We start from the raw sequence: 57,185 nt of genomic DNA, 5'->3' as shown, positions 1-57,185 counted from the left end.
AGATCGGTATCTCCACGCAGAAGCTCCACGCCAGAGGCCCGATGGGCCTCACCGAGATGACCTCCACCAAGTACGTCGTCACCGGTGACGGCCATCTGAAGTAGCCGGAACACCCCGCAGGGGCCGTCCGGTTCCCACCGGGCGGCCCCTGCGTGTTCACCCGAAAACCTTGCGTAACGACAGCTGGTCGGCGCCCTATTGCCATATGGAATGTTTTCCCGCCGGAAACCTGGACAGAAGCGAATCTTCTCGTAGGAAGTATTCCCAAAGCGACGATAGGTCGGTAATTTCACTGTGGTGTCTCACGGCGCTCTCCCCGCTCTCCTCACGGAGCGCCGCCCCCACGGTCACGACGAAAGGAATCCCCCGCATGAAGCTCCGGAGCAAGGTCGCGGCCCTCGCCACGACTGCCCTGGCCGTCGGCGGTGTCACCCTGATGGCCTCCCCGGCCCAGGCTGACCTGGTCACCCTCTGCTCGGGTCACGGCGGTGCGATCACCCTGCCCACGGACCTCGCGGTTCCCGCGGGTAAGAGCTGCTTCCTGGACGGCACCGTCATCCAGGGTGACATCACCGTCCGACAGGGTGCCAACCTCCACATCATCGGCGGCGAGGTCGAGGGAGAGGTGATCGTCCAGAAGAACGCCTACTTCGACGCCTCCGACACCACCGTCGGGGACCGTGTGGTCAACCGCGGCTCCTTCGGCACCTACCTCGAGGAGAGCTCCACCGGTGCCGCCCTGCGCACCGTCCCGGTCGAGGGCGGCAACACCGACGGCTTCGCCTTCGTCGTCGACTCCTCCGTGAAGAGCGTCAACGCCGAGATCGGCGCCGTCTACGTCTCCGGCTCCCGGATCGGCGGCGCGGTCAAGGCCGACGGCGTCGAGTACGCCGACATCTACGACTCCGTGGTGCGCGGGGCGCTGACCGTCACCGACCCGACCGCCGGCGGCATCCTCTGCGACAGCGAGGTCATCGGTGCGGCCACCTACACCGGCGGGACCGGCCCCGTCGCGGTCGGCGCCGGTGAGATCGGCGGCTTCTGCTCCTCGGTCAACTACGTCGACGGCGACCTGAGCGTCTCCGGCGTGGGCGGCGGCGTCTACGTCGACAACAACATCGTCGGCGGCGACCTGGTCACCTCCGACAACTCCCCGACCGCGCAGGTCGGTGACAACAACCGCGTCCGCGGCGGCATCATCACCGAGGAGGTCGCCCTGCGCAGCCTCGCCGCCGCCGTGGCCGAGGAGTTCGAGGCCCACGAGGAGGACCTGGTCGAGGAGGTCGAGACGGCCCGCACCGACACGATCGACGAGGCCATGGCCGCGGGTCCCGCCTTCTAGGGCGTGTCCTTCGGGGCCCGCGTCCGCCAGGCCGCCCCGCACCGCGTCTTCGCGCCCGGGAAGCACCACCAGGGCCGAACGTCGTGCGAGAGACGGCCCGGACGGCCGCTCCCCGCCCCGGGGAGCCTTCCCGAGAAGGCTTTCCGGTACCACCACCTCGGTACCCACACAGCGCCGACGGCTCCGTGCCGCCGGCGCTGTCGTGCGTCCCGGCGCCGTCCATGCGGCACTCCCGCCGCGCCGCGACCCGACATACCCCGGTCCGGGCCGATCTGCGGAACGGGGAACCGCGGCACCACGCGTCCCTGCAGCCAAGGGAGAAACAGGCATATATCGTCCTTCTGACGGTGGTCAAACCTCGGTGATACAGTCCACGCATGGCTGACTCCGTGCGGCGTGTCGTGGTCTCCGGTGGGTCCGGCGGCATCGGAAGGGCCCTGGTGTGCGCCTTCGCCGCGGGCGGTGCGAGCGTGGTCGCCCTGGGCCGCGACTCCGGCAGGCTCGCCGCACTTGAACGCGAGACCAGGGCCCACGGCCTCGACGTCACCGCGCTCGTGTGCGACCTGACCGACGAGCACGCCGTGGCCGCCACGTCCCGCACCGTCGGCCCCGCCTCGGTCCTGGTCAACAACGCGGGGGAAGCGCTGACCGCACCCCTGCGCGACACCGGGCTGGACCTGTGGGAGCGCCAGATCCGCTCCAACGCCACCTCGGCGTTCCTGCTCACCCGCGCCCTGCTCCCCGACATGCTCGAACGCGACCACGGCCGCGTCGTGTTCGTGGCCTCCACGGCAGCCCTGGTCGGAACCCGCTACACGGCCGCCTACACCGCCGCAAAACACGCCATGCTCGGACTGTGCCGCTCCGTCGCGGCCGAGGTCGCGGGCACGGGTGTCACCAGCAACGCCGTCTGCCCCACGTTCGTCCGCGGCCCCATGGCCGAGCGCTCCGTGGCCCGCATCGTCGAACGCACCGGACGCGACCCGGCCCAGGCCGAGGCCGCACTGGCCGCCGCCACCCCCCTCGGACGCCTGCTCGAACCGGAGGAGGTGGCCGCGGCCGTGGCCTACTTCGCGGGCCACGCCGCACGTGCCGTCAACGGCCAGACCCTCACCCTCGACGGAGGAGGAACCCTGTGAGTCCGTTCCGGGCGTCCGCGCCCCTGACCGAGAAGTGGGACCACTTCGACCTGCACCGCGCCGACGGGGTCGCCACCGTGACCCTCGACCGGCCGGACCGGCTCAACGCCCTCACCTTCGAGGCCTACGCCGACCTGCGCGACCTGCTCCTCGAACTCCCTCAGCGGGGCGACACCCGGGTCCTGGTGCTGCGCGGTCGGGGGCGCGGGTTCTGCTCCGGTGGCGACGTCGACGCGATCATCGGCCGCACCCTGGAGATGGCCCCCGACGAACTCCTCGCCTTCACCCGGATGACCGGCGAGGTCGTCCGGGCGATGCGCGAGTGCCCCGTCCCCGTCATCGCCGGGATCCAGGGGATCGCCGCCGGGGCCGGATCCGTCCTCGCCCTGGCCTCGGACTTTCGGGTGGTGGCCCGCTCCGCCCGGTTCGCGTTCCTGTTCACGCGGGTCGGCCTGTCCGGCGCCGACATGGGAGCGGCCTACCTGCTGCCGCGCGTGGTCGGACTGGGGCACGCCACCAGACTCCTCATGCTCGGCGACACGATCGGGGCGCAGGAGGCGGACCGCTACGGTCTGGTCAGCGAACTCGTCCCCGACGACGGCCTGGACACGGCGGTGGCCGCACTGGCCGCCCGGCTGTCGGAGGGGCCCGCGTTCGGCTACGCGCAGACCAAGGCCCTGCTCACCAGGGAACTGGACATGGGGCTCTCCGGGGCCCTGGAACTGGAGGCGATGACCCAGGCGCTGCTCATGAAGAGCGCCGACTACGCTGAGTTCCACGCCGCGTTCACCGGAAAACGACCTCCCGACTGGAAGGGCCGCTGATGGCCTCCGAACCCGCGTACACACCGCACACCCTCGTCAACCCCGCCGACCTGGCACCGGCGAAGGGCTTCTCGCACGCCGTGGTCTCCGGGCCCGGCCGTACCGTCCACCTGGCCGGGCAGATCGCCTCCGGCCCGGACGGCGAGCTCGCGGCCGAGGGGCTGGTCGACCAGTTCGAACTGGCCCTGGCCAACTCCCTCACCGTCCTGCGGGCAGCGGGCGGCGGACCGGGGCACCTGGTCAGCCTCACCGTGTACACGACGGACGTCCCCGGCTACCGGTCCGCCAAGGAGGAGATCGGCCGCGCCTACCGCAGACGGATGGGCCGCCACTACCCGGCGATGGCGCTGTTCGGGGTGACGGAGCTGTTCGACCCGGGGGCCCTGGTCGAACTCGTGGGCCTCGCCGTGGTCCCGGACTGAGCGCGGCGCGACGGGGTCCGCGCGCAGTACGCGGACCCCCGGACGCGTTCGGGGGTCAGCCCCGGTCCGTCCTCCGGGCCAGCCGGCTCTGGACGAGCACCACGCCGACCAGGAACAGCCCGCTGACCACCTCCTGGAACGCGGGGGACAGAGCCCCCACGGCACCCCGCGTCCGGGCCGATCGCGCCGGTGGGCCGCCCGGTCAGTGGGGTCCGGCCGCGCCGGTGGCCCCGCGCACGTGCTCCAGCCCCGGGCCGCGGAGCAGGGCGTGCAGGTCGAAGAACACCCGCGCGGCCCTGCTCCCCGCCCACTGCCGCGGCAGGAGTTCGGGCGGGAGGCCCGGGTCCAGGTAGGGCATACGGCGCCAGGCGTCCACGGCGCGCAGGTGGTCGGCGAAGGCCGCAGCCCCGCGCTCGGGGCCGTCCGGCCCCCGGCCGCGCCGCCACGCGCCCAACACGGGCTCGTGCTCGTCGAGGAACTCCTGGTACATGGACTGGAGGGCGGGCAGGTCCCACCAGCTCGCGACCGCCTCGGTGAGGTCGCTGAAGTCCAGGTGCGTGGCGTGGAACAGCTCCACGTAGCCGTCCATGCCCAGGTCGCGGAGGGTGCTGCGGGCCTGGTCCGTCATGTGTGCCGGGGCGATCCACACGCCCGCGGTGGTGGTGCCGAAGCCGAGGCGGGTGAGCTGTGCGCGCAGCGCGTGGCGCCGCCTGCGCTCGGACTCGGGAACGGAGAACACGACGAGCACCCAGCCGTCGCGGATCTCGGCGACCCTGTGCCCGAAGATCCGGCTGTCGCCCTGGGCGAGGATGCGGCGCCCCTCCTCGGAGAGCCGGTACCCGGCCGCACCGCCGATGCGCTCGGAGGCGAGCAGGCCGCGCAGCTTGAGACGGGAGACGGACGAGCGCACGGAGGGGGCGTCCACGTCGAGCCCGCCCATGAGGGCGATGAGGTCGGCGACGCCGATCCACCCTCCGACGTCCCGGGCGTAGGTGCCGAAGAACGACACGATGAGCGAGCGGGGGCGCCGGTTGACGCGCTCGCCGTCCGCGGAGTTCTCGGCCTGGTCGTCGATGGGCGTCACGCGGACACGATAGCGCCCCCGACCCCCGCCCTGTGACGGCGTTCTGTACCAGGACCCCCAGCGACCCCGCCCCACGATTGCCCATAAAGCTCTCTTGACGGTCGTCACGCTTCCTGTACATTGACGATGTGGGGTGGGTCACTACGAGAGTCGAGGTCGCCCATGGGCTTCTCCCTCAACGACGACGACCGGGAGTTCGCGCGCTGGGTCGACGAGCGCGCGGCCGCGATCGGCACCCCGCACCCGGAGACGGCCGGCCGGGTCGACCGGCCCCTCCTCCTCCGCCTGGCCGACCTCGGCCTCCTCCCGGCGCTCCTCCCCGGCACCGGCGGCACCGGCGGCACCGCCCACGGCGGAGGGCCCCCGCGCGAGGCCAGCGCCACCCGCCTCTGCCTCCTCCGCGAACGCCTCGCCCGCGTCGACACCCACGCGGAGACCGCCCTCGCCCTCCAGGGCCTGGGCACCTATCCCGTCCTCCAGTCCGGCACCGAGCGCCAGCGCCGGCGCTGGATCCCCCTCGCGGCCTCCGGGGAGGCCGTCGCCGCCTTCGCCCTCTCCGAACCCGACGCGGGGTCGGACGCCGCCGCCCTCGCCCTGCGAGCCGACCCCGTCGGCGACGGCTGGCGGCTGCGCGGCGAGAAGACCTGGATCTCCAACGCCCCCGACGCCGACTTCTACACCGTGTTCGCCCGTACCACCCCCGGCACGCGCTCCCGGGGCGTCACCGCCTTCCTCCTCCCCGCCGACCGGCCCGGCCTGGACGGCACCCCGCTGGACATGCTCTCCCCGCACGCCCTCGGCCACCTGGTCTTCGACGGGGTGCCCGTCGGCCCCGAGGACGTCATCGGACGGCCCGACCACGGCTTCTCCGTGGCCATGCGCACCCTCGACCTGTTCCGGCCCAGCGTCGGCGCGTTCGCCGTCGGCATGGCCGGCGCCGCCCTCGCCGCGGCCAGGGAGCACACCGGGAGGCGGCGCGCCTTCGGCGGACCGCTCGACGGACTCCAGACCGTCGCCCACACCCTGGCCGAGATGGCCACACGCACCGAGGCCGCGCGCCTGCTCGTCTACTCGGCGGCAGAGGAGTACGACACCGGGGGCGGGGACGTCACCGTCCGCTCCGCCATGGCCAAACTCCTGGCCACCGAGACCGCCCAGTACGTCGTGGACGCCGCCGTCCAGCTCCACGGCGCCCGCGCCCTGCGCCGGGGCCACCTCCTCGAACACCTCTACCGGGAGGTCCGCGCGCCCCGCATCTACGAGGGGGCCTCGGAGGTGCAGCGCCAGATCATCGCCCGGCACATGTGACCCGGAGCGGGCACGCCGCGGGCCCGCACGCGGACGAACCCCGTGCGGGCCCCTCCCGCAGCGTCCTCACCACCCGAGGAGGTCCACCATGACACCACCGCTGTCACCCACCGGACACGCCGACACCTTCGTCCGGGACCATCTGCCGCCCGCCGACCAGTGGCCCGTGCTCACCTTCGACCCGCCCGTTCCGCGCTACCCGGACCGGCTCAACTGCGCGGAGGAACTCCTCGACGGGAGCATCGCCGCCCACGGAGCCGACCGCCCCTGCCTGATCGGCGACGACGAGGCGTGGACCTACGGGGAACTCAGCGACCGGGTCGGCCGGATCGCCAACGTGCTGGTCGGCGACAGGGGGCTCCGCCCCGGGCAGAGGGTCCTGCTGCGCGGGCCCAACTCGCCCTGGCTCGCCGCCTGCTGGCTCGCCGTCATCAGGGCCGGGGGAGTGGCGGTCACCGTCCTGCCGGTCCTGCGCGCCGGGGAGCTCTCCACCGTCATCGCCGCCGCCCGCGTCACCCACGCCCTCTGCGACGCCCGGTTCCTGGACGACCTGACCGCCGCCGGAGCCGGCCTCCCCTCGGCACCCGACGTCCTCGCCTACGGCGGGGACGGCCCCGACGACCTCACCTCCCTCGCCGCCGACCGCCCCGCCGCGTTCGCGGCGGTCCGGGTCGCCGCCGACGACGCCTGCATGATCGCCTACACCTCCGGCACCACGGGGCGGCCCAAGGGCTGTGTGCACTTCCACCGCGACGTGCTCACCGTCGCGGACACCTACTCCGCGCAGGTCCTGGAGCCCCTCCCCGACGACGTGTTCACGGGCAGCCCGCCGTTCGCCTTCACGTTCGGGCTCGGCGGCCTGCTCGTCTTCCCGCTACGCGCCGGGTCCGCCTCGATCCTGCTGGAGCGACCGCGCCCCGACGCGATCCTCGACGCGGTCTCGCGCCGGGGCGCCACGATCGTGTTCACCGCGCCGACCGCGTACAGGGCCATGCTCGCCCGGGCCGGCGAGTACGACCTGTCCGGCCTGCGCCGCTGCGTCTCGGCCGGAGAGCACCTCCCGGCCGCCACGTGGCAGGCCTGGCACGACGCCACCGGGGTGCGCATGCTCGACGGCATCGGCGCGACCGAGATGCTGCACATCTTCGTCTCCGCCTCCGACACCCACATGCGCCCCGGCTCCACCGGCCTGCCCGTCCCCGGGTTCACCGCGGCCGTCCTGGACGACGACGGAAACCCCGTCCCCGACGGCGAGCCCGGACACCTGGCCGTACGCGGCCCCGTCGGCTGCCGCTACCTCGACGACGACCGCCAGCGCGAGTACGTCAGGCACGGCTGGAACTACACGGGCGACACCTACGTCCGCGACGAGGAGGGCCACCTCTGGTACCGGGCACGCAGTGACGACATGATCATCTCCGCCGGGTACAACATCTCCCCCTCCGAGGTCGAGGAGGCGCTGCTCTCCGCGCCCGAGGTCGAGGAGACCGCCGTCGTCGGCGCGGACGACCCCGAACGCGGCCGGATCGTGCGCGCCTACGTCGTGCTGCGCGACGGGGCCGCCCCGGGGGACGATCGCGCCGAGCGGCTCAAGGACCACGTCCGCGCGCGGATCAGCCCGTACAAGACCCCGCGCTCGGTGGTGTTCCTCGCCGCGCTGCCGCGCACCGCCACCGGCAAGCTCCAGAGGTTCAAGCTGCGGGAGGCCCCCTGACCGGGACGGGACACCACCGGCCAAACCCGTGGCATCGGCGGTACCCACCGCTCCAGTGACACCGGCGGAGCCGACCGCCCCGCCAGGGGCGGCGGACAGGAAGGCGGACCGCATGCGCATCGCATGCGTCGGGGGAGGCCCCGGCGGACTCTACCTCGCGGCGCTCGTGCGCCACCTCGACCCGGGACACCAGGTCACCGTGTACGAGCGCGACGCCCCCGACGACACCTTCGGGTTCGGCGTCGTCCTGTCCGACGAGACCCTCGGCGGGATCGAGCACGCCGACCCCGACGTGTACGCGGCGCTCGCCGCCGAGTTCGCCAGGTGGGACGACATCGACGTCCACTACAGGGGCACCGTCGTCACCTCCGGGGGCCACGGGTTCGCCGCCATCGGACGGCGCCGCCTCCTCCAGATCCTCCGCGACCGCTGCACCGCGCTCGGCGTGGACGTGCGCGTGCGCACCCCGGCGCCGCCCGTGGAGGAGCTGGCGGCCGCGCACGACCTGGTGGTGGCCGCCGACGGAGCCCGCAGCCCCGTCCGCGCCGCCTACGCCGAGGACTTCGGCACCACCCTGGACGAGCGCGGCAACCGGTTCATGTGGCTGGGCACCGACCTCGTCCTCGACGCCTTCACCTTCCAGGTCCTGGAGACCCCGCACGGCCCCGTGCAGCTGCACGGCTACCCCTACTCCGACAGTGCCAGCACCTTCCTGGTGGAGATGGGCGAGGACGTGTGGCGGGCGGCCGGCTTCGCGGCCTCCGCGGAGGGCCGCGAGTGGCAGCCGGGGGAGAGCGACACCGAGGGCATCGACCGCTGCGCGCAGCTGTTCGCGGAGCTCCTCGACGGCCACCGCCTGCTGCCCAACAACTCCCGGTGGCAGCGGTTCACCACCGTGCGCAACCGCACCTGGCGCCGCGGCAACGTGGTCCTGCTCGGGGACGCCGCGCACACCGCCCACTTCTCCATCGGCTCCGGGACCAAGCTCGCCATGGAGGACGCCCTCGCGCTCGCCGCCGGACTGCACGAGCACCCCACCCTCGACGAGGCGCTGGAGGCCTACGAGGCCGAGCGCCGCCCCGTCGTCACCAGCACCCAGCGGGCCGCCCAGGCTAGCCTGGAGTGGTTCGAGGAGGTCGGCCGCCACGTCGGCCAGGAACCCGTCCAGTTCGCGTTCGACCTCCTCACCCGCAGCCGCCGCGTCACCTACGACAACCTGCGCCTGCGGGACCCCGAGTTCGTGGCCCGTGTGGACGGGTGGTTCTCCACCCGGACCGGGACCGACCCCGCCGAGCGCCGCCCGCCCATGTTCCACCCGTTCCGCATCGGCGGGATGGAACTCGCCAACCGGGTCGTGGTCTCCGCCATGGACATGTACTCGGCCGTGGACGGCACACCGCGGGACTTCCACCTGGTGCACCTGGGGAGCAGGGCGCTGGGCGGCGCCGGGCTGGTCATGACCGAGATGGTGTGCGTGTCGCCCGAGGGCCGCATCACCCCCGGCTGCACGGGCCTGTACCGGCCCGAGCACGAGACGGCCTGGCGCCGTGTCACCGACTTCGTGCACGAGCACACCGGGGCCCGGATCGGCGTCCAGCTGGGGCACTCCGGACGCAAGGGCTCGACCCGCCTGATGTGGGAGGGTATCGACCAGCCCCTGCCGGACGGGAACTGGCCGGTGGTCGGTCCCTCGCCGCTCCCCTACCGCGAGGGCGTCAACCAGGTGCCCCGCGCGCTCGACCACGAGGCGATGGCGGCGGTCCGGGAGGAGTTCGCCGCCGCCGCGCGCGCCGCCGACCGCGCGGGGTTCGACCTGCTCGAACTGCACTGCGCGCACGGCTACCTGCTGTCGAGCTTCCTGTCCCCCGTGAGCAACCGCCGCACCGACCGCTACGGCGGCACCCTCGCCGGCCGCCTGCGCTACCCGCTGGAGGTACTGGAGGCCGTCCGCGCCGCCTGGCCCGCCCGCAAACCCCTGAGCGTGCGGATCTCCGCCACCGACTGGGTCGAGGGCGGCACGACCGCGGACGACGCCGTGGCGGTCGCCCGCGCCCTCGCCGACGCGGGGGCGGACGCGGTCGACGTGTCCACCGGCCAGGTCACGCCGGACGAGCGGCCCGCCTACGGGCGCAGCTACCAGGTGCCCTTCGCCGAACGGATCCGGCGCGAGGTCGGCGTCCCCGTCATCGCGGTCGGCGCCATCTCCTCCTACGACGACGTCAACTCCACGGTGCTCGCGGGCCGCGCCGACCTGTGCGCGCTGGCCCGCCCGCACCTGTACGACCCCCACTGGACCCTGCACGCCGCCGCGGAGCAGGGGTACGACGGGCCGGGCGCGGTCTGGCCCGAGCCCTACCGGGCGGGCAGCCGCAGGCCGCCGACCGGGCGGGCGGACGGACCCCGGCCGAGGCTCGAACTGCTGCGCTCACCGGACGCGGGCGCCACCCGGCACCGCCGCTGGCGTCCCGGGACCGACGGGCGGTGAACCCGGGCCGGTCGCGGCGGGAGGCTCCCCGCCCCGGCGGGGCGGACCCGGCCGGGCACCCGCCTGCTAGCGTCCGGAAGCAACCGCCCCGACGAGGAGGAGCAGCGCGTGCCTACCACCGTGGCCTACGGCGACCACCCCAGCCAGATCGTCCACAGCTGGGAGCCCGGGAGGGCGGACGGGCCCGCGCCCGTCGCCGTCCTGCTGCACGGAGGCTGGTGGCGCGACCGGCACGACGCCACCCTGATGGACCCGCTGGCCCGCGACCTCGCCGCCTCCGGATGGGCGGTGTGGAACGTCGAGTACCGCCGCACCGGTGACGACGGGGGTGGCTGGCCGCAGACGCTCGACGACGTCGGTGACGCCCTGGGGTTCCTCGCCGACGGGGCCGCCCGGCGGCCCGACCGGTACGACCTCGGCCGCGTGGTGTCCGTCGGACACTCCGCGGGAGCCCACCTGGCCCTGCTCAACGCCCTCTCGGCGGGGGAGACCCCGGTGTCCTCGGTGGTGGCACTCGCCCCCGTCACCGACCTTGAGCGGTGCGCGCAGGCGGGGCTCGGCGAGGGCGCCGTCATTCCGTTCCTCGGACCGGATCCCGTGGCGGAGCTGTACAGGGTCAGCTCGCCGGTACGGCGTCCGCTGACCGGCGTGCCGCACCTGGTGGTGCACGGGGACGCCGACCAGCGGGTCCCCGTCGAACACAGCCGCGACTACGCGGAGGCGGTGCGCGAGGCGGGCGGAACCGTGGAGTACCACGAGGTCGCGGGGGCCGACCACTTCGCCGTCGTCGACCCGGAGCACCCCGCCTGGGCGGGAGCCCGCGCGTACATGGCACGCCGGTGCTGATCCGGGCCGGAGAGGGGCTCCGCGGACACGGAAGGGGGCGGCCCGTCGTGGGCCGCCCCCCGGTGTCGGTCGTCCCGCAGCCCCGCGCGGGTCCCGGGCGCGGGGTCCCGGGTCAGGAGGACGTGCTCGACCCGCCCGTGCCCTGGTCGGACCGGGCGGAGCCGTTGCGCCACCGGTCGGCGACGTTGTCGAAGATCTTGCCGCCGGCGCTGGCTGCGCTTCCGGCGACGTCGCGCAGGGTGCCCAGCAGCGGGTCGCCCGAGCGCTCCCACGACTCCTTGTAGGACTGGGCGGCACTGCGCGCCTCCGCGCCGACCCTCGCGTCGCGGTCGGAGGAGCGGCGCGGGTAGTCGCCGTCGATGATGCGCTGGTAGGAGCCCTCCTCGATCCACCGGTGCAGCTCGGCCAGGCGCACCACCGCGAACGGGTGGGTCTGCCCCATCAGGCTGATCAGCTTGAGGAAGCTGTCGCGGGCGTCGCCGCCGGACTCGTACTCGCGCGCCTGCTCCAGGAACGCGTCGGGGTTCATCTCGACCAGGGCGGAGCCGCCGGCGAGCTTCATCAGTGCGCGCTTGGCCGCCTCCGGGTTCTGCGCGGCCAGGATCCCCGCGCGGTCGCAGGACAGCTCGGACTTGCGGTACCACTCCTCCAGCGCGGCGACGATGGCCTGGAGGCCGATGTAGCCCAGCGGCACCCACGCCACGCGCGTCGCCAGCCGGATCAGGGCCAGCAGCATGGTGCGGTACACGGCGTGGCCGCTGAGGATGTGCCCGACCTCGTGGCCGACGACGAAACGCTGCTCCTCGGCGTCCAGCAGGTCGAACAGGCCCGTGGTCATCACGATGAAGGGGCGCTGGCTGCCGATCGCCATGGCGTTCGGCCTGGGGTTCATCTGGATGTAGAGCTCGGGGACCTCGTCCATGTCCAGGACGTAGGCGGCGTCGCGCACGTAGTCGTGGACGTGGGGGAACTGTGTGGGACCGACGCGAACGGCGCTGGACAGGAACATCAGTCGCAGGGCGCGCTCGTTGAACAGCCCGGACATGCGTTTGAACACCTCGTCGAACCCGCGCAGCGAGCGCAGCGCCACCAGGGCACCACGGTCTGCGGGGTGCTCGTAGGCGCGGGGAGAGATCTCGGAGAGCCGGACGCGGACGCGGTCTGGTGTGTTGGCCATATCGGCATGCTATGCGGCCCGATGACGCTTGGCCACGATTTCGACCTTCGAGATATGACGCGATTGCCGGGACGCCCGGAACCGGTCGGGGAAGGAAGCGGACGGGGTCGCCGTTGTTCCAGTGTCAGGAACAAAACGGGAGGAAGGGGACGCCCGCAGCATCGGTCGTCGGCTACTCTCGTCTGGCCGATCCAGGCAACACGACCTACGCCCACGGCGAAACGGAGCGCACAGTGGCGCACGAGGCTCCAGACGTCCCCCACGACGACGGCTTCCCACCTCGGCGGAGCGGCACCGGCCCGTCCAAGGTCGGCATCATGGGCGGTACCTTCGACCCCATCCACCACGGGCACCTCGTGGCCGCCAGTGAGGTCGCCCACCTCTTCGGGCTCGACGAGGTGGTGTTCGTCCCCACCGGGCAACCCTGGCAGAAGGACCCCGCCAAGGTGACCCCCTCCGAGGACCGCTACCTGATGACGGTCATCGCGACCGCCGAGAACCCCCAGTTCCGGGTGGACCGTGTCGAGATCGACCGCTCCGGTCCCACCTACACCCTCGACACCCTCCGTGAGATGCGCTTCAAGTACGGCCCCGACGTGGAGCTGTACTTCATCACCGGAGCCGACGCGCTGGGCGCCATTCTCAGCTGGCACAACGTCGACGAACTTTTCGATCTCGCGCATTTCGTAGGCTGTAACCGTCCCGGTCACCATCTCAGTGACTCAGGACTGCCCGAGGGCAAGGTCTCCCTGGTGGAGGTCCCCGCGCTGGCGATCTCCTCGACCGAGTGCCGGGAGCGGGTCCGCAAGGGCGAACCCATCTGGTATCTGGTCCCCGACGGCATCGTTCGCTACATCCACAAGACCGGGCTCTACCGGGACAGCTGAAAGGCAACAAGGACAACGTGACAGTAACCGACAGGGCTCTCGAGCTCGTCAAGGTGGCGGCAGAGGCCGCCTCCGACAAGCTCGCCCAGGAGATCATCGCCTACGACGTCAGCGAACAGCTGGTCATCACCGAGGCGTTCGTGCTCTGCTCGGCCCCCAACGACCGCCAGGTGCGCTCGATCGTCGACGAGATCGAGGACCAGCTCCGCCTGAAGGGCGGCGCCAAGCCGCTCCGCCGCGAGGGCGAGCGCGACGGCCGCTGGGTGCTCCTGGACTACGCCGACATCGTCGTGCACGTCCAGCACGAGGAGGAGCGCGGCTACTACGGCCTCGAACGGCTGTGGAAGGACTGCCCCGAGATCGAGCTCCCCGAGGGATCGCGCGGAACCGAGCGCACCGCCCTCGACGAGCAGTAACCCTTCCCGACACACTCCGAGCGGAGAGACACCCCACGTGAGCGACACCCCCCGCGTGCTGTTCTGGCGGCACGGACGAACGGCCTGGAACGTGGAGAACCGCTTCCAGGGGCAGACCGACATCGAACTCGATCAGGTCGGCCACGCCCAGGCACGGCGTGGGGGGGACATGCTCGCCTCACTCTCCCCCGACGTCATCGTCGCCTCCGACCTGAAGAGGGCCGCCGACACCGCCGGGTACCTCAGCCGCGCCTGCGGGGTGGGGGTGGAGTTCGACAAGGGGTTGCGCGAACGCTTCGGAGGGTCCTGGGAAGGGCGGACCGGGGTGGAGCTCGCCGCGCGCTGGCCGTCCGAGCACGCTCGGATGGCCATCCCCGACGGCGAGCCCATCTCCGAGGTCGGCGACCGGATGCGGGCCGCCATCGACAGGGGACTGGCCAAAACCCCGGCCGGAGGGCTGCTCGCGGTGGTCAGCCACGGTGCGGCCCTGCGGGTCGGGATCTCCCGCATGCTCGGCGTCCCCGACGAGCAGCGCGAGATCCTGGGCCCGCTCGGCAACTGCTGCTGGTCGGTGCTCCAGGAGAGACGGGGGCAGTGGCGGCTCATGGAGCACAACGCGGCGAGCCTGCCCGAACCCGTGGTCCTCAGCGACGACGCCTGAAACCGTTTCGACGTTCTCGCCGGATTCCGCTATGGTTCTGGGAGTCGGCAGGGCGCAAGCCCCTCGACTCCCACACGGGGCTATGGCGCAGTTGGTAGCGCGCCTCCATGGCATGGAGGAGGTCTGGGGTTCGAATCCCCATAGCTCCACGAGACTCTGGGCGACCCTGCTCGGCGGACTTCGTCCGCCTCGCCGGGTCGCCTTCGTCATTCCTTCTGGGGGACGACCCCCAGACCCCCGAGGCAACCCCCTGTGGTCTGGGTCGTGCTGGTCGGTGGGGCGGGTGGAGCGCTTCCTCGCAACGTGAGGCCGCGTCTTGCGGGTTGTGGTCACGTCCCCCGAGGTTCACGCGGCTCCGAGCGACCCTGCTCGCGCGTGACCGCGCTCGCCGGGTCGTCCTTCGTGTTTACCGGGGGGAGACCCCCCGAACCCCCCGAGGCAACCCCCTGTGGCTTGGGTCGTGCTGGTCGGTGGGGTGGGTGGGGCCCGGTGTCAGACCAGCTCCCGGAAGAACGCGCGGACGTCCCCGACCAGGAGTTCCGGCTCCTCCATCGACAGGAAGTGGCCGCCCCGGCCGGGTTCGGTCCACCGCACGACGTTGTGGTCCCGCTCCGCCCAACGGCGCACGGTCACGTCCCGCGCGGCGACCAGCACACCCGTCGGCACCGTCCCCCGCTCAGGGGCCCAGCCCTGCCCCTCCCCCTCCCCACCGGAACCGCCCCGGTCACCGGCCGAGTCGTCCGCCCAGGTGTTCGCGGAGATCTCCTCGTAGTAGATCTGCGCCGCCGAGCCCGCGGTGCCGGTCAACCAGTACAGCGACACGCACGTGAGCATCCGGTCGCGGTCCAGGGCGGCCTCGGGCAGGGCCTCCTCCGGTTCGCTGAGCTCCTTGAACTTCTCGACCATCCAGGCCAACTGCCCCACCGGTGAGTCGTTGAGCCCGTAGGCCACCGTCTGCGGACGCTTCGCGTTGCACTGGAGGTACCCGTCGTTGTAGTCCTGCATCGACTGCCAGCGCTCCTCCTCCACAGCGGTCAGACCCTCCGTGTCGCCCTCCGCGACGGGGAACGTGACCATGGCGTTGAGGTGCACCCCGACGACCCTGTCCGGCGCCTGCTTCCCCACCTCGGGAGCGACCCACGAACCGGTGTCGTACCCCTGGACGCCGTAGCGCCCGTAGCCGAGCCGCGACATCAGTTCGACGAGGACCCCGGCCATCCTGGCCACGCCCATGCCGGGACCGGCCAGCGGCGTCGAGAAGCCGAACCCCGGAAGGGACGGGACCACCAGGTGGAACGCCTCCGCGGGGTCGCCGCCGTGGGCACGGGGGTCGGTGAGCGGGCCGACGACGTCCAGGAAGTCCGTGACCGCCCCAGGCCACCCGTGCAGCAACAGCAGCGGCGTGGCGTCCGCCTCCGGTGAGCGCACGTGCAGGAAGTGGAGGTTCTGCCCGTCGACGACGGTGGTGAACTGGGGGTGCCCGTTGAGCTCCGCCTCGTGGGACCGCCAGTCGTAGGCGGTACGCCAGTACTCGGCCAGCTCCCTCAGGTACCCCACCGGGACGCCGCGGCTCCAGCCCACCCCCGGCACCTCGTCCGGCCACCGGGTGTCGGCCAGTCGTTGCGCCAGATCGGACAGCTGCGCCTGCGGAACCTCGACGCGGAAGGGGCGGATCTCCTGCTGGTACTGCTCGGTGTCGGTCATGGGTGAACCCTAGGAACCGGTTAGGTCAGGTTCCTTCCTAAGGGAACGGCAGAATCGGACGTATGGCAGAAACCTCGGCGCGGCTTCTCGCGTTGCTCTCGCTCCTGCAGACCCCGCGCGACTGGTCCGGCACCGACCTGGCCGAGCGGCTCGGCGTCACGACGCGCACGATCCGCCGCGACATGGACCGCCTGCGCGCCCTCGGCTACCCGGTGCACGCCACCCGGGGCACCGCCGGGTACCGGCTGGCGTCGGGCGCCGCGATGCCGCCGCTGCTGCTCGACGACGAGGAGGCCGTCGCCGTGGTGGTGGGGCTGCGCACCGCCGCCGACGGTTCGGTCAGGGGCAGCGAGGAGGCGTCGCTGCGCGCGCTCGCCAAGCTCGAACAGGTGCTGCCCTCACGGCTGCGGCAGCGGGTCAACACCCTCCACGGCGCCACCGTCCGGGCCGGTGCCCAACCCGGGCCGACGGTGTCCTCCGAGACGCTCGTGGCGGTCGCCGAGGCCTGCCGGCGCAGGGAGCGCCTGCGCTTCGACTACACGAGTCCGCGGGGAGGGGCCACGGTCCGGACGGTCGAACCGCACAGCCTGGTCAGTTTCGGCCGGCGCTGGTACCTGGTCGCCTTCGACACCGACCGCGACGACTGGCGCAGTTTCCGCGTGGACCGGCTCACCCCGAGAGCCCTCACCGGACCCCGCTTCGCCCCCCGTGAGCCTCCCCGCGGCGACGCGGCCGCCTACCTCACCCACCAGCTGTCCTCGGGAACCTGGCCCTACCGCGCCATTGTCAGGCTGCACGCCTCCTCCGAGGCCGTCGCCGGGAACGTGTGGCCGGGCATGGGGGTCCTGGAGGCCGTCGACGAGCACAGCTGCCTGTTCCACGTGGGGGCGGAGACGCCCTCCGACCTGGTCTGGATGATCACGTCGGTACAAACCGACTTCACCCTGGTCAGCGGGCCGCCCGAACTCGCCGACGCCTTCCGCGCCCAGGCCGCCCGCTGCGCGGCCGCGGTGGACGGCTGACCCCGGGCGGGGCCCCGGGTTCGGGGCCGACGGCCCCGCAGCCGCCTCCACAGGCCTTCGGGCCACCCTCCCCGGCATGTCGAGGCCCCGGCCGGCCGTACGACGTCATGATGGAGACGGCCACACGGGCCGACCGGCGCGACAGGAGACACCATGGAGCTCAGCGTGAACACCCTGCTCAGCCTCGACGGCGTGATGCAGGGGCCCGGGGCACCGGAGGAGGACACCAGCGGCGGCTTCACCCGGGGAGGGTGGCTGGTCCCCCACGCGGACGAGGACATGGGCGCGATCGTGGAAGGGTGGTTCACCGCGGGGGAGTCCCTGCTGTTCGGCCGCACGACCTACGCCATGATGCGCGACTACTGGCGGCAGGTCACCGATCCCGGCGACACGGTGGCAGCGGCACTCAACAACCGGCCCAAGTACCTGGTCTCGACCACCGCGGGCCGGTCCGGAGCGGACTGGGGCGACACCACGCTCATCGCCGACGACGTCCTCGGACGCGTCCGGGCGCTCAAGGACGGCCCCGGTGGTGAGATCCAGGTCCACGGCAGCTGGCGGCTCGCCCGGACCCTCCACGCGGCCGGGCTGGTCGACGTGTTCCGCCTGCTCGTCTTCCCGACGGTGGTCGGGGACGGGAAGCGGCTGTTCGACGGGGCGACCGCCCCCGCCGACTTCACGGTCGAGGAGAGCGCCACCACCGGTGCCGGGCTCGTCTCGCTCACCCTGCGGCCCCGCCCCTTCACCACCGGCAGCATCGGGGTCGAGGACGGGCAGGAGACGATCCACTGACCGGGAAGGTCGCGCGGTCTCCGCACCGCCCGCCAGCCCCTGCCCAGCCGGACCGCCGTGTCCCCCGGAAGCCGGCCGTCCAGGTCCGCGCCGGCCCCGTGTTCCCGGGGCCGGCAAAGTCACGAGGACAGGTCGCGCCTGCCCCGCGGGGAGGCGGTGGACTGCCGCAGGATGATCCGGGTGGGCATCTCCACACGGGTGTCGGGCCGCTCGGTCCCGTCGAGCACACCCACGGTGAGCCTCCCGGCGGTCAGCCCGATGTCGTAGGGCGCCTGGTCCACGGTCGTCAGGTCCAAGGCGGCGGCCGCGTCGTGGTTGTCGAACCCCATGAGGGAGATCGCGTCGGGCACGCGCACCCCCGAGCGCCGCAGGATCCGGTGCGCGCCCATCGCGAGGCCGTCGAACTCCGCGAGCACCGCCGTGGGCGGGTCGTGGTCCGACAGGAGTTCTCCCATGGCGAGTTCGCCATCCGTGTGTCCGGTCGCGTTGCCGACACTCCACGGGGTCAGGCCGGCGGCGGCCATCGCCGCCTCGTACCCCTCCAGCCGGTGCCGCGAGCTGTCGCTCGACCACTCCTCCAGCCGGGACCCGATGTAGGCGATCCGGGTGTGCCCCAGATTGAGCAGATGCCGGGTGGCCCCGGCGGTGCCCGCCCGGTCGTCGATGTACACGCCGGCCCGCCCCGGGGCGCTCTGCCCCACGAGCACCACGGGCACCCCGACGTCGTCCAAGCGGTGGCACTCCTCCTCGGACAGGTCCATCGAGACGGTGATGACGGCGTCGGTGTTGCGCCGGAGGGGGAGCGCGCGTGTCCAGCCCTCGCGGGCCCGGGTCTCGCCGACCTGGTAGACGAGCATGTCCAGGTCGGCCTCGCGCAGTGCGTCGCTGATCCCCGACAGCGCAGCCCCGAAGAACCACGGCTGGAGGAAGGGCACGATCACCGCGACACGGCCCGTGCGCCCGGTGACCAGGCCCGACGCGTTGCGGGATACCACGTAGGAGAGTTCGTCGGCGGCGTGTTGGACACGTCGGCGTACTTCGGGGGCGACCCCGGGCGCACCGCGCAGGACGCGGGAGACCGTCGAGAGCGAGACACCCGCCCTGTGGGCGACGTCCCGCATGCTCGCGGGTTGGCTGCGCATACCGCCCACGTTAGGAGCGGGCCGCGTGTCGTGGCAACGTTTTCAAGGAGACGGTCAAAAACCGGTCTGCCATTCGCCTGGTTGTAGGCAGATCCGGATACGTTCTGTGTTGACTGGATCACACGGTCGGTGGCATCGCTTTCGCACGACACCGGGGGGATGACTCAGAACACGCTCGACGGCGCGCGCCCGGCCATCGCCCGGCGCGGAAGGAGAGAGGCATGGCAGAGCTTTCACGCCACAGGAGACACGCGGTGCGCGCCGGGGCGGCAGGGGTGGCCGCGCTCGGCCTGACCCTGGCGACCGCTTGCGGAACACCCCCGGGGGACAAGCCCGAAGGGGCGGGGGAGACCGCCGGACTCGCCGAGGACCCGCAGTTCGTGTGGGCGGTCACCGGAGCGGACCGGCAGGTCCACGAGTCCGTCGCCCGCCTCTGGAACGAGAGGAACCCCGACCAGCAGGTCGACATCTTCTTTCTCGCGCCCACCGCGGACGAACAGCGGCGGGCCATGTTCCAGGACCTCCAGAGCCAGGCCGGGGAGTTCGACGTCCTCGGCCTCGACGTCATCTGGACCGGCGAGTTCGCCGACTTCGGCTACCTGGAGCGCCTGGAGGACCTGCGGGGCGAGGTCGAGGGCGTCAGCCTGGAGGGTGCCATCGACAGCGCCCAGTGGCAACAGGAGCTGTACGCGCTCCCGTACTCGTCCAACGGGGCGTTCCTCTACTACCGGACCGACCTCATCGACGAACCGCCCACCACGTGGGAGGAACTGTACGAGACGGGCACCGAGGCGGCCCAGGAGGCGGGCATCTCCGGTTACGTCGGCCAGGGCGACCAGTACGAGGGGCTGGTCGTCAACTTCCTGGAGCTGTACTGGTCCGCGGGCGGGCAGCTGTTCGACGACGACCAACAGCAGAGCACCCTCCTGGAGGGCGACGCGGCCGCCACGGCGCTGGACTTCATGACCGAGGCCTACGACAGCGGCTTCTACGCCGAGGGCTTCGACTCCATGGTCGAGGACGACGCCCGCGCCCTCTTCCAGGCGGGTGAGGCGGTGTACATGCGCAACTGGCCCTACGCCATCCCGCTCCTGGAGGGCGAGGACGGCGAGGAGAGCGCGGTCGTCGGGAACTTCGCCGTGGCACCGCTGCCCACCTTCACGGGCGAGGGCACGACCAGCGCGCTCGGCGGGCTCAACAACGCTGTCAGCACCCTGAGCGAGAACAAGGACCTGGCCCGCGAGTTCGTCCTGTGGGCGGCGACCGACCCCGAGGCCCAGGACGTCATGGCCTCCCAGAGCCTGCCGCCGACCATGCAGAGCGCCTACGAGGACGCGGAGGACCCCAACCTGGAGGTACTCGGAGAGATCCTCGCCGACGCGCAGGCGCGTCCGCCGGTGCCGGGCTACAACTCGATGTCGCTGGACATGCAGGAGAGCGTCCACGCGGCCTACCTCGGACAGGAGGACCCCAGGGAGGCCCTGGAGGCCATGGACCAATCGGCGAACGAAGCCCTAGAGCAAGAGTAGGTCCGATGGCGAAGACCCGGAGCGTCCGTACACGCCGCGGCCTGGGCGAGCGGGCTATGGGGCGGATCTTCCTCGCCCCGTCGTTCGCGTTCATGGCCGTCATCGCCCTCTTCCCGGTGTTCTACGCGATCGGGATGAGCCTCTACAACATCCGTGGATTCCGCCAGGAGTTCATCGGGATCGACAACTACACGCGGGTCCTGAGCGACGCGGGGTTCTTCAACGCGGTCGGGAACACCCTCGTGTTCACCGTCGCCTCGGTGGCGCTGGAGTTCGTCGTCGGGATGGCGTTCGCGCTGATCATGCACCAGGCGTTCGTCGGCCGCGGCCTGACCCGCGCGGTCATCCTGGTGCCGTGGGTGATTCCGACCGCCGTCGCCGCCCAGGTGTGGCGGTACATGTTCGACCACAACCCGGGCTTCGTGAACTCGGTCCTGGGCGCGGACATCAACTGGCTGCGCGACCCCGCGTGGTCCATGGCCGGCATCATCAGCGCCGACGTATGGAAGACCGCCCCGTTCGTGGCGCTCCTGCTGCTGGCCGGGTTGCAGACCATCCCGAAGGACTACTACGAGGCGGCCAGGGTCGACGGCGCCACCGTGGTCCAGCGGTTCTGGTTCATCACCCTGCCGCTGCTGCGTCCGGCGATCGTCGTGGCACTGCTGTTCCGCACGGTGGACGCGCTGCGCATGTTCGACTTCGCGTACGTGTTCGCCGGGTACTCGAACTCGCTCGCCACCCTGTCCGTGTACGCCCAGCGCTACCTCGTCGCGGAACCGGAACTGGGGTACGCCAACGCGCTGTCCACCGTCACGTTCGTCATCGTCATGATCGTCGGCCTGGCCTTCATCAGCCGCATGGGCCGCCACATGGTCGGCGACGTGGCGCGGAAGGAGAAGTGATGACGGACGAGACGGTGAAACCGAGCGGGCCGGTCCACCGGCCGCGCCGCAGGATGCACCCGGCGGTGGGCAACACGCTCAAGCTGCTGGGCCTGTTCCTGGTACTGGGCTGGTGCCTGTTCCCGTTCCTGTGGATGGGGATGACCAGCCTCCGGTCGGGGGCGGTGGCGCTGACCGACCCGAACATCTTCCATGGGCCGTTCAGCCTCGCCAACTACGAGCAGGTCTTCGACCTGGGGTTCCAGTTCGCGCTGCGCAACTCGCTGATCGTGGCGGCGGTCACCACGGTCGTCTGCATCCCGATCGCGGCACTGGCGGGGTACGCGCTGGCCCGGCTGCCGATGGCGGGCAAGTTCGCCCTGCTGGCCGCCACCCTGGTGGCGACGCTGTTCCCACCGGTGGCACTGGTCAACCCGCTGTACCAGGTGTACCTGAAGGTCTACGAGTGGACCGGGGTCAACCTGCTCAACTCCTACGCGGGCATGATCATCCCGTACGTGGCGCTGACCCTGCCGCTGGCGATCTTCATCCTCGCCACGTTCTTCGCGGGCATCCCCCGGGAGATCGAGGAGTCGGCGAAGGTGGACGGCGCCACGCCGTTCCAGGCGTTCCTGCGGGTGGTGGCGCCGCTGGCGGCGCCGGGCGTGGGCGCGGCGGCCATCCTGACGTTCGTGTACGCCACGAACGAGTTCCTGCTGGCCTTCTCGTTCGCCCCGCGCGATCTGAACGTGCAGACCGTCCCGGTCTTCGTGGGCACGTTCGAGCGGGTCGGCTACGAGAACCCGATCGGCCAGATCATGGCGGCGTCGGTGCTGGTCTCGGTGCCGCTGATCATCTTCGCCCTGGTCCTGCAGCGCCGGATCGTGGCGGGTCTGACCTCGGGGGCCGTGAAGGGCTGAGCGCGGTCGGCGGGAGGGGCCGGGGGAGCCCCGGGCCCTCCCGCGGCGTCAGCGGAGGCAGGCCCGGACCACGCGCAGGACCTGCGCGGGCGGCTCCGCGAGGTCGGGGCGGGTGAGGCCGCGCATGACGAGCCCGTCCACGTAGGCGGTCAGGGTGCGCGTGGCGGCCTCGGGGTCCGGGGCCCCCAGGTCGCGGGCGATCCGGGCGGTCCACCGGTGGAGGGCCTCGGCGCCGCGGGCCAGCGACGCGCCCACCTCGGGGTTGTGCGCGCCCTCCACGGCCAGTGCGTACCGGGCGGAGGTGAGGACGCGGTACGTGGTGGTCGCGGCGGTGACGTACCCGGTCAGGGCCTCGGCGAGGTGCCCGTCGTCGGCCAGGGACACGTCGTAGAGCGTCGCCCAGATCTCCCGGTCCTTCTCCTCCAGCCGCTCCACGACCCCCCGGATCAGGGCCGCCCTGGTGCGGAAGTGGTTGGAGGCCGAGCCCTTGGGCAGCCCGGCGGCGGCGTCCACCCGGCCGTGGGTGAGGGCGTGGATCCCCTCGGTGCCCAGGAGGGTCAGGGCGGCGTCGACGGCACGGATCCTGGTGTGCGACATGGTCCCACTATAATCGTAGTGACAGATTACTATGATCGTAGTAATGTGCTGGGCATGAACGGAAGAGCGCTCGTCGTCGGAGGGGGCATCGCCGGACTGGCCGCCGCCCGCGGTCTCCTGGAGGGAGGATGGGAGGTCGAGGTCCGCGAACGCCTGGACGGCCCGCCCGACATCGGGGGCGCGCTCATGATGTGGCCCGGCGCCATGGCCGCCCTCGACCGGATCGGCCTCGGCGACCGGGTGCGTGAGCGCGCCCGGCGCCCCGCGGGAGGGATGATCGCGTCCCCGTCCGGCCGTGCGCTCCTCACCGTCGGCGGCGAACGCACCGGCGACCCGCACCTGATCTCCCGGGCGTCCCTGCTCACCACCCTCCTGGAAGGGCTTCCGGAGGGCGTCGTCCGCTGGGACGCACCCGTCACCCCCGAGGAGGCCCGGGACGCCGGAGGGTTCGACGCGGTCGTGGGCGCCGACGGGATCAACAGCCTCGTCCGCCGGACCGTCGCCCCCGGGGCGCGCCCCCCGCGCCCCCTCGGAACCGTCGCCTTCCGGGGCACCGTCCCCGGGTCGGCCGACCTCGCCGTCGAGACCTGGGGGAGGGGGAGGCTCTTCGGGGTCACCCCGATGGACGCGCACACCACCAACTGGTTCGCCTCCGTCCGCGACGGGCTCCTCCGCGGACAGGAGGGGCGGGACCCGGTGGAGCTGCTGCGCGCCCTGTACGGGGACTGGCACCCCGTGGTCGCCCGGGTCCTGGACGCGCTCCCCGGCGCCGGGGTGGACCGGCGGGTCCTGTACGACCTCCCCGCCTTCGGGAGCTACACGCGGGGCCGCCACGCCCTCATCGGCGACGCGGCCCACGCCATGGCACCCAACCTCGGACGCGGCGCCTGCGAGTCACTGGTCGACGCGGCCGCCCTCGCCGAGGCGCTCGTCGCCGAACCCTCCGTGGGGCGGGCCCTGGACCGCTACGACCGCGTGCGGCGCCCGCCGACGCGCCGACTCGTCCGGGCCTCCAGGGCGCTCAACCGCGGGGCCACCGCCGTCCGGTTCAGCGCCCCCCGGGAGGGCGTGATGCGGTTCGTCGGCCGTTTCACCTGAGAGGCGCCCGCGCTGACCGGCCGCGACGCGCCCGCGCCCGAGGCCGGGGAGGCGGGCCCGCGCGGAACCGTCGCCGACGCGGCACCGGGTCAGCGGCGGGTGACGTCGTCGCGGCCCAGATCGGCGACGTTCCGGCCCATCAGCTCCGCCGTGATCTGCAGCTCGGCCAGGGTCGCCCGCAGCACGTGCTCGACCCCCGCCGCGCCGTCCACGGCCAGCCCGTACACCCAGGGGCGCCCCAACAGCACCGCCCGGGCGCCCAGCGCCATCGCCACGGCCACGTCCGCGCCCGACCGCACCCCCGAGTCGAACAGCACCGCGGCCCGGTCGCCGACGGCCTCCACCACCTCGGGCAGGGCGTCCAGGGCCGCCACCGCGTTGTCGATCTGGCGGCCACCGTGGTTGCTGACCACGACCCCGTCCACGCCCGCCGCCACCAGCTCGGCAGCCTCGTCGCCGCGCACGACGCCCTTGACCAGGATCGGCAGGTCCGTCCAGTCGCGGATGCGCGCGATGTTGTCGGTGCTCAGCGACTGGCTCGCGAACGCGCCCAGGAAGTGGAACACCGCCTCGGTGAAGACCCCGCCCGGCTCCGGGTCGGCTTTGAGGCGCGACCGGAACTCCGGGTCGCTGAAGTAGTTCGCCGTGCCCTGGCTGCGCAGGAACGGCAGGTGGCCCAGCGCCAGGTCACGCGGTCTCCACCCCAGCCGTTTGGTGTCGGCGGTGACCACGATCGCCTTCGCCCCCGCCGCGGTCGCCCGCCGCACGAAGGACTCGGCCAGTGCGTCGTCGCTGGGCCAGTACAGCTGGTACCACCAGGAGTCGACCGCCTCCGCGACCTCCTCCATGGGCGTGGACGCGGCCGTGGACAGCACCACCGGTACGCCCAGGGCGTTCGCGCCCCGGGCCACGGCCAGCTCCGCCTCCTCGTGGACCTGCTCCAGAACGCCGACCGGGGCGGTGAGCAACGGGGTCGGGTAGTGCTCCCCGAACAGGGTGACCCCCAGGTCCCCGGTGCTCTCGGACCCCGGCCGCAGGCTGCGCGGACGCAGCGCGTACCGGTCGAACGCGGCCACGTTGGCGTCGGCCGTGCGCTCCCGCCCGGCACTGCCCTCCACATAGCCGAACGGCCCCGGCTCCATGGCCTTCTCGGCCAGGTCGCGCAGGTCATCGTGGTGGTACGGCAGGTGCGGCAGGGTGCCGTTGGTCGCGTCGGCGTAGACGCGGTCCTGGTACTGGGCGAAGTCGCTCATGGATCCCTCGCTGGCGCCGGGGCGCCGGGTGCGGGCGCCGGGGCCGGCGCACGGAACGGACAGGCAGGCCCCGGGCGGTGGGAGGAGCGCCCCCGGCGCCCGGGCCCCGAGCCGTTCGCGCCGACCGGCTCAGGGCGGATGCTACCGGGCACCCGGGTGACGCACGTCACCCGGGTGCCCGGTGGTCACGGCGACACCGCAACCGTGGCCGGCACGGGCGCGCGGGCCGGGGAGCAGCCCTCCCTGCCCGCGTGCGGGAGGCTCGGGGATCGCCTCCGCCACGGGGCCGACGGGTTCAGGACGAGCCGACCGCGAGCCCCTCGTCCCGGACACCTTCCCTGTCGGCCTCCGCCCCGTCGATGTGCAGTGCCGCGACCAGCTCCCGGTACAGGGGGTCCCGGTCCAGCAGCTCCCGGTGCGTGCCCTGGGCGCGGACCCGGCCGTCCTCCATCAGCACGATGGTGTCGGCGTGGATCACCGTCGACAGCCGGTGGGCGATCGTGACGACGGCCTTCCGGTCGGCGTGGCGGCGCACGCTGTCCGTGATCGCCGCCTCCGTGATCGCGTCCACCTGCGAGGTCGCCTCGTCCAGCAGCAGAACGTCCGGCGAACACAGCAGGGCGCGGGCCAGGGCGATGCGCTGACGCTGGCCGCCGGAGAACGACGTGGCGTCCAGCGGGGTGTCCAGGCCCTTCTCCAGGGTGTCGATCTTGTCCGCCAGCCCGACCTCCCCCAGGATCCGGCGCACGTCCTCCTCGGAGGCGTCGGGTCTGCTGAACAGCAGGTTCTCGCGGATGGTCCCCGGGATCACCGGAGTGTCCTGCTCCACGTACGCGAAGTGGCCGCGCACCTGCCTCGGGGTGAGCGAACGGTAGGGCGTCCCGGCCAGCGTCAGTTCCCCGTCCTCCGGTTCGAGGAAGCGCAGGAGCAGGGAGAACACCGTGGTCTTGCCCGCGCCGGACGGGCCGACGACGGCCGTGTGCCCCCGTCGGGGGATGCTCAGGTCGACCCGCTCCAGCGCCGGCGCGGCACCGGGCGCGTACCGGGCCGTGACCCCGCGCAGCTCCAGCAGCGACTCCCCGTCGCCGTCCGGGGCGGAGAGCGGGACGTCGGGTCCGTCGGAGGACGGTTCGAGCGGGATGGCCTCGACCTCGCGGATGCGCTTGGCCGCGGCGATACCGGACTGGAGGGTGGTGACGCTCTGGGAGAGTTCCATCACCGGCGACATCAGCGTGAACGCGTAGAGCAGGAAGGCGATGAGGGTGGACACCTCCATCGCGCCGGCGGTGACCCGCAGCGCGCCCACGCCCAGGATGGCGATGATGGAGATCTGGATGCCGCCGTACGCGATCGTCCAGGCCACGGCCTCGCGCTTCACCGACCGCACCCCGTGGCGTGCGGCCTCCTCGGCGTGCTCCAGGATCTGGCCGCCGAGCCGTTCCTCGGCGCGGCTCACCTTGACCGTGCGCACGGCGCGCAGGGCTCCGTCCAGCACGGCGCCCATGAGCCCCAGCGAGTTCTGCGCCTTCTCCTGCGCCTTGGCGATGGCGGGCATCAGGGTGAGGAACAAGACCGTGACGACGAGCACGGCGGTGAACGTGACGGCGAGCAGGACCAGGTCCAGCACCCCCATCATGACCAGGGTGCCGACCAGCAGGACACTGCCGTTGACGAGGCTGATGACGCTGTTGGAGGCGGCCTCGCGCAGGAGCACCGTGTCGGAGGTGACCCGGGTGACGAGTTCGCCCGAGGAGCGCCGGGACATCGGGATGAGCGCGGCCCGGAAGTAGCGGCGCACCAGGGAGGTGCGCGCATCGAGGACGACCTTCTCCGCGACCGTGCCGAGGAGGATCCAGTGCCACAGGCCGAACACGACGCCGAGTCCGAACAGCCCGAGCAGGAGGCCGATGGGCCCCGTGAGGCTGCCCGCGTCGGCGACGGTGTCCAGGACCAGCTTGATCACCATCGGGTTGGCGAGTTCGAGCGCGGATCCGAGCAGCGCGAGCACCAGCCCCAGCGCGAGCTTCCTCCGGTGCGGGCGCACGAACGACCACAGCACCCGGAGCTGGGCGAAGCGGGGCTCCGGAGGCCCCGTCGAAGGGTCAACTAATACCGCAGATCGTTCAGTCATGATCTAAATTAGGTCATATGTGACCGATTATTGTCAACCAAGAACCGACAAGCCTAGGATGATGGGCATGGTGAACAGCGCTCCCTCAGAGGAAGAGACGAGGACACGCGCACGCACCCGGCGTGCGATCCTCGACGCGGCCGTCAAGGTCCTCGGCGAGAACTCCGCGGCACCCCTGTCACAGGTCGCCAGAGCCGCGGGGGTCGCCCGCAGCACGCTCCAGCGCTACTTCCCCGAACGGGCCGACCTGACCAACGCCCTCGGCGAGTACGCGGACGAGCTGATCACCGAGGCCATGCATCGGGCGCGCACCACCGAGGGGACCGGGCTGGAGGCCTTCCGGCGCCTCATCCCCGAGTACTTCGCGCTCCAGAAGGTGATCATGCTGGCGTTCGGCAACGAGGAGGACTACACGGAGAGCCCCGAGGAGGAGTGCGGCGAGGCCGACCTGGCGCTCACGGCACTCATCGAACGCGGACACGCCGACGGCAGCATCGACCCCGCGATCTCCGCGGACTGGATGCAGCAGTTCCTCTGGGCGGGGCTCTACTCCGGCTGGTCCTACGTCAACACCGGACGCGTGTCGGCGTACGAGGCCCTCAACCTCTGCGTGCTCTCCCTGGTCAAGGTGGTCGCGACCCCGAGCGGCGGGCGCGGCTGACGCCCGCCGGGCGCGGGGGCGGGCCCGCCGCTCGGGGCGCGGCCCCGATCCGGCCGGCGGGACGGAGAGGCGGATCAGAGGTACAGGCCGGTGCCCCGCTCCGGCGCCTCGTTCGCGATCGCGTGCACGTCGCGCTCGCGCAGGATCACGTAGCGCTCGCCGTTCAACTCGACCTCGCCCTGCTCCTCCGGGTCGAAGAGCACGCGGTCACCGGTCTTCACGTGCCGGGCGCCGGTCCCGGCGCCGACGACCTCACCCCACGCGAGCCTGGTCGCCAACTTCACCGTGTCCGGAATGACCAGACCGGCGCTGCTGCGCCGTTCGCTCCGGTCCACGACCGTCTGCACCAGGAGGCGGTCGTGGAGCATCTGGATCTCAAGCTTTGATTCGGCCACCACTCCAGGGTATTCGTCCCCGTCCACGGCTATCGACCGGCCGTTCGTCCGCACCGGCGTCCCGACCGGCTCCGCACCTCGGGTACAGTACTTCTATCGCCGAGCGGGGTAACCGCCCGGCACACCAGGGGCTATGGCGCAGTTGGTAGCGCGCCTCCATGGCATGGAGGAGGTCTGGGGTTCGAATCCCCATAGCTCCACGAGACTCTGGGCGACCCTGCTCGGCGGACTTCGTCCGCCTCGCCGGGTCGCCTTCGTCGTTCCCTCTGGGGGACGACCCCCGAACCCCCCCGAGGCAACCCCCTGTGGCTTGGGTCGTGCTGGTCGGTGGGGCGGGTGGGGCGTCCCCCTGCAACGTGAGGCCGCGTCTCGCGGGTTGTGGATACGTCCCCCAAGGTCCACGGACTCAGGACGACCCTGCTTGCGCGTGACCGCGCTCGCCGGGTCGCCTTCGTCGTTCCCTCTGGGGGAGACCCCCCGAACCCCCCGAGGCAACCCCCTCTCACAGGTGTACGCGGAACCACCCGGACCGGTCGGCCCCGCAGGGGTCGGCCGATCCCGCCTGTGGACGGAGCCCGTCCTGTCCTCCCGGGCCGGTACTGTCGATCCGTGGCAGATCTCCCCGACGTTCCGACCCTGCTCGACGCCGCCGTCACCGCTCTCGGCGGCAGCCGCCGCGAGGGCCAGACGGCCATGGCCGACGCCGTGGCCTCTGCGGTCGACCAGCGCGAGCACCTGGTCGTCCAGGCCGGCACCGGCACCGGCAAGTCCCTGGCGTACCTGGTACCCGCGGTCAGACACGCGATGGACCAGAAGAGCACGGTGGTGGTCTCGACCGCCACCATCGCCCTCCAGAACCAGCTCATCGACCGGGACCTGCCGCGCCTGGCGGGGGCGCTGTCCTCGCTGCTGCCGCGCGAGCCCGCGTTCGCCGTACTCAAGGGCCGCCGCAACTACCTGTGCCGCAACCGGCTCCAGACCGCGGGCGAGGAGGCGGAGGACACCGAGCTGTTCGATCCCCGGCAGCTCTCCTCCCTCGGCCGACAGGTGGCCCGCCTGCACGAGTGGGCGGAGGAGACCGTCACCGGAGACCGCGACGAACTCGTTCCCGGCGTCAGCGACCTCGCCTGGCGGCAGGTGTCGGTCGGCGCCAACGAGTGCATGGGCGCCCGTATCTGCCCCTTCGGACAGGAGTGCTTCGCGGAGTTCGCACGCGAGGCCACCCAGGGCGTGGACGTGGTGGTCACCAACCACGCCATGCTCTCCATCGACATGTCGCAGGGCCGCCACATCCTGCCCGAGCACAACACCATCGTGATCGACGAGGCACACGAGCTCGTGGACCGGGCGACCTCCGTGGCGACCGGCAGCCTGAGCGAGCGCGTCGTCAACAGCGCGGCCAAGCGCGCGGCCCGCCTGGTCGAGCCGGGTATCAGCGAGCGCCTCACGGAGTGCGCCGACGGCCTGGCACTGATGTTCACCGAGTCGCCCGACGGCCGCCTGGACCACATCGACGAGGCCCTGGCCAACGCCGTCGCGGCCACGCGCGACGCCGCCTCCGGCTGTGTCACCGCCATCGGCCCCTCGCCGGGCGAGCTCGACCCCGACGGTGCCAGCGACCGCCGCCTGGCCCTGGCCGCGCTCGGCGAGGTGCACGACACCGCCGTGCGTGTCCTGGAGTCCTACGAACCCGCCCTGCGAGACCGCACCGAGGTGGTGTGGCTCACCAAGTCACCGGGCCGTCAGCCCACCCTCAACGTCGCTCCGCTCGCCGTCGGCGGGCTGCTGCGCGAGAAGCTCTTCGGGGACCGCACCGTCGTGCTGACCTCGGCCACCCTCACCCTCGGCGGCTCCTTCACCTCCCTGGCCCACCAGTGGGGCCTGGGCCGCGAGGTCGCCCAGGAGGCCGCGGAGCGGGCTGCCGCGGGCGGGCCCGGGGACGACCCGGACGGGACCTCCGGCACCGCCGGTCCGGACGGGGACGACGACGGTCCGCACCGGGCCGCGGGGGAGCCCCGCTGGCGCGCCCTGGACGTCGGGTCGCCCTTCGAGCACGCCCGTAGCGGCATCCTCTACGTGGCCACCCACCTGCCGCCACCCGGGCGCGACGGGCTCGCACCCTCCTACCTCGACGAGATCGCCGAACTCATCGAGGCCGCGGACGGCCGGACGCTCGGCCTGTTCTCCTCCATGCGCGCCGCCCAGCAGGCCAGCGACGAACTCCGCGACCGGCTGGACCAGCCGATCCTGTGCCAGGGGGAGGACTCCACCGGCCAGCTGGTCCGGCGGTTCACCGAGGACGAGCGCGCCTGCCTGTTCGGCACCCTGTCGCTGTGGCAGGGCGTGGACGTGCCCGGCCCGTCCCTGTCCCTGGTGGTCGTGGACCGCATCCCGTTCCCCCGCCCGGACGACCCGCTGGCCTCCGCGCGGCAGCGGGCCGTGGCCGCGCACGGCGGCAACGGCTTCCTGTCGGTGGCGGCCACCCACGCCGCCCTGCTGCTCGCCCAGGGCACGGGTCGGCTGCTGCGCTCCACCGAGGACCGGGGGGTCATCGCCGTCCTCGACCCGCGCCTGGCCACCGCCCGTTACGGCGGCTTCCTGCGCGCATCGCTGCCGCCCTACTGGGGCACCACCGACCCCGAGGTGGCCCGGTCGGCGCTGCGACGACTGTCCCAGCAGGCCGACCCCGCACCCGCGGCGGGCTGAGCCGGGCCGTCCCGGCCCCGCGGGACCGCACCGCCGCGCGCAGGGGGAGCAGGCCCGCGAACGCACGGCGGCCGGGCACCCGTCAGGGGCCCGGCCGTCAGCCGTGTGGTGTGTGCGAGGAGCCGCCGGCCCGGTCAGCCCCGGGTGCGGTAGCCGAAGAGGCGGACCGCGTACGCGGGGGCCTCGTCGTCCTCCGACTCCTGGATGAACCAGCGGTCGTCGTGCTCGCCGACCAGGAGCTCGTTCCACATCATGTCGATGAGCTTCAGGCGTGAGACCACGGACGACTCGGGGTCGAGGACGATCGAGTAGGCGTGGTCGGTCAGCCGCTGGGTGACCATGCCGACCGACTGGCCGTCCCAGATGGCGGGCACGGGGGCGTGGCCGACATCGACCCCGCACAGCCGCAGCTGCTCCACCTCCTCGTCGAGGGCTTCTGCGGCGAGGGCGCCGTCCAGCCGGAGGGCGTCCTCCAGCTCGTCGCGGTCCTCGTCCGTGCGCATGTAGGCGTGGTAGGTGCGGTAGCCGCAGGTGCGGCACTTGCGCCAGACGACGCAGCGGGCCAGTCCGTAGGCCGACTGGGCCTCGCCCACACTCTGGTAGTCGCTCACCTTGCGGATCATGCCGCATTCGCAACACAGGGCCGTGAGATCCTGCTTCATCAGAGTCCCCCCTCCCAGGCGAGTATGCGACGAACGGAGCCCGTTAGGGAACCCGTTCGGAGAGGAAGTCGCGGCAAGGAGTCGTCATCAATGCCCAAAATGACCGGGTAGAGGGTTTCGGACACGACCTTCCAGCCGCATCGGTGTGGCGAGTCTTACCCCGGCGGCACACCGCTACTCGTCCATCGACAGGCCGCGCTTGTTGCGTGCGCTCCAGTCGCGCATGCGCTGCGGGTAGCCGACGATCTGCACGTCATAGGCGGGGGTCGCCAGGTCACGGGCCACCTTGCGGATCACCTCGGGGGACCCGCAGCGGCGCCTGATCCACTCGCCGTCGGTGGCCACGGCGACGGCTGTCGTCTGTGTGGCAAAGGTTTCGGGCTCGACGAAGAACTCCACTCCCACCCGGCTCTTCGAGAACTCGATCAGCGCCTTGATGTCCGAATCCTCGGCGGCCCGGTCGAAGCGGGCCTTGCCCTGGCGATTGGCCTTGCGGAGTCCGAAGCGGTCTCGCCATCCCATCGGCGTCCATGCCTCCTCAGGTACTTCTGCGGGCGGTGTGCGCAACGGAGACCCGTGCCCGGGTCCCCGCAGGGGGCCGCAGTGTTCCAGAGTCTATCCGCCCGGTCCCGCGCCGATCGGGCCTGTAAACCCCACGCCGCAACGGTTCCACGCGTTTGCCGGACAGCCCTGTCACCACGCTGCTACGTTCTGTTCTCACGCGGCACCACCAGGGGGAGAAGAGCATGCCGATGTGGACGTGGGCAGGGGAAACCTCGCGCCGGCTCAGGGCGGCGGGGCAGATCGAGCTGGCCGAGGGGGTCACGGCGCTGCCCGTGCTCTGCGAGGCGGGGGACGCGGTCCGTGTGGAGGCGTTGGCCAGGTCGGCGCTGCGCACCGCACGCCGGCTGGTCGCCGAGGCGGGGAGCGCGAAGGCGGAGGTGCCGGGGGTCTTCGGGGCACCGACCCTGTTCTTCCTCGCCCACTGGCCCCTGGCGGTACGGGTCGGGGCGCTCGCCGAGGGGAGGCGTGCCCTCACCCAGGTGAGGGCGGCGTCCGCCGACGAACCGGGTCCGCACGAGCACGGCCCGCTGCCGGTGTCCCTCCGGGAGACCCTGGTGCGCTGCCACGCGAACGTCGACGCCCGGGGCACCTGCGAACTCCGGCGCGACCTGCTGTCCGCCCGCAGTCTGGCCGGATGGGAGCGCACCCCGGCCTGGCCCGCGTTCACCCTGGCCCGGGTGAACCTGCTGATCGACGAGGACCTGGCCGACCGTGCCGAGGCGGAGCTGCGGCGCTACGAGCACACCGCCACCGGGCCGGCCGTGCTCGGCGCCGACGGGGTGTTCACCCTCGTCCGGGCGCTGCGCCACCAGGACAAGCACACACAGGCCCTGGAGGCGCTCGACCGCATGGAGGCGGAGCTCGCCCTCGACGAGGCGAACCCGCGCCGTGAGGCCCTGCGCCGCCGTATCCGCTTCGAGCGGGCCCGCCTGCTCTCCTGGCTCACCAGGCTCGGCCAGTGCGAACCGCGCGAGGCCATCACCCCGCTGCCGACCGTCGAGGAGGCCGAGGCCCACCCGAGCCTGAGGCCCGCATGGGTGGAGGCCGTCGAGAACCTCGTCTGCCAGGGAGCCGTCCGCAACGACTGGCGCCTCGGGGTCCGCGTGACCACCTGGTCCCGTTACTTCGAGAGGGTCGGGGCTCCCCGCCGCGGCGCCGAACTCGCCCTCGCCGCCGCGCGCCTGGCGGCCGGACGCGGGGCCCGCTGGGTGGCGAGCTGCTCGGCCCAGCGCGCGGAGAGGCTGATCGGGGAGCTGGGCCGCACCGACGAGATCCTGGGCGACCTGGTCGAGGTCCGCGAGATGATCGGGGCGATACCCCCGATCACCCCGGCGGCGCCCGCCGAGCACATCCTGGAGTTCCTCCGCGCCCAGCCCTCCGACGAGGTCGACCCCGAGTTCCAGGCCGAGCAGGTCAACTGTGCCCTGGAGGGGATCCCCCACGACACCCCGCTCCTCAGCGCGCTCGGCCAGGTCGGGCGCACCCTCATGCTGTCGGACGCGGCCACCGAGCCCCAGTGGCGGCATGTACGGGAGAGGCCGGGCGACCAACGGGCCGCGCTCTCGCTCCTGGAGACGCTGCTCCACGACAACGACACCGCCGGTGTCCGCAACCTGGTGAGCACCCTCGCCGCAGGCGCCCTCAACGGCGCCTCCGACACGGAGGCCGAGGTCCGCACGGCGGCTGTGCGCGCGGTCCTGGCCGGAGCGCCCAGGGAAGCGTCCTAGATCTACTGACCCGGGAGCTCAGGGGGCAGCGGGGCGCTACCGGTGCACGGCAGGCGGCTGCCTCCGTACCGGGGGGATCAGGCCGAGGCCGTCGGCCACCCCACCCTGTCCCCGGCGGGCTCCGCTTCGGCGATCGCGCGCCCGGCCGGGTAGGCGAGGGCGGCGGAGGGCAGCCGGGAGGGTCGGCCGCTGGCCAGCACACGCACGAGGCCGGTACGGCCCTCGCCCGCGCGGGAGTCCGCGGCGGCGACGCGCCGCAGCGTCTGCGCGGTCACGGCCCCGGCGGCGGTGAAGAGTTCGACCCGGTCGCCCAGCACCGCGGAGATGTGCTCGCCCACGAGGTCGTAGTGGGTGCAGCCCAGCACCACGCCGCGCACGTCCCCCGGTGTGAGGTCGGCCGCGTAGGCGACGGCGTCGGCGATGAGCCGGGGGTCGGCCGACTCCACGGCCTCGGCGAGCCCGGCACAGGCCACCGGGGTCACGTCCACCTCACCGGCGAAGGTCTCGATCAGCTGGCGCTGGTAACCGCTGCGCGTGGTCGCCTCGGTGGACCAGACGGCGATGGGCCCTCCGGCCGCGGCGGCGGGTTTGATGGCGGGAACCGTTCCGACCACCGGCACGTCCGGCTCGAACGCTGCGCGGAGCTCGGCCAGGCCGTGGACCGAGGCGGTGTTGCACGGCACCACCACCGCGTCCAACCCCTGTGCGCCGGCGGCCTCGCAGGCGGCGCGGGCCCCTGCCAACGCGCGGGCGATCACCTGGTCCGGGGTCCTGGGACCCCAGGGCATGTGGTCCGGATCCATGGACAGGAACAGGTCGGCGTCCGGCCTGGCGGCGTGCAGGGCCGCCGCGGTCGAGAGCATGCCGATGCCGGAGTCTACGAGAGCGATACGCACGACCCCAGATCCTATGTCGTGCCCGCCTCCGGCGTGCCCACGCAGGTCCTCGAACACGGTCAACACGTGACCCGGGGATCACCCCAGGTAGACGGACTTCTGGGAAGACACGCCATAAATAGGGTGGCACAAGCCCGTTACCGCTAGGTAGAACTGAGGGGATCGGCCCATCCCAGCCGCTCCCCGCGGCCAGGGCCGGTCCGACCCACGCTGTGCGTCGCCGACACCGGAACGGGAACTGGGATGACTCCTCAACAACAGGGAACGAGCAGTGGCACCGCCGCAGGACGGCGTACGGGCTTCGCCGAGCACATAGCGGCGGTCCAGCGGGTCCGCCGCGACTACCGCGCGCTGCCACGGGACGTGCCGGTCCGGCTGGCCAAGCCCACGTCCAACCTCTTCCGCTTCCGCGAACCCGCGACCGGGCCCGCCCTGGACGTCTCCGGTTTCACCGGCGTCATCGCCATCGACCCTGTCGAGCGCCTCGCCGACGTCGGCGGCATGACCACCTACGAGGACCTCGTCGCGGCGACCCTCCCGCACGGGCTGATGCCGACCGTCGTCCCCCAGCTGCGGACCATCACCCTCGGCGGCGCCGTCACCGGTATGGGAATCGAGTCCTCCTCCTTCCGCAACGGCCTGCCGCACGAGGGCGTCCAGGAGATGGAGATCCTCACCGCCGCGGGCGACGTCGTCACCGCCACCCGGGACAACGAGCACAGCGACCTCTTCCACGGCTTCCCCAACTCCTACGGCACGCTCGGCTACAGCCTTCGCCTGCGCATCGAACTAGAGCCGGCCTCCCCCTACGTCCACCTGCGCCACCTGCGCTTCCACGACGCGGTCGGGGCGATGGACGCCCTCGCCCGGATCTGCGCGGACCTCGAACACGAGGGGCAGCCGGTCGACTTCGTGGACGGCGTCGCCTTCGGCCCCGACGAGCTCTACCTCACCGTGGCCCGATTCACCGACCAGGCCCCCTGGACCAGCGACTACACCGGGAACGACATCTACTACCGGTCCATCCGGCGCTACGCGGACCGGGGGCCGGGCGACTACCTCACCCTCCACGACTACCTGTGGCGCTGGGACACCGACTGGTTCTGGTGCTCGCGTGCCTTCGGCGCCCAGCACCCGCTCGTGCGACCCCTGTGGCCGCGCTCCCTGAAACGGTCCGACGTGTACCGCCGACTGGTCGCCTGGGACCGTCGGACCGATTTCTTCCGGCTCCTCACCCACTACCGGGGCAGGCGCCCCCAGGAACCCCTCATCCAGGACGTCGAGGTGGGCGTCGAGAGGGGAGCGGAGTTCCTGGACTTCTTCCACTCGGAGATCGGTATGACGCCGGTCTGGATGTGCCCCCTCCGGCTCCGCGAGCCCAGGCGGCCCTCACTGGGCGAGGACGAGCACGTCTGGCCGCTCTACCCCTTGGAGGACGGCCGCCTCTACGTGAACTTCGGTTTCTGGGGGCTCGTCGACATGAAACCGAACCAGCGCCGCGCCCACCACAACCGGCTCGTCGAGGAACGGGTCGCAGAACTGGGCGGACACAAGTCCCTCTACTCGGACTCCTTCTACACCGAGGACGAGTTCTGGCGGCTCTACAACGGCCCCGCCTACGCCGCGCTCAAGGAGGGCTACGACCCCGGAGGGCGGCTGCTGGACCTGTACGCCAAGTGCGTGCGCAACCGCTGACACCACAGGGGCGCGACCCGTGGGGGCGGGTCGCATCCGAGAGAGGTAAGGACAGAAGAGCATGCGTCTTGCCGAGATCTTCGAGCGCGTCGTCGGACCCGACGCGCCCCTCCGCTTCACCGCCTACGACGGCAGCAGCGCAGGGGACCCGAACAGCGACGTGACCCTGCACGTGCGCACACCGGTCGCCGTCAACTACCTGGCGCAGTCCCCGAACGGGCTGGGTCTGACCCGTGCCTACGTCTCCGGGCACCTGGAGCTGGAGGGCGACATGTACACGGCCCTCCGACACATGGCGGACTTCGCCTTCGCGGAGGGGATCAACGTGTCGGCCCGCGACCTCGCCGACATCGTGCGTTCCGTGGGGTGGGTCAAGTTCGTCAACCGGGTGGCCCCGCCGCCGGAGGAGATGACCCGGAGCCGACTGGTGTCCCGGGGCCGGCGGCACTCCAAGCAGCGGGACGCCGAGGCCATCCACCACCACTACGACGTCTCCAACGCCTTCTACGAGCTGGTCCTAGGGCCGTCCATGACCTACACCTGCGCGGTCTTCGACGACGGCGACGGCTCACCGGACAGGGTGGGGGACGCGGACGGGGCACTGGAGAGCGCCCAGTTCCGCAAGTACGAGCTGGTGTCCCGCAAGCTCGGCCTCGAACCGGGTATGCGCCTGCTGGACGTGGGCTGCGGCTGGGGCGGCATGGTCATACACGCCGCCCGCGAGCACGGGGTCCGCGTCGTGGGCGTCACGCTGTCCAAGGAGCAGGCCGAGTGGGCGGGCAAGAGGATCGCCCAGGAAGGGCTGTCGGAGCTCGCCGAGGTCCGGCACATGGACTACCGGGACGTGCCCGACGGCAGCTACGACCGCATCAGCTCCATCGGCCTGACCGAGCACATCGGCGAGAGGAACCTGGACGCCTACTTCGCCTCGCTGTACTCCAAGCTGGTCCCGGGGGGCCGTCTGCTCAACCACTGCATCACCCGGCCGCGCAACAACCTCAGGCCGATGGACACCGGCGGCGTCATCAACCGGTACGTGTTCCCCGACGGGGAACTGGCGGGGCCGGGGCGCATCCAGACCGCGATGAACGACGCCGGCTTCGAGATCCGCCACCAGGAGAACCTCCGTGAGCACTACGCGCTCACCCTGCGCCACTGGGGTGCCAACCTGGAACGCAACTGGGACGAGGCGGTCGCCGAGGTCGGTGAGGGCACGGCCCGCGTCTGGCGGCTCTACATGGCCGGATCCGTCCTCGGGTTCGAGCGGGACGTGGTGCAGCTGCACCAGGTCCTCGGGGTGAAGTTGGACGGTACCGCGGCGCACATGCCGCTGCGCCCCGGGTTCTGACACGGGTGCGGACCCCGGGGCGCCGGGGCCCGCGCCCGCTCCTGTTCGCGGAGAGGGGATTCCGGCCCGGCCGGGGTTCCGCCGGGGCGCGTTGGCGTCATCATGGACCGAGCCGCACCATCCAGAAGGGACCACCACCGTGTCCGCAGAGTCATCGTCCGGATCGTCCCCGGACCCCCGTGACGGGAGACCGTCAGCACCGGAACCGCCGGACCGCGTCCGGCGGACCACGATCGACCTGATCGAGGCCTACGCGGACCGGGACCGGGAGGCGCTCGACGCGGTCATCCCCCGGGCCGCCGACGACGTGGACGCGGTCCTGTCGGAACTGAAGGTCGTCGCCGCGTTCCTCGGTCGCCGGGTGCAGCAGACCGGAGTGGTGTGGAAGCCCGCCGACTCCCGGGAGGCCGTCGCCCGCACCGTCGCCGAGATGCTCCCGCCCGAGCTGGAGTTCGCCGTGGCCACCGCCTGGGAGGCCCACTCGGTCGGCGAGGAGGAGGTCGCCGAGCGCTTCACCCGGGGCGACCCCATGGTCTACGTGCACATGCTCGCGGCGTTCGGAGCCGCCATCGGCCTCGCCGTCTACAAACGCTCCGAGCTGGTGTCCGTCCTGCGTCAGGTCACGGGCCTGACGGAGTAGGCCGCCGGCACGCGGGGCGGGGAGCGGGGACGGAAGCGCCGGACGTGCCGCACGACGTGCGGTGCGCCCGTTTCCGTCCCCGCTCCCCGCCGTTCGGCCCTCACCCCCTAACAGCTCAGACACAAATCAGAGTGGTTTACTTCACTGGAGGCCGTTCTTTACGTAGGTTTCCTACCAACCCCCAGGGGACCCTCGAAAGGAACGGGAGGCGTGCCGATGGCCCGCAGACGAACACACGAGTACGTTCCACTCCCCGCCGCGGCGCTGGCGCTGGTCCTGGCCGCCACGGCGTGCGGGACCGGTGGGGGCGGTGACGGCTCCGCCACCGACGGGCTCACGGTGTGGATCATGCAGGGCACCAACCCCGACGAGACGGGGTTCTTCGAGGAGGCAGACGCCGCGTTCACCGAGGAGACCGGTATCGAGGTCGACGTCGAGTTCGTGCCCTGGCAGGACGCCCAGAACAAGATCTCCACGGCCGTCGCCGGAGGCACCACGCCCGACGTGGTCGAGCTCGGCAACACGCTCACCCCGGGGTTCGCCGACGCCGGCGCGCTGCACGACCTGTCCGGGTACGACATCGACACCGGTCAGTACATCCCCGGCCTCATGGAGATGGGCCTGCTCGGCGACGGGGTCTACGGCGTCCCCTGGTACGCCTCCATCCGCTCCGTCGTGTACCGCTCCGACATCTTCGAGGAGCACGACCTGGAGGTACCGGAGAACTGGGAGGAGCTGCGCGAGACCGCGTTGGCACTCTCCGAGGCGGAGCCGGACATGATCGCCTTCCCTGTCCCCGGTGACGCCCAGTACTCGATCATGCCGTGGATCTGGGGCGGCGGCGGTGAGATCGCCGTCGAACAGGCGGACGGCACCTGGGAGTCGGAGATCGACACCCCCGAGGGCCGTGCGGGGATCGAGTTCTTCACGGACCTGGCGCTGGAGGACGGCACCTCCACCACGGGCGCGGTCAACTGGACCGAGATCGAGGTCATGGAGTCGATCGCCGACGAGGAGGCGGCCATGGCCATCCTCGGAAGCGCCAACCCCAAGGCCATCCTGGAGAGCAACCCCGAGCTGGAGGGGAAGATCGACTCCTTCGCCCTCCCCGGGCAGGAGGAGGGGTACATGCCCTCCTTCGCGGGCGGGTCCCTGCTGTCGGTCTTCGAGGGCACCGGTAACGAGGAGGCGGCCTGGCAGTACGTCCAGCACCTCACCGGCGACGAGTTCTCCGCGCGGTGGTCGGAGGAGACCGGGTTCTTCCCGGGCGTCACCGCGAGGGTGGACGAGTTCTCCGAGTCCGCCGACCCGATCCTGGAGCCGTTCGCGGTCCAGCTCAACGAGGCGAGCCGCGGCGTGCCGGCGACCCCGGCCTGGACGCAGGTGGAGGCCGAGAAGGTCCTGGTCGGCATGCAGCAGTCCATCCTCAACGGCGAGGCCTCGGTGGACGAGGCCACCGAGGACACGGCCGCGGAGATCGAGCGCATCCTCAACGGGGGTTAGGCAGTGGGCACACCGGTCGGGCTGGGAACCAGTGGGCCGGAGCAGGACGTCCGCCGTTCCCCCGGGCCGTCCGAGCGACGGCCCGGGGCGGGGCGGCGGTCGCCGCTCCTGGGCCTGCGCGTGCGGAGGACGCTCCTCCCGTGGGCGCTGCTGGCGCCCGCGCTGGCGGTCATCGGGCTGCTGCTGCTGTTCCCGCTCGGCCGGATCGTGTGGCTGTCCTTCCGCGACTTCAAGCTGCGCAACCTGATGTCCGGGGAATCCGACTTCATCGGGCTGGACAACTACGCCGCGCTGCTGACCGACCCGTACCTGTGGCAAATCGCCATGGTCAACACGGTCGTGTTCGCCGTGGTGGCGGTCCTCACCACGATCGTCCTGGGCACGCTCGTGGCGCTGCTGCTCTCCACGCTGGGCACGGTGCCGCGCCTCGTCGTGGTCTCCTGCATCATGGTCGCCTGGGCCATGCCCGCCGTCAGCGGAACCTACGTCTGGGTCTGGATCTTCGACGTCGACAACGGCGTCGTCGCCCAGGCCCTGACCTCCCTGGGGGTACTCGACCCCTCGGGCTACAACTGGTTCGCCGACCGGCTGTACTTCTACGCCATCGTCACCCTCAACGTGGTGCACGGCGGTTTCCCCTTCGTGGCGGTCACCGTCCTGGCCGGGCTGCTCACCGTCCCCGAGGAACTCCACGAGGCGGCCAGGATCGACGGGGCCGGCGCCTGGAAGCGCTTCTGGCACGTCACGTTCCCGGTGCTGCGTCCGGTGTTCGCCGTGGTCACGGTGCTGTCCACGATCTGGGACTTCAAGGTGTTCGCGCAGATCTACCTGATGCCCGGCGGAGACGTGGGCGGCTCCGACATGCTCAACCTCGGCGTGTGGTCCTACGTGCGGTCCTTCGGCCACAACGACTACGGGCTCGGGGCGGCCATCGCCGTCCTGCTCACCCTGCTGCTGCTCGTGGTCACCGTGTTGTACCTCAGGGCGCTGTTCCGCGAGGACGGGCTGAGGTGAGCGGGCGCGGCTCCTCCGAGGGCGTGGAGGGCCCCGCCTCAGTGCACGCCCGAGACCAGCTTGTCCCGTACACGGCGCCAGTCCACCGAGGCCAGGGAACGGCGGTTGAGGTCCTCGCGGACCGCGGTCATCGTGCGCAGGTCGTAGTCGTCGAGAGCGCGCCCGTCGTCGTTGTCCTGGTTGACCAGGTTGTCCACGTACGCGAACAGCAGACGGCCGCCCGCGTCTCCCAGGGCGTGCCGCACCGCGCGGTCGCGGAACCGCGCGTCGTGCGGGATCCAGCTGATGACGACCTCGGTGGGGGAGGGGCCGGTGGAATCGTGCACGGTTCTAGTCCACCGCCCCTGACGGTCCCGACGATCCTGGAGACACGAACCCCACCCCTCCTCGCCCACCGGGGCGGGACAAACGCCCCGCACCGGACAGAGGTGGATTCTAACGGCCCGGGTCGGCCGCGGGACAACCCGATCACGCCCTCCGGGCGCCGCTGACGAGGAGGACCGTTGGTCACGAGCACACACGCATCCGCCGTCGCCGACCGCGACTGGGAGAGGCGGGTCCGCGCGGCCCGGCGCCGGGGCGGTGCCCTGCGCTCCGGGCGCCTGCTGGCCAAGGGCGTCGCGGTGGGCGCACTGCTGCTGTTCACCCTGTTCCCGGTGTACTTCATGCTGACGAGCGCGTTCTCCGACCGGAGCACCTCGGGCACGGGGGCGCTGCTGCCCACCGGACCGACCCTGGACAACTTCTCCTACGTGCTGACCGAGGGCAACTTCGGCACGTACATGGCCAACTCGCTGGTGGTCGCCTGTATCACCGTGGGCGGTGCGTGCGTACTGTCGCTGCTGGCCGCGGTGGCGGTGGCCCGGTTCCGCTTCCGGTTCCGCACCTCCGTGCTGGTCATGATCCTCATCGTGCAGATGGTGCCGCTGGAGGCGCTGGTCATCCCGCTCTTCCTCCAGGTGCGCGACCTCCAGATGCTCAACACCCTGCTGGGCCTCGGCATCGTGTACGTGGCGCTGTCCCTGCCGCTGGCGGTCTGGATGATGCGGGGCTTCGTCGCGGCCGTGCCGGTGGAGGTGGAGGAGGCCGCCTACATCGACGGCGCCTCCTGGCTCCAGATGTTCTGGAAGGTCCTGTTCCCGCTCGTCGCGCCGGGTCTGGTGGCGACCGCGATCTTCTCGTTCATCGTGGCCTGGAACGAGTTCGTGCTCGCCCTGACCTTCATGACCCAGAGCGAGAACTACACCGTGGCGGTCGGCCTGCGCCAGTTCTTCGGCCAGTACGCCAACGAGTGGGGGCACGTGATGGCGGCGTCCACCCTCATCACCCTCCCGGTGATGGTCTTCTTCGTCATCGTCCAGCGCTTCCTGGTCTCCGGGCTGGTCCAGGGGGCCGTCAAGGGATAGGGGGAGGGCCCGGTCCCCGGGATCCGCCGGAAGGACCGGGCCCGCGCGCGTACGCGCACACCACGGGGGAGCGCGCGTGTCAGGCGCGCAGCTCGCGCTTGAGGATCTTGCCGGTGGACGTCATCGGCAGTTCGGTGCGGAACTCGACCTCGCGCGGGTACTTGTAGCCCGCCAGCTGCTCCTTGGACCAGGAGACGAGTTCCTCGGCGGTGAGCTCGACGCCCTCCTTGAGGATCACGAACGCCTTGATCTCCTCGCCGTGCGTCTCGTGCGGGATACCGACGACCGCCGCGAGGCTGACCGCCCCGTGGGTCATCAGGACCTCCTCGACCTCGCGCGGGTACACGTTGTAGCCGCCGCGGATGATCATGTCCTTGGAGCGGTCGATGATGAAGTAGAAGCCCTCCTCGTCGCGGCGGGCGATGTCACCGGTGCGGAACCACCCGTCCCGGATGACCTCCGCGTTGACCTCGGGGCGGTTGTGGTAGCCCTTCATCACCAGGTGGCCGCGGACGGCGATCTCGCCGACCGGCTCGCCGCCCTCCTCCTGGACGACCTCGTTCCAGTCCGGGTCGATCAGCTTCATCTCCACGCCCCACACCGGGCGACCGATCGAACCGGTCTTCGCCTTGACCCTGGGGTTGTTGAAGGAGGCGACCGGTGAGGTCTCGGACAGGCCGTAGCCCTCCTTGATGCCCACGCCGAACGCCTTGGTGAAGTCCTCGGCGAGCTGGCCGGGCAGGGCCGAGCCGCCGGAGACGGCGTCGACCAGGTTCTCGGCGATCCCCTCCAGGTCGTACTTGTCGGGGCCGGCGTTCTGGACCGCGTTGAGAAGGCCCCAGTACATGGTGGGCACGCCCGCGAACCCGGTGACGCCCTCCTTCTCCATGAGGCGCAGGGCCTCGTTCCCGTCGAAGCGCGGCACCAGGACCATGGTGCCGTGCCGGTAGAGGCAGGCGTTGAGCATGACCGTCTGGCCGAAGATGTGGAACAGCGGCAGGACGACAAGGGAGACGTCGCGCCCGTCCTGGTGGGGGTTCACGAGGTTGGCCGAGCCGATGGCGTTCATCATCAGGTTGTTGTGGCTCAGCTCGGCGCCCTTGGGCTTGCCGGTCGTGCCGCTGGTGTAGATGATCACCGCGGTGTCCTCGGCGCTGGTCTGCACGCTCTCGAACTCGCCAGGCTGTCCCTCCAGCGCCTTCCAGAAGGTCTCCGCGCCCTCGATGACCGACTCGGTGGCACCCGGCGCGGCGGGGAGGTCCACGTAGATCTCGCAGGTGTCCGTCTGCTGGAAGGCCTCGAAGGCGCGCGTACCCAGCGGCAGCTCGGGGGAGCCGGTGAACGCGAACAGCGCCCTGGCCCCGGAGTCCTCCAGGTGGTAGGCGATCTCACGGGGGGTCAGCAGCACGTTCAGGGGCACGACCACCGCCCCGGCCTTGAGGGCGCCGAAGTAGACGAAGGGGAAGTAGGGCAGGTTCGGGCTGGCGAGCGCCACCCGGTCGCCGGGCCGGATCCCCCGGGAGACGAGGAGGTTGGCCACCTGGTTGGCGATCATGTCGGTGAGCGCGTAGTTCAGGCGCAGGTCCCCGAAGACCAGGCACTCCTTCTCGGGGGCCGATCGGGCGCCGTCCTCCAGAAGCACGGACAGGTTGAACAAGGGGGCCTCCCGCAGGCAGATGAGTCCGGTTGGTCCGGACAAGTCAGGACAGGCGAAATTGAGTCCGGTGTGACCCGGATCGCGTGTTCTGCGCCACTTTTACGGCAGAGTAACAAACCGGACGGTCGGTGTGGAGAGGCGATGGGTCCGTAATCTCACCGATCTTTCGCACACGCTCCGTCACCGCCGGCGCCGGTGGGGCGCTGCAACCCCCTCCCGGCACGGGCAGGCGGCGTCCGCGGTCCGACAGACGCGAAGTCGTCCTGTGCCCGACCCGCCAACCGCTAACCTGTGGGAAGCACACCCGGACGCGGCTAAGGAACCTTCAGCGATGACAGCGGTAGACGGCGACCAGACGACGGGCGACACCTACGACGCCCGCGCCCTCCAGGACAAATGGCAGGCGCGCTGGGCCGCCGAGCTCCCGTTCGAGGCCAACGAGGACCCGGCGGACCCCCGTCCGCGCACCTACGTCGTCGACATGTTCGCCTACCCCTCCGGCGACCTGCACATGGGTCACGCGGAGGCGTACGCCATCGGCGACGTCATCGGCCGCTACCGCTTCCAGCGCGGGGAAAACGTCCTGCACCCCATCGGCTGGGACTCCTTCGGGCTGCCCGCCGAGAACGCGGCGATCAAGAACAACTCGCACCCCGCCGAGTGGACCTACGCCAACATCGAGACCCAGGCGACCTCGTTCCGGCGCTACGGCATCGGTGTGGACTGGTCGCGCCGCCTGCACACCTCCGACCCCGAGTACTACCGCTGGAACCAGTGGCTGTTCACGCGCTTCTTCGAGCGCGGGCTGGCCTACCGCAAGGACGGCCAGGTCAACTGGTGCCCCAAGGACCAGACGGTGCTCGCCAACGAGCAGGTCGTGCAGGGCAGGTGCGAGCGCTGCGGATCCGACATCGTCCGCCGCAGCCTCAACCAGTGGTACTTCAAGATCACCGACTACGCCCAGCGCCTGCTGGACGACATGGACCAGCTCGACGGCGGCCGCTGGCCCGACGAGATCCTGGCCATCCAGCGCAACTGGATCGGCCGCTCCACCGGCGCCGACGTCCACTTCCGCATCGAGGGCCGCGACGAGCCGGTCACCGTCTTCACCACGCGCCCGGACACCCTCTACGGCGCCACGTTCTTCGTGGTGGCGGCCGACGCCGACCTGGCGGAGGAGCTGTGCGCCCCCGAGCAGCGGGAGGCCTTCGACGCCTACCGCGCCGACGTGGCCAAGCTGTCCGACATCGAACGCCAGGCCACCGAGCGCCCCAAGACCGGTGTCTTCCTGGGCCGCTACGCCGTCAACCCGGTCAACGGCGAGCGCATGCCCGTCTGGGCCGCGGACTACGTCCTGGCCGAATACGGACACGGCGCCATCATGGCCGTGCCCGCGCACGACCAGCGCGACCTCGACTTCGCCCTGGCCTTCGACCTGCCGGTCAGGGTCGTGGTGGAGACCGGCGAGCCCCACCCGGTGGAGACCGGTACCGCCGCCGCGGGCGAGGGCACGCTGCGTGACTCCGGTCCGCTGGACGGCCTGGGCAAGTCCGAGGCGATCGAGCGCATCATCGGGGTGCTCGCCGAGCGCGGCACCGGTGAGGGCACCATCAACTACCGGCTGCGCGACTGGCTGCTCTCCCGTCAGCGCTACTGGGGTACGCCCATCCCGATCATCCACTGCCCCGCGTGCGGCGAGGTGGCGGTCCCCGACGACCAGCTGCCCGTCACCCTCCCCGAGCTGAAGGGCGTCGAGCTGGCGCCCAAGGGGGTCTCCCCCCTGGCCTCGGCCGAGGAGTGGGTGAACGTGGACTGCCCGTCCTGTGGAGGCCCCGCCAAGCGCGACACCGACACCATGGACACCTTCGTGGACTCGTCCTGGTACTTCCTGCGCTACTGCTCGCCCCGCCTGGACACCGCCCCGTTCGACACCGAGGCCGTCAACAAGTGGGGGCCGGTCGACCACTACATCGGCGGCAAGGAGCACGCGACGCTCCACCTGATGTACGCCCGCTTCTTCACCAAGGTCCTGTACGACCTGGGCATGGTCTCCTTCACCGAGCCGTTCCGCCGCCTGACCAACCAGGGCCAGGTCATCAACCAGGGCCGGGCGATGTCCAAGTCCCTGGGCAACGGCGTCGACCTGGGCAGGGAGATCGACGCCTACGGCGTGGACGCCGTCCGGCTGACGATGCTGTTCGCCTCCCCGCCGGAGGAGGACGTCGACTGGGCCGACGTGTCCGCCGTCGCGGCGCAGAAGTTCCTCAACCGCGCCTACCGGGTGATGAGCGAGGCGGGCGCGGCCAGCGAGCCGGGCACCGACCCCGCCGGGGGCGACACCGCGCTGCGCAGGGTCACGCACCACACCATCGACCAGATCACGACCCTGGTCGAGTCCCGGCGGTTCAACGTCGCCATCGCCCGCACCATGGAGCTGGTCTCGGCGGCACGCAAGGCCATCGACTCCGGACCCGGCGCGGGAGACCCGGCGGTCCGCGAGGCCGCCGAGTTCGTGGCCGTCGCCCTCTCCCTCTTCGCTCCGTACGTGGCGGAGGAGGGCTGGGAGAAGCTGGGGCACGTGGGCACGGTCGCCCTCGGCCACTGGCCCGAGGCCGACCCCGCACTGCTGGTGCAGGAGTCCGTGACCTGCGTCGTACAGGTGCAGAGCAAGGTCCGTGACAAGCTGTCCGTGGCGCCCGACATCGACCCGGCCGACCTGGAGAAGCTGGCACTGGCCTCGGAGCGGGCCCAGGGCTTCATCGGCGACAAGCAGATCCGCAAGGTCATCGTGCGCGCGCCGAAGCTGGTGAACATCGTCGTCGGCTGATCCGGTACCGGGACGGCGCACGCTCGACGCGGGCGCCGTCCCTTGCGGTTGGCGTGGCGACCGACAGGGAGGCGGGTGGCCGGGTGGGTCCCCTCGTGCGTGTGGCCGTCATCGGTGCGGGTGCGGCGGTGCTGTCCGCGGTCGCGATCGGCGGCGGGCTGTGGCTGTCCGGGAACGACCCGGCCGTGCCCGAGAGCGGTGACGTGCACACCGCGGCGACAGGTTGCGACGCCGTCACCGACGAGCTCCTCGCGGAGCGCATGCCCGGAGCGGTCGCGGACCCCCGGGAGCAGGGCCCCCTGGAGGGCGGTGACAACCTCGTGTGCGTGTGGAACTCGGCCGGAACCTCCGACGGGGACGACCGGGGAACATTGCGGGTGGACGTGTCCGCTCTCTTCACCGACGCCACGGGGGAGGAACCGGTGACCGGCGCCGAACGCGCGGCCGAGGCCCACAGCGCCCTGCTGCCCGCGCGCACGGACGCGGTCGCCCTGCCGGGGGGCGAGGGCCGGGTGTGGCCCGGACAGGTGCCCGGTACCGCCGAACTCGTCTTCCACAGCGACAACCTGCTCGTGCGGGTGTCCTACGCGGGACTGGCCGGGGACGACCCGGTCGACCCCGACGACGCCGCGGAGCTGGCCGCCGAGTTCGCCGGACAGATCGGGGCGTCCCTGTGAGCGCGCAGTACCCCCAGCGGCCCCCGTACGGTCCCCCTCCCGAGGTCGTGTCCTCGGCGCAGCCGCAGAGCAGGGGCTGCGCGACGGCGGGCGTGGTCGCGGCCGCGCTGGTCCTGCTCGTGCTCGCGGCCGGTGCGATCTGGTACGTCGTCACGCGGGACTCCCCGGAGAGGGGCGAGTACGAGGCGGCGCCCGAGTGCGCCTCGGTCGCGACGGGGACACTGGACGCCCTGGTGCCCGGACACGAACTGGAGCTGGACGAGCCGATCGGCGCCCCGGAGGACCCGGCCGGGTCCGGGTGGCAGTGCCGCTGGGCGACCCCGGAGGGCCCCGGAGACGCCGTGCCGGCCACGGCGACGCTGGTGCTGGTGGCCGCGCCCGACCCGGGCGGGGTGACGACCTCCGCCGACAACATGCGCGCGACCACGCAACAGTACGAGACCACCGCACTGGACGGGATCGGCGAGGAGGCGGTGCGCTGGACCCGCGGAGACCCGTTCACGGTCGGCTGTGTGGGGACCAGGGTCTCCAACCTGTACCTGGAGTCCTGCTACAGCGTCGCGGCCGGCTACGACGCGTCCGAACCGGCCGACGAGGAGCGGATCGTCGCGGACGCCGAGGCGCTCGCGCTGGCCGTGGTCGAGGCGCTCCCGGAGTCCGTCCCCGAGTGAGGGGGCGGCGACTCCGCACGCCCCGCGACCGCGCCGACATGCGCCCGGTGACCGCCCGACCCGTGGTCGGGCGCCGGTACGCACCGGCCGGGGCCCCGGAGGCGGGACGCTACCAGGCGTTGCCGAGGAACTCCTCCAGCGCGGGGGAGACCCCCTCGGCGAAGGGTCTGTCCGCGTCCAGGACCGCCGCTCCGGGCTCGTCCTCGTAGGCCCGGAGGACGTGGTCGGTGCCGGGCAGGTCCACGCGTTCGGCGCCCTCCAACCCGGTCATGAGCCGGTCGACGTCCCCACGGGAGACCTGGGCGTCGTCCTCCCCCCACAGCACCAGGACCGGTGTGCCCTCCGGCAGGTCCCGCCCCAGCTCGACGGGGTCCAGGCCGTCCATGAAGGAGAGGAAGCCCGCGTTCCAGGGGGTGTAGATGCCGAACTGGTCGCCGTCCTGCGACGTGATGTCGCGCCCGCCCCTGATCGCGGCCCGCCCGGCCCGCACGTCCGAGAGGATCTGGACGGCCTCCGCCTCCTCGATCTGGCCCGCACCCTCGGCCAGGCGGATCTGCTCGGTGACCTGTCGGTCGAGGAGGTCCAGGTAGCGGGTGCCCGGCGGGGCGGCCAGCACCAGTGCGGGCGAGGGGAGCCCGGAGCCGATGAGCTGGTGGGCGCGCAGGGCGTACAGGGCGCCTTCGCTGTGCCCGACGACCACCACGCGCCCGGGGTCCACCTCCGGCTGCGCGAGGAGTTCCTCGTAGGCCGCCACGACCTGCCGGTCGAAGACCTCGGGGTCCACGGGGGTGATCCTCCGGACGCCGCCGGGGCCGGTCTCCTCCTCGATCTGGGGGTCCGGGCCGCTGCCGAACTTGTCGTAGCGCAGTGAGGCCACACCGGCGTCGGCGAGCACCCGCGACAGGTTCCAGTTGGTCTCGGCGTCGGGTCGCGCGGGTGCGTTGCCGTCGCGGTCGGTCGGGCCGCTGCCGGAGATGATGAGCGCACCGGGGACCCGCTCGGAGGCGCCGTGCGGAGCGCGGAAGGAAGCGGACACCTCGTGTCCGCCGCCCGCGAAGGTCAGTTCGCGCTCGACGCCGGCGACACCGGGCGCCTCGGCCCCGCCGTCGTCGGCCGGAGTGCAGGCGGCGGCGGAGAGCAGGACGGCGAGGACACCGCCGGCCACAGCGGCGCGCGGTCTGGCGACGGGGGAGGAGAGTGGTGTGGGCACCCTCCCAGCCTAGCGCTCCCACCGCACGGACCCCCGTCGTCCACAGCCCTGTCGGACGCGCGCGGGGCCGCTTTCGCGCAAGGGGCCCCGGGGCGGGCCGGTCCGGGTCGGAGGGCGCAGCACGGCGCCCCCGGTCCGTCGGGGGACGGTGCCGGAGGCGCGGGGCAGGCTGTGCGGGGAGCGGGTCAGACGCGGCGCATGACCGCGACGACCTTGCCCAGGACGGTGGCGGCGTCTCCGTTGATCGGCTCGTAGGCGTCGTTGCGGGGCATGAGCCACACGTGGCCGTCCTCCTCGCGGCGCAGCACCTTGACGGTCGCCTCGTCGTCCAGCAGGGCCGCCACGATGTCTCCGTTGTTGGCGTCCTGCTGCTGGCGGACCACGACCAGGTCGCCGTCGGTGATGGCGGCGTCGACCATCGAGTCGCCGACGACGGTGAGCATGAACAGGCGGCCCTCGCCGACCAGCTGGCGCGGCAGCGCGAGCACGTCCTCCACCGACTCCTCGGCGAGGATGGGACCGCCGGCGGCGATCCGGCCGATCAGCGGAACGGCGGCCGCGCGCGAGGGGTCGATGTCCTCGGGGGTCACGGTCTGACCGGAGGAACGGCCGGGGGAGCGCAGTTCCACGGCCCGGGGTCGGTTCTGGTCGCGGTGCAGGTAGCCCTTGCGCTGGAGGACCTTGAGCTGGTGGGCCACGCTGGAGGGGCTGGAGAGGCCGACCGCTTCTCCGATTTCCCTTATCGACGGGGGGAAGCCCCGCTCACGCACATACCGCTGGATGCAGTTCAGGACACTCTGCTGTCGCGCGGTGAGTTTGGGGGCTTCGGGTGTGGATCCGCCCGTGTTCCCCACTGCGGTGAGAACGGTGGCGGAATCTGTGGTTCCGGGATTCTCCTCCGGCACGGCCGGGCCTCCTCGGCATTCGGTTCGGTCAGGGCCTGATTGCGTGACTGGCCGCCACCGGTTCGCGACCGCGCCGACCTGGGGTCCGCGCGGTGTCGAAACCAGTGGGAAATCACAGCCAACATTAGACGTTGCGCACGGTGATATCAAACAAGCGTTCGAGACGTCAGGCCATTGTCCCGCGTTTTTCCGCGGTCAATTTCCGGCCTCTACTGACGTGTGTACACGTGGTCACGTGGTGTTGTCCCCGGAATGCGCGAACACGTGTCCTCCGAAGGCGGTTCCGGCGGGATGTGGGACTGGTCTCCCGAATCCCCGGCATCGGGGCGAAACCTCCTCGTGGGGCGCACTTTCGGGCACGACAGGCCGCCGGGGCAGCGGATGCCGGGGGCCCGCGCCGCTATTCTTGTCATCGGTGCCGACCGCCCCCGGGGCGGCCCGGCGCCCCCCTGGAACCCACTCCGTGCCGCCGTCGGCGGCGAACCTTCGCCACCGCGTGCCCGCGCACGGGACACGCCGGTCGCCGGGTTGCGGGGCACCCCTTGCTGCACCTAGGTTCGACCACAACATCTGGTGCTCTCGCGGGATGAATTGCCCAGGAGTTGTGGTTTAGTAGAGGTACAGGGTGTCGATGTGGTGAGGGAAGCAGGTAAACCAGGATGCACTGTCCGTTCTGCCGTCATCCGGACACCAGGGTGATCGACAGCAGGTCCACGGACGACGGCGCGGCCATCAGGCGCCGCCGCTCCTGCCCCGTGTGCGAGCGCCGCTTCACCACGCAGGAGACCGTCCTGCTGATGGTCGCCAAGCGCTCCGGGGTCACCGAGCCCTTCAGCCGCACCAAGATCATCGCCGGGGTGCGCCGGGCCTGCCAGGGCCGCCCCGTCTCCGAGGACGCCCTCGCCAAGCTCGGCCAGCAGGTCGAGGAGGAGATACGCGGACGCGGCGTCGCCGAGGTCCCGGCCCATGAGATCGGACTGGCCATCCTCGGTCCCATGCGGGATCTGGACGAGGTCGCCTACCTGCACTTCGCCAGCGTCTACCGCGGTTTCGAGAGCCTCGCCGACTTCGAGTCCGAGATCGCCAGCCTGCGGCGCGACCGCGAGTCCGAGGACGGCGACGCGACGGCCCGCGACGGGTCCGCCCTCCCCGAGAGCAGCACGACCACCGGGTAGCGCCCCTGCGGCCGGGAGGCCGCGGGCGGGGCGCCGCCGGGGCGGGACGGACACCGCGGGGGACATCCTCCGACCTGTCCGTCCCGTATTCCAAGAACACCGGGCACGGTTGGGCAGGCCGTGCCCATGAGGTAGGGGGACTCCACCATGACGGAAACCGCCAGCGGACCTACGGGGCGCAAGGGCAAGGGGAATCGCAAGGGGCTGAAGGTCAAGCGGGTCTTCACGACCCCCGGGACGCACCCGTACGACTCCCTGGAGTGGGAGCGCCGCGACGTCGTCATGACCAACTGGCGCGACGGCACGGTCAACTTCGAGCAGCGCGGCGTGGAGTTCCCCGCGTCCTGGTCCGTGAACGCCACCCAGATCGTGACGAGCAAGTACTTCCGCGGCGCCGTCGGTACCCCCGAGCGCGAGTGGAGCCTCAAGCAGCTCATCGACCGCGTCGTCGGCGTCTACACCGAGACCGGTGTCGAGCACGGCTACTTCGCCGGCGGCGAGGACGCGGAGATCTTCGACCACGAGCTCAAGTACGCCCTCGCCAACCAGCTGTTCAGCTTCAACTCGCCGGTGTGGTTCAACGTCGGAACGTCCTCGGCGCAGCAGGTCAGCGCGTGTTTCATCCTCTCCGTCGACGACACCATGGAGTCGATCCTCGACTGGTACAAGGAAGAGGGGATCATCTTCAAGGGCGGCTCCGGGGCGGGTGTGAACCTGTCCCGGATCCGCTCCAGCAAGGAACTGCTGTCCTCCGGCGGCACGGCCTCCGGCCCCGTCTCCTTCATGCGGGGGGCCGACGCCTCCGCCGGGACCATCAAGTCCGGCGGCGCCACCCGCCGGGCCGCCAAGATGGTCGTCCTGGACGTCGACCACCCCGACATCGAGGAGTTCGTCGAGACCAAGTCCCGCGAGGAGCACAAGATCCGTGCCCTGCGCGACGCCGGCTTCGACGTCGACCTGGGCGGCGCCGACATGTTCAGCGTCCAGTACCAGAACGCCAACAACTCCGTCCGGGTCTCCGACGCGTTCATGCGCGCGGTCGACACCGGCTCCGAGTTCGGCCTGACCTCCCGTACCACCGGCGAGGTCGTCGCCACGGTGGACGCCAAGGCCCTGTTCACCCGTATGGCCACGGCCGCGTGGGAGTGCGCCGATCCCGGCATCCAGTACGACGGCACCATCCAGGACTGGCACACCAACCCCGAAACCGGTCGTATCAGCGCGAGCAACCCGTGCAGCGAGTACCTCTCCCTGGACGACTCGTCCTGCAACCTGGCCTCGATCAACCTGCTGAAGTTCCTGCGCGAGGACGACACCTTCGACGTCGAGAACTTCACCAGGCTCACCGAGCTGATCATCACGGCGATGGACATCTCCATCACCTTCGCGGACTTCCCGACCGACGAGATCGGTGAGACGACCCGCGCCTACCGCCAGCTCGGCATCGGCTACGCCAACCTGGGCGCCCTGCTCATGGCCACCGGCCACGCCTACGACTCCGAGGGCGGCCGCGCCGTCGCCGCCGCCGTCACCTCGCTGATGACCGGCACCGCCTACCGCCGCAGCGCCGAACTCGCCGGGGTCGTCGGTCCCTACGACGGCTACAAGCGCAACGAGCACGCGCACAAGCGGGTCATGCGCAAGCACGCCGCAGCCAACGACGACCTGCGCACCGTCACCGCCCTGGAGGAGCCGATCCACACCGCGGCCACCCGCGAGTGGGCCGAGTGCCTCAAGGTCGGGGAGCGCAACGGCTGGCGCAACGCGCAGGCGAGCCTGCTCGCGCCCACCGGAACCATCGGCTTCATGATGGACTGCGACACCACCGGCATCGAGCCGGACTTCTCGCTGGTCAAGTTCAAGAAGCTGGTCGGCGGCGGGTCGATGCAGATCGTCAACCAGGGCATCCCGCGCGCGCTCGCGAACCTGGGCTACCAGGACGAGCAGGCCGAGGCGATCGTCGAGTACGTCGCCGCCAACGGCCACGTCGTGGACGCGCCCACCCTGCGGCCCGAGCACTACGCGGTGTTCGACTGCGCGATGGGCCGCCGCTACATCAAGCCCATGGGCCACGTACGGATGATGGCCGCAGTGCAGCCCTTCCTGTCCGGTGCGATCTCCAAGACGGTGAACGTGCCGGAGGAGGCCACGGTCGAGGACTTCGAGCACATCTACTACCAGGGATGGAAGCTCGGACTGAAGGCGCTCGCCGTCTACCGCGACAACTGCAAGGTCGGCCAGCCGCTGTCCACGGGCGGGTCGCAGGACAAGAAGGAGGCGGAGCCCGAGGCGCGGACCGTCGAGGTCCCCCGCCCCGTCCGCCGCCGCCTGCCCAAGAAGCGGCCCAGCGAGACCACGTCGTTCTCCGTGGGCGGTGCCGAGGGCTACATCACCGCGGGCTCCTACCCGGACGACGGCCTGGGCGAGGTGTTCATGAAGCTCGGCAAGCAGGGTTCGACCCTGGCCGGGGTCATGGACGCGTTCTCCATCGCGATCTCCATCGCCCTCCAGTACGGGGTCCCGTTGGAGACCTACGTGGACAAGTTCACGAACATGCGGTTCGACCCGGCGGGCATGACCGACGACCCGGACATCCGGATGGCCCAGTCGGTGGTGGACTACATCTTCCGCCGCCTGGCCCTGGACCACCTGCCCTACGAGGAGCGCGCTGCCCTGGGGGTGCTGTCGGCCGCCGAGCGCCAGGCCCAGGTCGCGGGCGAGGACCCCGCCCAGGTCGCCGCCCAGGTGGAGTCCTACGCCCAGTCCGCCGCAACCCACGAGGCGGAGGCGCCCGCCGTCCCGGCCGCGCCCGCCCCGCAGGCGCCCCCGGCCGCGCCCGCCGAGGCGCACTCCACCGCGGATCTGCTGGCAGGCCAGGGGTTCGTCGCCGACGCGCCGCTGTGCCTCACCTGCGGCACCAGGATGCGGCCGTCCGGCAGCTGCTACGCCTGTGAGGGCTGCGGCTCCACCAGCGGTTGCAGCTGATCCTCCGACGACCCGGACACCGGGCCGCGGACAGCCCCCGGGGGCGGAGACCACACGGCCTCCGCCCCCGGCGGCGTCCCGAGACCTGCCGTCCGACGGCCCCGGCGGGGCGGCTCCGCCCGCGCGGGCGGGGATCGCCGCCCCCGGCGCCCCCCTCGGGGGGTTGGCGGGGGAGCGGACCGGGTAGCCCTTCGTCACCGAGCGCCGGATCAGCGGAAGGTGGTCCCATGCTGATTGCCGCGATCCTCCGGACCAAGGGTTCGGAGGTGGTGAGCGTGGCACCGGAGACGACCGTCGCCGCCCTGCTCACCGAACTCTCCCGTCACAACATCGGTGCCGCCGCCGTGGCCGTCGACGACACCCTCATCGGTATCGTCTCCGAACGCGACGTCGTGCGGGGCCTGGAACGGCGCGGGCCGGACCTGCTCACCGCGCCCGTCGCCGACATCATGACCGCGAACGTCCACACCTGCGCCACCGAGGACGCGGTGGAGGCCGTCGGCGAGGTCATGACCCTGCGCCGTTTCCGCCACGTCCCCGTCCTGACCGATGGCAGGCTGGTGGGCATCGTGAGCATCGGCGACGTGGTCAAGAGCCGCCTCCGGGTGCTGGAGGAGGACCGGGCCCAACTGGAGGCGTACATCCACGGAGGCTGACGTTCGACGGAGCCGGCCGGTTCCCGCTCAGGGGCCGGTTCGGTCCCGGTCGCGGTCCCCCGCGGCGACGGCGACCGCGGCGGTCGCCGCCGTCACTCCGAGCACCGCGGGCCACGAGCCGACCTTCCTGGCCAGTGGATGCGACAGACCGAACGCGGCCACGTACACCGCGGTGAGCGCGACCGCCGTGCCCACGCCGGAGCGGCGGCGCCAGGTCTCGAACGCGGCGGCGCCGAAACCTGCCAGCACCACCCCGCCCAGCGGGCGGTTGCCCGTGGTGCGGGCCACCGAGTAGCCGCCGACCAGGCCCGCGGTGGTGAGGACGGCGCTGGGTACCGCAGGCATCGTGCTTCCTTTCCTCGTCCCGGTCGGAGCCGGCGCGGTGTGTGCGGGACCGACGTTATCCGCGCCCCGGCAAACGCGCCACGCGGCGCGCGTACGCGGGGAGGGGACCCGGGTGGCCGGGGATGCCACAGGAGTGGCCGACCATCACACTTCGGACTCCCCACCTGGGTTTCGGGCGCGGCTCGTGACAAGGTTGAGGTCGTCCCCTAACGCGCCTCAGTGTACGGAACCGGTCCCGACCTGGAACCGGGCCGGGGTACGCGGCGTCGAAGCGGATAGTTCCCCACCTCCGACCAAGGAGTCCCCGCCTATGTCGTTCGCGCAGACCGTGCGCGGCGCCGCCGGTGCCGTCGCCCAAGGGGGCGACCCGCGCCAGGCGGTGTCCGACGCGCTCCACCAGGCTTCCTCCCAGGCCACCGAGGGCAGTGGCCTCGATCCCCGTGACTTCGTCGCCGCCCGTGAACAGGGCGACTCCGTCGGTACCCGGATCGAGCAGAAGAGCACCTCGCTCAACAACGCGGGCGAGGCCCTCAACCGCAGCTACTACGAGCGCGGCCGCAGCGGCCCGACCCACGTCATCTGCACGATGGTGATCCCCAAGGGCCGCACCTTCCTGACGATGCTCCCCGCGATCGTGCTCGCCGTCCTGGGCCTCTTCGGCGCCGTCACCGTTCTCCTGCCGCAGACCATCGCGGGCGGCAACCCGCTGATCAACCCGTTCTTCGGCCTCCACTACTGGATCATCACCCTCGCGATCGCCGTGTTCATGTGGTGGCGCCAGGGCATGGTGATGGTCCCGGAGGGCTGCGAGGCGATCGTCACCCGGTTCGGCAAGATGGAGAACATCTACCAGCCCGGCCGGGTCACGCTCCTCAACCCCTGGAAGCGCGTCTCCTACATCGTCAACACCACCCGCGAGTACCCGTTCAACGCCCCGATCCGCTCGGCTCCCACCAAGAGCGGAGTACAGGCGTCCATCGACCTGTTCGTGCAGTTCAAAATCAAGAACGCCACCGACTTCGTCTACACGCTGGGCGGCGTGAACGGCTTCCAGGAGAAGCTCAACAACGCGATCAGCGAGACCACCCGCAGCCTCGTCTACGAGCAGGAGGCCTCGGCGATCTACGACATGGTCGGCGACAACACGCAGAGCCTCGTGGACCAGCTCAACCGGCAGTTCAGCGGGATCGTCGAGCTGACCAGCGCCAACATCACCCACGCCGAGCCCTCCAACCAGGAGTACCGGATGGACCTGGCGGCGCCGGAGATGGTCCGCGTCGCCAAGGACGCCTACACCTTCGAGTACGAGCTCCAGCTGCGCAAGGAGCAGAACGAGGGTGACCTGAACAAGGAGCTGGCGACCCTCAACGAGACCCTCTCCGCGATCCAGGCGGACATCGCGCAGTACCAGGCGCAGATGGACACCGCCCTGGAGCGCGAGACCAACAGGGCGCGGTCCACCGCCCGGCAGCGCTTCGTCGAGGCC

50 protein-coding genes and 2 tRNA genes (2 of these 52 only partly in view) are annotated in these 57,185 nt (G+C 71.6%); 36 read left to right on the top strand and 16 right to left on the bottom strand.

The genetic code is table 11. From position 1 onward, the window contains the following. The 5 genes from ACFWTE_RS01010 to ACFWTE_RS00990 form a co-directional block, all read left to right on the top strand. A protein-coding gene (locus ACFWTE_RS01010; RefSeq protein ID WP_378776604.1) for a glutamate-5-semialdehyde dehydrogenase crosses the window boundary here: on the top strand, window positions 1-104 show its final stretch. The gene continues 1,171 nt to the left of window position 1, outside the view; 104 of the gene's 1,275 nt are visible here — the last part of the coding sequence; its start codon lies off the left edge, out of view; its stop codon occupies window positions 102-104. Window positions 105-370: 266 nt separating this feature from the next. Then, window positions 371-1,342 (top strand): hypothetical protein, encoded by a 972-nt coding sequence (locus ACFWTE_RS01005; protein WP_378776602.1) that lies wholly within the window; start codon window positions 371-373, stop codon window positions 1,340-1,342. 377 nt (window positions 1,343-1,719) lie between these two features. After that, window positions 1,720-2,481 carry an SDR family NAD(P)-dependent oxidoreductase gene (locus ACFWTE_RS01000; RefSeq protein WP_378776600.1) on the top strand — a complete coding sequence of 254 codons (762 nt, stop codon included), beginning with the start codon at window positions 1,720-1,722 and terminating at the stop codon, window positions 2,479-2,481. Then, on the top strand, window positions 2,478-3,305 hold the full coding sequence (locus ACFWTE_RS00995) for an enoyl-CoA hydratase family protein (protein ID WP_378776598.1): 828 nt from the start codon (window positions 2,478-2,480) through the stop codon (window positions 3,303-3,305). The genes ACFWTE_RS01000 and ACFWTE_RS00995 overlap by 4 nt, the downstream gene beginning before the upstream one ends. Beyond that, complete coding sequence (locus ACFWTE_RS00990) at window positions 3,305-3,727, top strand: RidA family protein (protein ID WP_378776596.1); 423 nt, start codon at window positions 3,305-3,307, stop codon at window positions 3,725-3,727. Before ACFWTE_RS00995 ends, ACFWTE_RS00990 begins: the two co-directional genes overlap by 1 nt. A gap of 202 nt (window positions 3,728-3,929) precedes the next feature. Here the strand turns inward: ACFWTE_RS00990 and ACFWTE_RS00985 are convergent, their stop codons facing one another. Continuing rightward, window positions 3,930-4,802, bottom strand: a complete 873-nt coding sequence (locus ACFWTE_RS00985; RefSeq protein ID WP_378776695.1) for a PaaX family transcriptional regulator C-terminal domain-containing protein — start codon at window positions 4,800-4,802, stop codon at window positions 3,930-3,932. Window positions 4,803-4,973: 171 nt separating this feature from the next. Between ACFWTE_RS00985 and ACFWTE_RS00980 the strand changes: the two genes are divergently transcribed. The 4 genes from ACFWTE_RS00980 (at window position 4,974) to ACFWTE_RS00965 (ending at window position 11,164) form a co-directional block, all read left to right on the top strand. Continuing rightward, window positions 4,974-6,119 (top strand): acyl-CoA dehydrogenase family protein, encoded by a 1,146-nt coding sequence (locus ACFWTE_RS00980; RefSeq protein ID WP_378776594.1) that lies wholly within the window; start codon window positions 4,974-4,976, stop codon window positions 6,117-6,119. An 88-nt stretch (window positions 6,120-6,207) separates the two neighbouring features. Then, window positions 6,208-7,833 carry an AMP-binding protein gene (locus ACFWTE_RS00975; protein WP_378776592.1) on the top strand — a complete coding sequence of 542 codons (1,626 nt, stop codon included), beginning with the start codon at window positions 6,208-6,210 and terminating at the stop codon, window positions 7,831-7,833. Window positions 7,834-7,945: 112 nt separating this feature from the next. Next, window positions 7,946-10,318, top strand: a complete 2,373-nt coding sequence (locus tag ACFWTE_RS00970) for a bifunctional salicylyl-CoA 5-hydroxylase/oxidoreductase (RefSeq protein WP_378776590.1) — start codon at window positions 7,946-7,948, stop codon at window positions 10,316-10,318. Between the two features lie 108 nt (window positions 10,319-10,426). Next, on the top strand, window positions 10,427-11,164 hold the full coding sequence (locus ACFWTE_RS00965) for an alpha/beta hydrolase (protein WP_378776588.1): 738 nt from the start codon (window positions 10,427-10,429) through the stop codon (window positions 11,162-11,164). Window positions 11,165-11,276: 112 nt separating this feature from the next. On the opposite strand, the gene ACFWTE_RS00960 is transcribed toward ACFWTE_RS00965, so the two are convergent. Beyond that, window positions 11,277-12,341, bottom strand: coding sequence for a M48 family metallopeptidase (locus ACFWTE_RS00960; RefSeq protein WP_378776586.1), 1,065 nt, complete (start codon window positions 12,339-12,341; stop codon window positions 11,277-11,279). 233 nt (window positions 12,342-12,574) lie between these two features. Between ACFWTE_RS00960 and nadD the strand changes: the two genes are divergently transcribed. From nadD to ACFWTE_RS00940, 4 genes are all read left to right on the top strand, one after another. Next, complete coding sequence (gene nadD, locus ACFWTE_RS00955) at window positions 12,575-13,228, top strand: nicotinate-nucleotide adenylyltransferase (RefSeq protein ID WP_378776584.1); 654 nt, start codon at window positions 12,575-12,577, stop codon at window positions 13,226-13,228. Window positions 13,229-13,245: 17 nt separating this feature from the next. Further along, the gene (gene rsfS / locus ACFWTE_RS00950; RefSeq protein ID WP_378776582.1) at window positions 13,246-13,644 is read left to right on the top strand and encodes a ribosome silencing factor; all 399 of its coding nucleotides are present in this window, start codon (window positions 13,246-13,248) and stop codon (window positions 13,642-13,644) included. A gap of 37 nt (window positions 13,645-13,681) precedes the next feature. Further along, the gene (locus tag ACFWTE_RS00945; RefSeq protein WP_378776580.1) at window positions 13,682-14,305 is read left to right on the top strand and encodes a histidine phosphatase family protein; all 624 of its coding nucleotides are present in this window, start codon (window positions 13,682-13,684) and stop codon (window positions 14,303-14,305) included. A 76-nt stretch (window positions 14,306-14,381) separates the two neighbouring features. Continuing rightward, window positions 14,382-14,454, top strand: a tRNA-Ala gene (locus ACFWTE_RS00940). Between the two features lie 343 nt (window positions 14,455-14,797). Here ACFWTE_RS00940 and ACFWTE_RS00935 read toward each other — a convergent pair. After that, window positions 14,798-16,009: an epoxide hydrolase family protein gene (locus ACFWTE_RS00935; protein WP_378776578.1), complete on the bottom strand. Its 1,212-nt coding sequence runs from the start codon at window positions 16,007-16,009 to the stop codon at window positions 14,798-14,800. Between the two features lie 62 nt (window positions 16,010-16,071). On the opposite strand from ACFWTE_RS00935, the gene ACFWTE_RS00930 reads away from it, so the two are divergent. After that, window positions 16,072-17,031: a helix-turn-helix transcriptional regulator gene (locus ACFWTE_RS00930; protein WP_378776576.1), complete on the top strand. Its 960-nt coding sequence runs from the start codon at window positions 16,072-16,074 to the stop codon at window positions 17,029-17,031. 153 nt (window positions 17,032-17,184) lie between these two features. Continuing rightward, window positions 17,185-17,823, top strand: coding sequence for a dihydrofolate reductase family protein (locus ACFWTE_RS00925; RefSeq protein WP_378776574.1), 639 nt, complete (start codon window positions 17,185-17,187; stop codon window positions 17,821-17,823). A 119-nt stretch (window positions 17,824-17,942) separates the two neighbouring features. Here the strand turns inward: ACFWTE_RS00925 and ACFWTE_RS00920 are convergent, their stop codons facing one another. Beyond that, a complete protein-coding gene (locus ACFWTE_RS00920) occupies window positions 17,943-18,965 on the bottom strand; it encodes a LacI family DNA-binding transcriptional regulator (protein WP_378776572.1) in 1,023 nt (340 codons plus the stop codon). Window positions 18,966-19,186: 221 nt separating this feature from the next. Here ACFWTE_RS00920 and ACFWTE_RS00915 point away from each other — a divergent pair, with 221 nt between their 5' ends. Genes ACFWTE_RS00915 through ACFWTE_RS00905 form a run of 3 tightly spaced genes read left to right on the top strand, consistent with a single transcriptional unit; the run spans window position 19,187 to window position 22,295 of the window. Beyond that, window positions 19,187-20,494: an ABC transporter substrate-binding protein gene (locus ACFWTE_RS00915; RefSeq protein WP_378776570.1), complete on the top strand. Its 1,308-nt coding sequence runs from the start codon at window positions 19,187-19,189 to the stop codon at window positions 20,492-20,494. A gap of 56 nt (window positions 20,495-20,550) precedes the next feature. Beyond that, a complete protein-coding gene (locus ACFWTE_RS00910; RefSeq protein WP_378776693.1) occupies window positions 20,551-21,396 on the top strand; it encodes a carbohydrate ABC transporter permease in 846 nt (281 codons plus the stop codon). Further along, window positions 21,396-22,295: a carbohydrate ABC transporter permease gene (locus ACFWTE_RS00905; RefSeq protein WP_378776568.1), complete on the top strand. Its 900-nt coding sequence runs from the start codon at window positions 21,396-21,398 to the stop codon at window positions 22,293-22,295. Before ACFWTE_RS00910 ends, ACFWTE_RS00905 begins: the two co-directional genes overlap by 1 nt. A gap of 48 nt (window positions 22,296-22,343) precedes the next feature. Here ACFWTE_RS00905 and ACFWTE_RS00900 read toward each other — a convergent pair whose 3' ends face one another. Next, window positions 22,344-22,892, bottom strand: a complete 549-nt coding sequence (locus ACFWTE_RS00900; protein WP_378776566.1) for a TetR/AcrR family transcriptional regulator — start codon at window positions 22,890-22,892, stop codon at window positions 22,344-22,346. A gap of 54 nt (window positions 22,893-22,946) precedes the next feature. Here ACFWTE_RS00900 and ACFWTE_RS00895 point away from each other — a divergent pair, with 54 nt between their 5' ends. After that, window positions 22,947-23,990 carry an FAD-dependent monooxygenase gene (locus ACFWTE_RS00895; RefSeq protein ID WP_378776564.1) on the top strand — a complete coding sequence of 348 codons (1,044 nt, stop codon included), beginning with the start codon at window positions 22,947-22,949 and terminating at the stop codon, window positions 23,988-23,990. Between the two features lie 89 nt (window positions 23,991-24,079). Here the strand turns inward: ACFWTE_RS00895 and ACFWTE_RS00890 are convergent, their stop codons facing one another. Together ACFWTE_RS00890 and ACFWTE_RS00885 are read right to left on the bottom strand one after the other, a co-directional pair. Further along, entirely contained in the window at window positions 24,080-25,243 is a 1,164-nt protein-coding gene (locus tag ACFWTE_RS00890; protein ID WP_378776562.1) for an alpha-hydroxy-acid oxidizing protein, read from the bottom strand. 295 nt (window positions 25,244-25,538) lie between these two features. Next, complete coding sequence (locus tag ACFWTE_RS00885; protein WP_378776691.1) at window positions 25,539-27,302, bottom strand: ABC transporter ATP-binding protein; 1,764 nt, start codon at window positions 27,300-27,302, stop codon at window positions 25,539-25,541. 139 nt (window positions 27,303-27,441) lie between these two features. On the opposite strand from ACFWTE_RS00885, the gene ACFWTE_RS00880 reads away from it, so the two are divergent. Then, window positions 27,442-28,035: a TetR/AcrR family transcriptional regulator gene (locus tag ACFWTE_RS00880; protein ID WP_378776560.1), complete on the top strand. Its 594-nt coding sequence runs from the start codon at window positions 27,442-27,444 to the stop codon at window positions 28,033-28,035. 74 nt (window positions 28,036-28,109) lie between these two features. Here ACFWTE_RS00880 and ACFWTE_RS00875 read toward each other — a convergent pair whose 3' ends face one another. Next, the gene (locus ACFWTE_RS00875) at window positions 28,110-28,403 is read right to left on the bottom strand and encodes a GroES family chaperonin (protein WP_378776689.1); all 294 of its coding nucleotides are present in this window, start codon (window positions 28,401-28,403) and stop codon (window positions 28,110-28,112) included. A 154-nt stretch (window positions 28,404-28,557) separates the two neighbouring features. On the opposite strand from ACFWTE_RS00875, the gene ACFWTE_RS00870 reads away from it, so the two are divergent. Beyond that, a tRNA-Ala gene (locus tag ACFWTE_RS00870) sits at window positions 28,558-28,630 on the top strand. Between the two features lie 409 nt (window positions 28,631-29,039). Continuing rightward, a complete protein-coding gene (locus ACFWTE_RS00865; RefSeq protein WP_378776558.1) occupies window positions 29,040-31,136 on the top strand; it encodes an ATP-dependent DNA helicase in 2,097 nt (698 codons plus the stop codon). 134 nt (window positions 31,137-31,270) lie between these two features. Here the strand turns inward: ACFWTE_RS00865 and ACFWTE_RS00860 are convergent, their stop codons facing one another. Together ACFWTE_RS00860 and ACFWTE_RS00855 are read right to left on the bottom strand one after the other, a co-directional pair. After that, window positions 31,271-31,798 (bottom strand): DUF6315 family protein, encoded by a 528-nt coding sequence (locus ACFWTE_RS00860; RefSeq protein WP_378776556.1) that lies wholly within the window; start codon window positions 31,796-31,798, stop codon window positions 31,271-31,273. Between the two features lie 174 nt (window positions 31,799-31,972). Then, a complete protein-coding gene (locus ACFWTE_RS00855) occupies window positions 31,973-32,320 on the bottom strand; it encodes a hypothetical protein (protein WP_378776555.1) in 348 nt (115 codons plus the stop codon). Between the two features lie 224 nt (window positions 32,321-32,544). Here ACFWTE_RS00855 and ACFWTE_RS00850 point away from each other — a divergent pair, with 224 nt between their 5' ends. Then, on the top strand, window positions 32,545-34,089 hold the full coding sequence (locus tag ACFWTE_RS00850) for a hypothetical protein (RefSeq protein WP_378776553.1): 1,545 nt from the start codon (window positions 32,545-32,547) through the stop codon (window positions 34,087-34,089). A 77-nt stretch (window positions 34,090-34,166) separates the two neighbouring features. Here the strand turns inward: ACFWTE_RS00850 and ACFWTE_RS00845 are convergent, their stop codons facing one another. Beyond that, entirely contained in the window at window positions 34,167-34,985 is an 819-nt protein-coding gene (locus ACFWTE_RS00845; protein WP_378776551.1) for a glutamate racemase, read from the bottom strand. Window positions 34,986-35,228: 243 nt separating this feature from the next. Here ACFWTE_RS00845 and ACFWTE_RS00840 point away from each other — a divergent pair, with 243 nt between their 5' ends. The 5 genes from ACFWTE_RS00840 (at window position 35,229) to ACFWTE_RS00820 (ending at window position 41,185) form a co-directional block, all read left to right on the top strand. Beyond that, the gene (locus tag ACFWTE_RS00840; RefSeq protein WP_378776549.1) at window positions 35,229-36,680 is read left to right on the top strand and encodes an FAD-binding oxidoreductase; all 1,452 of its coding nucleotides are present in this window, start codon (window positions 35,229-35,231) and stop codon (window positions 36,678-36,680) included. Between the two features lie 61 nt (window positions 36,681-36,741). Then, the gene (locus ACFWTE_RS00835) at window positions 36,742-38,028 is read left to right on the top strand and encodes a class I SAM-dependent methyltransferase (protein WP_378776547.1); all 1,287 of its coding nucleotides are present in this window, start codon (window positions 36,742-36,744) and stop codon (window positions 38,026-38,028) included. A gap of 139 nt (window positions 38,029-38,167) precedes the next feature. Next, window positions 38,168-38,668: a hypothetical protein gene (locus ACFWTE_RS00830; protein WP_378776545.1), complete on the top strand. Its 501-nt coding sequence runs from the start codon at window positions 38,168-38,170 to the stop codon at window positions 38,666-38,668. A gap of 216 nt (window positions 38,669-38,884) precedes the next feature. Further along, window positions 38,885-40,171, top strand: coding sequence for a sugar ABC transporter substrate-binding protein (locus ACFWTE_RS00825; RefSeq protein ID WP_378776543.1), 1,287 nt, complete (start codon window positions 38,885-38,887; stop codon window positions 40,169-40,171). A 114-nt stretch (window positions 40,172-40,285) separates the two neighbouring features. Next, window positions 40,286-41,185, top strand: a complete 900-nt coding sequence (locus ACFWTE_RS00820) for a carbohydrate ABC transporter permease (protein ID WP_378776687.1) — start codon at window positions 40,286-40,288, stop codon at window positions 41,183-41,185. A 38-nt stretch (window positions 41,186-41,223) separates the two neighbouring features. On the opposite strand, the gene ACFWTE_RS00815 is transcribed toward ACFWTE_RS00820, so the two are convergent. Further along, window positions 41,224-41,511 carry a hypothetical protein gene (locus tag ACFWTE_RS00815; RefSeq protein WP_378776541.1) on the bottom strand — a complete coding sequence of 96 codons (288 nt, stop codon included), beginning with the start codon at window positions 41,509-41,511 and terminating at the stop codon, window positions 41,224-41,226. 177 nt (window positions 41,512-41,688) lie between these two features. On the opposite strand from ACFWTE_RS00815, the gene ACFWTE_RS00810 reads away from it, so the two are divergent. Continuing rightward, complete coding sequence (locus ACFWTE_RS00810) at window positions 41,689-42,591, top strand: carbohydrate ABC transporter permease (RefSeq protein ID WP_378776539.1); 903 nt, start codon at window positions 41,689-41,691, stop codon at window positions 42,589-42,591. 79 nt (window positions 42,592-42,670) lie between these two features. On the opposite strand, the gene ACFWTE_RS00805 is transcribed toward ACFWTE_RS00810, so the two are convergent. After that, entirely contained in the window at window positions 42,671-44,248 is a 1,578-nt protein-coding gene (locus ACFWTE_RS00805) for a long-chain fatty acid--CoA ligase (protein ID WP_378776685.1), read from the bottom strand. Window positions 44,249-44,579: 331 nt separating this feature from the next. Between ACFWTE_RS00805 and leuS the strand changes: the two genes are divergently transcribed. The 3 genes from leuS to ACFWTE_RS00790 all read left to right on the top strand — a co-directional run bounded on the left by leuS (window position 44,580) and on the right by ACFWTE_RS00790 (window position 48,423). Beyond that, window positions 44,580-47,075, top strand: a complete 2,496-nt coding sequence (gene leuS / locus ACFWTE_RS00800) for a leucine--tRNA ligase (protein ID WP_378776537.1) — start codon at window positions 44,580-44,582, stop codon at window positions 47,073-47,075. A gap of 101 nt (window positions 47,076-47,176) precedes the next feature. Then, a complete protein-coding gene (locus ACFWTE_RS00795) occupies window positions 47,177-47,752 on the top strand; it encodes a hypothetical protein (RefSeq protein WP_378776535.1) in 576 nt (191 codons plus the stop codon). Next, window positions 47,749-48,423 (top strand): hypothetical protein, encoded by a 675-nt coding sequence (locus ACFWTE_RS00790; RefSeq protein WP_378776533.1) that lies wholly within the window; start codon window positions 47,749-47,751, stop codon window positions 48,421-48,423. Before ACFWTE_RS00795 ends, ACFWTE_RS00790 begins: the two co-directional genes overlap by 4 nt. Before the next feature lie 109 nt (window positions 48,424-48,532). Here ACFWTE_RS00790 and ACFWTE_RS00785 read toward each other — a convergent pair whose 3' ends face one another. After that, window positions 48,533-49,633 (bottom strand): alpha/beta hydrolase family protein, encoded by a 1,101-nt coding sequence (locus ACFWTE_RS00785; protein ID WP_378776531.1) that lies wholly within the window; start codon window positions 49,631-49,633, stop codon window positions 48,533-48,535. A gap of 185 nt (window positions 49,634-49,818) precedes the next feature. Then, window positions 49,819-50,538 carry a transcriptional repressor LexA gene (gene lexA / locus ACFWTE_RS00780; protein WP_378776529.1) on the bottom strand — a complete coding sequence of 240 codons (720 nt, stop codon included), beginning with the start codon at window positions 50,536-50,538 and terminating at the stop codon, window positions 49,819-49,821. 659 nt (window positions 50,539-51,197) lie between these two features. Here lexA and nrdR point away from each other — a divergent pair. The 3 genes from nrdR (at window position 51,198) to ACFWTE_RS00765 (ending at window position 55,354) form a co-directional block, all read left to right on the top strand. Continuing rightward, window positions 51,198-51,713 carry a transcriptional regulator NrdR gene (gene nrdR / locus ACFWTE_RS00775; RefSeq protein WP_378776527.1) on the top strand — a complete coding sequence of 172 codons (516 nt, stop codon included), beginning with the start codon at window positions 51,198-51,200 and terminating at the stop codon, window positions 51,711-51,713. A 147-nt stretch (window positions 51,714-51,860) separates the two neighbouring features. Next, a complete protein-coding gene (locus tag ACFWTE_RS00770) occupies window positions 51,861-54,698 on the top strand; it encodes a vitamin B12-dependent ribonucleotide reductase (RefSeq protein WP_378776525.1) in 2,838 nt (945 codons plus the stop codon). Window positions 54,699-54,925: 227 nt separating this feature from the next. Beyond that, the gene (locus ACFWTE_RS00765; protein WP_378776523.1) at window positions 54,926-55,354 is read left to right on the top strand and encodes a CBS domain-containing protein; all 429 of its coding nucleotides are present in this window, start codon (window positions 54,926-54,928) and stop codon (window positions 55,352-55,354) included. A gap of 27 nt (window positions 55,355-55,381) precedes the next feature. Here ACFWTE_RS00765 and ACFWTE_RS00760 read toward each other — a convergent pair whose 3' ends face one another. Next, window positions 55,382-55,699 (bottom strand): hypothetical protein, encoded by a 318-nt coding sequence (locus ACFWTE_RS00760; RefSeq protein WP_378776522.1) that lies wholly within the window; start codon window positions 55,697-55,699, stop codon window positions 55,382-55,384. Between the two features lie 310 nt (window positions 55,700-56,009). Here ACFWTE_RS00760 and ACFWTE_RS00755 point away from each other — a divergent pair, with 310 nt between their 5' ends. After that, window positions 56,010-57,185 carry the 5' portion of an SPFH domain-containing protein gene (locus ACFWTE_RS00755; protein WP_378776520.1) on the top strand. Its footprint extends 612 nt past the window's final position, so only the first 1,176 of its 1,788 coding nucleotides appear in the window; its start codon is at window positions 56,010-56,012; the stop codon falls past the right edge of the window.

Source organism: Nocardiopsis sp. NPDC058631 (assembly GCF_042716955.1).
In the GTDB taxonomy this organism is placed as follows: domain Bacteria; phylum Actinomycetota; class Actinomycetes; order Streptosporangiales; family Streptosporangiaceae; genus Nocardiopsis.
Note: the sequence above shows the minus strand (reverse complement) of the source record. Positions and strands in the feature narration are given on the sequence as shown.

Coding starts and splice junctions, on each gene's coding strand:
- ACFWTE_RS00880 (WP_378776560.1), top strand. CDS start 27,442: ATGGTGAACAGCGCTCCCTCAGAGGAAGAGACGAGGACACGCGCACGC.
- ACFWTE_RS00890 (WP_378776562.1), bottom strand. CDS start 25,243: ATGAGCGACTTCGCCCAGTACCAGGACCGCGTCTACGCCGACGCGACC.
- ACFWTE_RS00905 (WP_378776568.1), top strand. CDS start 21,396: ATGACGGACGAGACGGTGAAACCGAGCGGGCCGGTCCACCGGCCGCGC.
- ACFWTE_RS00915 (WP_378776570.1), top strand. CDS start 19,187: ATGGCAGAGCTTTCACGCCACAGGAGACACGCGGTGCGCGCCGGGGCG.
- ACFWTE_RS00835 (WP_378776547.1), top strand. CDS start 36,742: ATGCGTCTTGCCGAGATCTTCGAGCGCGTCGTCGGACCCGACGCGCCC.
- ACFWTE_RS00960 (WP_378776586.1), bottom strand. CDS start 12,341: ATGGCCAACACACCAGACCGCGTCCGCGTCCGGCTCTCCGAGATCTCT.
- ACFWTE_RS00925 (WP_378776574.1), top strand. CDS start 17,185: ATGGAGCTCAGCGTGAACACCCTGCTCAGCCTCGACGGCGTGATGCAG.
- ACFWTE_RS00930 (WP_378776576.1), top strand. CDS start 16,072: ATGGCAGAAACCTCGGCGCGGCTTCTCGCGTTGCTCTCGCTCCTGCAG.
- ACFWTE_RS00935 (WP_378776578.1), bottom strand. CDS start 16,009: ATGACCGACACCGAGCAGTACCAGCAGGAGATCCGCCCCTTCCGCGTC.
- ACFWTE_RS00980 (WP_378776594.1), top strand. CDS start 4,974: ATGGGCTTCTCCCTCAACGACGACGACCGGGAGTTCGCGCGCTGGGTC.
- ACFWTE_RS00860 (WP_378776556.1), bottom strand. CDS start 31,798: ATGAAGCAGGATCTCACGGCCCTGTGTTGCGAATGCGGCATGATCCGC.
- ACFWTE_RS00855 (WP_378776555.1), bottom strand. CDS start 32,320: ATGGGATGGCGAGACCGCTTCGGACTCCGCAAGGCCAATCGCCAGGGC.
- ACFWTE_RS00875 (WP_378776689.1), bottom strand. CDS start 28,403: ATGCTCCACGACCGCCTCCTGGTGCAGACGGTCGTGGACCGGAGCGAA.
- ACFWTE_RS01005 (WP_378776602.1), top strand. CDS start 371: ATGAAGCTCCGGAGCAAGGTCGCGGCCCTCGCCACGACTGCCCTGGCC.
- ACFWTE_RS00825 (WP_378776543.1), top strand. CDS start 38,885: ATGGCCCGCAGACGAACACACGAGTACGTTCCACTCCCCGCCGCGGCG.
- ACFWTE_RS00920 (WP_378776572.1), bottom strand. CDS start 18,965: ATGCGCAGCCAACCCGCGAGCATGCGGGACGTCGCCCACAGGGCGGGT.
- ACFWTE_RS00765 (WP_378776523.1), top strand. CDS start 54,926: ATGCTGATTGCCGCGATCCTCCGGACCAAGGGTTCGGAGGTGGTGAGC.
- ACFWTE_RS00840 (WP_378776549.1), top strand. CDS start 35,229: ATGACTCCTCAACAACAGGGAACGAGCAGTGGCACCGCCGCAGGACGG.
- ACFWTE_RS00990 (WP_378776596.1), top strand. CDS start 3,305: ATGGCCTCCGAACCCGCGTACACACCGCACACCCTCGTCAACCCCGCC.
- ACFWTE_RS00850 (WP_378776553.1), top strand. CDS start 32,545: ATGCCGATGTGGACGTGGGCAGGGGAAACCTCGCGCCGGCTCAGGGCG.
- ACFWTE_RS00895 (WP_378776564.1), top strand. CDS start 22,947: ATGAACGGAAGAGCGCTCGTCGTCGGAGGGGGCATCGCCGGACTGGCC.
- ACFWTE_RS01000 (WP_378776600.1), top strand. CDS start 1,720: ATGGCTGACTCCGTGCGGCGTGTCGTGGTCTCCGGTGGGTCCGGCGGC.
- nrdR (WP_378776527.1), top strand. CDS start 51,198: ATGCACTGTCCGTTCTGCCGTCATCCGGACACCAGGGTGATCGACAGC.
- ACFWTE_RS00900 (WP_378776566.1), bottom strand. CDS start 22,892: ATGTCGCACACCAGGATCCGTGCCGTCGACGCCGCCCTGACCCTCCTG.
- ACFWTE_RS00970 (WP_378776590.1), top strand. CDS start 7,946: ATGCGCATCGCATGCGTCGGGGGAGGCCCCGGCGGACTCTACCTCGCG.
- ACFWTE_RS00760 (WP_378776522.1), bottom strand. CDS start 55,699: ATGCCTGCGGTACCCAGCGCCGTCCTCACCACCGCGGGCCTGGTCGGC.
- ACFWTE_RS00975 (WP_378776592.1), top strand. CDS start 6,208: ATGACACCACCGCTGTCACCCACCGGACACGCCGACACCTTCGTCCGG.
- ACFWTE_RS00770 (WP_378776525.1), top strand. CDS start 51,861: ATGACGGAAACCGCCAGCGGACCTACGGGGCGCAAGGGCAAGGGGAAT.
- leuS (WP_378776537.1), top strand. CDS start 44,580: ATGACAGCGGTAGACGGCGACCAGACGACGGGCGACACCTACGACGCC.
- ACFWTE_RS00910 (WP_378776693.1), top strand. CDS start 20,551: ATGGGGCGGATCTTCCTCGCCCCGTCGTTCGCGTTCATGGCCGTCATC.